Origin of the sequence: Pseudomonas sp. NPDC078416 (assembly GCF_050268485.1) — a bacterium.
GTDB lineage: Bacteria > Pseudomonadota > Gammaproteobacteria > Pseudomonadales > Pseudomonadaceae > Aquipseudomonas.
The window spans coordinates 797,110-854,780 of sequence record NZ_JBNNGV010000001.1; the positions used below are offsets into that span (position 1 = coordinate 797,110).

General features: G+C 54.3%; 43 protein-coding genes, 1 other RNA gene and 1 pseudogene (2 of these 45 only partly in view). 26 read left to right on the top strand and 19 right to left on the bottom strand.

The genetic code is table 11. The features are described 5' to 3' along the window. Together ACQKEN_RS03590 and ACQKEN_RS03595 are read left to right on the top strand one after the other, a co-directional pair. A protein-coding gene (locus tag ACQKEN_RS03590; protein WP_427683686.1) for a hypothetical protein crosses the window boundary here: on the top strand, nucleotides 1-1,243 show its 3' portion. The gene continues 59 nt to the left of window position 1, outside the view; the window shows 1,243 of its 1,302 coding nt (coding positions 60-1,302); its start codon lies off the left edge, out of view; it ends in the stop codon at nucleotides 1,241-1,243. A gap of 167 nt (nucleotides 1,244-1,410) precedes the next feature. Next, nucleotides 1,411-3,231 carry a hypothetical protein gene (locus ACQKEN_RS03595; RefSeq protein ID WP_427683688.1) on the top strand — a complete coding sequence of 607 codons (1,821 nt, stop codon included), beginning with the start codon at nucleotides 1,411-1,413 and terminating at the stop codon, nucleotides 3,229-3,231. A gap of 35 nt (nucleotides 3,232-3,266) precedes the next feature. On the opposite strand, the gene ACQKEN_RS03600 is transcribed toward ACQKEN_RS03595, so the two are convergent. Continuing rightward, nucleotides 3,267-3,389, bottom strand: a complete 123-nt coding sequence (locus tag ACQKEN_RS03600; RefSeq protein WP_427683689.1) for a hypothetical protein — start codon at nucleotides 3,387-3,389, stop codon at nucleotides 3,267-3,269. A 6-nt stretch (nucleotides 3,390-3,395) separates the two neighbouring features. Here ACQKEN_RS03600 and ACQKEN_RS03605 point away from each other — a divergent pair, with 6 nt between their 5' ends. From ACQKEN_RS03605 to ACQKEN_RS03615, 3 genes are all read left to right on the top strand, one after another. Beyond that, nucleotides 3,396-5,855: a helicase-related protein gene (locus ACQKEN_RS03605; RefSeq protein ID WP_427683691.1), complete on the top strand. Its 2,460-nt coding sequence runs from the start codon at nucleotides 3,396-3,398 to the stop codon at nucleotides 5,853-5,855. Nucleotides 5,856-6,583: 728 nt separating this feature from the next. Further along, nucleotides 6,584-7,069, top strand: coding sequence for a hypothetical protein (locus ACQKEN_RS03610; protein ID WP_427683693.1), 486 nt, complete (start codon nucleotides 6,584-6,586; stop codon nucleotides 7,067-7,069). 15 nt (nucleotides 7,070-7,084) lie between these two features. After that, the gene (locus tag ACQKEN_RS03615; protein WP_427683694.1) at nucleotides 7,085-7,720 is read left to right on the top strand and encodes a hypothetical protein; all 636 of its coding nucleotides are present in this window, start codon (nucleotides 7,085-7,087) and stop codon (nucleotides 7,718-7,720) included. A gap of 72 nt (nucleotides 7,721-7,792) precedes the next feature. Here ACQKEN_RS03615 and ACQKEN_RS03620 read toward each other — a convergent pair whose 3' ends face one another. Next, nucleotides 7,793-8,668: a WYL domain-containing protein gene (locus ACQKEN_RS03620; RefSeq protein ID WP_427683696.1), complete on the bottom strand. Its 876-nt coding sequence runs from the start codon at nucleotides 8,666-8,668 to the stop codon at nucleotides 7,793-7,795. Nucleotides 8,669-8,784: 116 nt separating this feature from the next. Here ACQKEN_RS03620 and ACQKEN_RS03625 point away from each other — a divergent pair, with 116 nt between their 5' ends. Together ACQKEN_RS03625 and ACQKEN_RS03630 are read left to right on the top strand one after the other, a co-directional pair. Then, nucleotides 8,785-9,039: a hypothetical protein gene (locus ACQKEN_RS03625; protein WP_427683698.1), complete on the top strand. Its 255-nt coding sequence runs from the start codon at nucleotides 8,785-8,787 to the stop codon at nucleotides 9,037-9,039. A 7-nt stretch (nucleotides 9,040-9,046) separates the two neighbouring features. Further along, nucleotides 9,047-10,105: an ADP-ribosylglycohydrolase family protein gene (locus ACQKEN_RS03630; protein WP_427683699.1), complete on the top strand. Its 1,059-nt coding sequence runs from the start codon at nucleotides 9,047-9,049 to the stop codon at nucleotides 10,103-10,105. Between the two features lie 153 nt (nucleotides 10,106-10,258). On the opposite strand, the pseudogene ACQKEN_RS03635 reads toward ACQKEN_RS03630, so the two are convergent. Together ACQKEN_RS03635 and ACQKEN_RS03640 are read right to left on the bottom strand one after the other, a co-directional pair. Beyond that, a pseudogene (locus ACQKEN_RS03635) lies at nucleotides 10,259-10,540 on the bottom strand (transposase domain-containing protein); the annotation flags it as partial. Between the two features lie 184 nt (nucleotides 10,541-10,724). Next, entirely contained in the window at nucleotides 10,725-11,030 is a 306-nt protein-coding gene (locus ACQKEN_RS03640; RefSeq protein ID WP_427683701.1) for a hypothetical protein, read from the bottom strand. Nucleotides 11,031-12,034: 1,004 nt separating this feature from the next. Between ACQKEN_RS03640 and dpdE the strand changes: the two genes are divergently transcribed. From dpdE to dpdD, 8 genes are read left to right on the top strand one after another with little or no spacing between them, the layout of a single operon-like run. Next, complete coding sequence (dpdE, locus tag ACQKEN_RS03645; protein ID WP_427683702.1) at nucleotides 12,035-15,115, top strand: protein DpdE; 3,081 nt, start codon at nucleotides 12,035-12,037, stop codon at nucleotides 15,113-15,115. Further along, nucleotides 15,085-17,592 (top strand): protein DpdF, encoded by a 2,508-nt coding sequence (dpdF, locus tag ACQKEN_RS03650; protein WP_427683703.1) that lies wholly within the window; start codon nucleotides 15,085-15,087, stop codon nucleotides 17,590-17,592. The genes dpdE and dpdF overlap by 31 nt, the downstream gene beginning before the upstream one ends. After that, nucleotides 17,592-18,545: a protein DpdG gene (dpdG, locus tag ACQKEN_RS03655; protein ID WP_427683705.1), complete on the top strand. Its 954-nt coding sequence runs from the start codon at nucleotides 17,592-17,594 to the stop codon at nucleotides 18,543-18,545. The genes dpdF and dpdG overlap by 1 nt, the downstream gene beginning before the upstream one ends. Further along, nucleotides 18,542-21,625, top strand: coding sequence for a protein DpdH (dpdH, locus tag ACQKEN_RS03660; RefSeq protein WP_427683707.1), 3,084 nt, complete (start codon nucleotides 18,542-18,544; stop codon nucleotides 21,623-21,625). The genes dpdG and dpdH overlap by 4 nt, the downstream gene beginning before the upstream one ends. After that, nucleotides 21,612-22,349 carry a hypothetical protein gene (locus ACQKEN_RS03665; protein ID WP_427683709.1) on the top strand — a complete coding sequence of 246 codons (738 nt, stop codon included), beginning with the start codon at nucleotides 21,612-21,614 and terminating at the stop codon, nucleotides 22,347-22,349. Before dpdH ends, ACQKEN_RS03665 begins: the two co-directional genes overlap by 14 nt. 7 nt (nucleotides 22,350-22,356) lie before the next feature. Then, nucleotides 22,357-26,811 carry a protein DpdJ gene (dpdJ, locus tag ACQKEN_RS03670; RefSeq protein ID WP_427683711.1) on the top strand — a complete coding sequence of 1,485 codons (4,455 nt, stop codon included), beginning with the start codon at nucleotides 22,357-22,359 and terminating at the stop codon, nucleotides 26,809-26,811. A gap of 11 nt (nucleotides 26,812-26,822) precedes the next feature. Then, nucleotides 26,823-27,350 carry a phospholipase D-like domain-containing protein DpdK gene (gene dpdK / locus ACQKEN_RS03675; RefSeq protein ID WP_427683713.1) on the top strand — a complete coding sequence of 176 codons (528 nt, stop codon included), beginning with the start codon at nucleotides 26,823-26,825 and terminating at the stop codon, nucleotides 27,348-27,350. Continuing rightward, the gene (gene dpdD / locus ACQKEN_RS03680) at nucleotides 27,347-29,521 is read left to right on the top strand and encodes a protein DpdD (RefSeq protein ID WP_427683715.1); all 2,175 of its coding nucleotides are present in this window, start codon (nucleotides 27,347-27,349) and stop codon (nucleotides 29,519-29,521) included. Before dpdK ends, dpdD begins: the two co-directional genes overlap by 4 nt. 36 nt (nucleotides 29,522-29,557) lie before the next feature. Here the strand turns inward: dpdD and queE are convergent, their stop codons facing one another. From queE to ACQKEN_RS03710, 6 genes are all read right to left on the bottom strand, one after another. Continuing rightward, nucleotides 29,558-30,193, bottom strand: coding sequence for a 7-carboxy-7-deazaguanine synthase (gene queE / locus ACQKEN_RS03685; RefSeq protein ID WP_427683717.1), 636 nt, complete (start codon nucleotides 30,191-30,193; stop codon nucleotides 29,558-29,560). A 63-nt stretch (nucleotides 30,194-30,256) separates the two neighbouring features. After that, nucleotides 30,257-30,958 carry a 7-cyano-7-deazaguanine synthase QueC gene (queC, locus tag ACQKEN_RS03690; protein WP_427683719.1) on the bottom strand — a complete coding sequence of 234 codons (702 nt, stop codon included), beginning with the start codon at nucleotides 30,956-30,958 and terminating at the stop codon, nucleotides 30,257-30,259. 27 nt (nucleotides 30,959-30,985) lie between these two features. After that, nucleotides 30,986-32,041: a DGQHR domain-containing protein DpdB gene (gene dbpB, locus ACQKEN_RS03695; protein ID WP_427683720.1), complete on the bottom strand. Its 1,056-nt coding sequence runs from the start codon at nucleotides 32,039-32,041 to the stop codon at nucleotides 30,986-30,988. After that, nucleotides 32,038-33,336 carry a tRNA-guanine transglycosylase DpdA gene (gene dpdA / locus ACQKEN_RS03700; protein WP_427683722.1) on the bottom strand — a complete coding sequence of 433 codons (1,299 nt, stop codon included), beginning with the start codon at nucleotides 33,334-33,336 and terminating at the stop codon, nucleotides 32,038-32,040. The genes dbpB (ACQKEN_RS03695) and dpdA overlap by 4 nt, the downstream gene beginning before the upstream one ends. Then, complete coding sequence (dbpB, locus tag ACQKEN_RS03705) at nucleotides 33,333-34,454, bottom strand: DGQHR domain-containing protein DpdB (RefSeq protein WP_427683724.1); 1,122 nt, start codon at nucleotides 34,452-34,454, stop codon at nucleotides 33,333-33,335. Before dbpB (ACQKEN_RS03705) ends, dpdA begins: the two co-directional genes overlap by 4 nt. Continuing rightward, nucleotides 34,451-35,386 (bottom strand): hypothetical protein, encoded by a 936-nt coding sequence (locus tag ACQKEN_RS03710; protein WP_427683725.1) that lies wholly within the window; start codon nucleotides 35,384-35,386, stop codon nucleotides 34,451-34,453. The genes dbpB (ACQKEN_RS03705) and ACQKEN_RS03710 overlap by 4 nt, the downstream gene beginning before the upstream one ends. A gap of 179 nt (nucleotides 35,387-35,565) precedes the next feature. Here ACQKEN_RS03710 and dbpB (ACQKEN_RS03715) point away from each other — a divergent pair, with 179 nt between their 5' ends. Together dbpB (ACQKEN_RS03715) and ACQKEN_RS03720 are read left to right on the top strand one after the other, a co-directional pair. Then, nucleotides 35,566-36,621 (top strand): DGQHR domain-containing protein DpdB, encoded by a 1,056-nt coding sequence (gene dbpB, locus ACQKEN_RS03715; protein WP_427683727.1) that lies wholly within the window; start codon nucleotides 35,566-35,568, stop codon nucleotides 36,619-36,621. Nucleotides 36,622-36,650: 29 nt separating this feature from the next. Continuing rightward, entirely contained in the window at nucleotides 36,651-37,091 is a 441-nt protein-coding gene (locus tag ACQKEN_RS03720; protein ID WP_427683729.1) for a hypothetical protein, read from the top strand. Nucleotides 37,092-37,329: 238 nt separating this feature from the next. Here ACQKEN_RS03720 and ACQKEN_RS03725 read toward each other — a convergent pair whose 3' ends face one another. The 6 genes from ACQKEN_RS03725 to ACQKEN_RS03750 form a co-directional block, all read right to left on the bottom strand. Then, nucleotides 37,330-38,586, bottom strand: a complete 1,257-nt coding sequence (locus ACQKEN_RS03725) for an integrase domain-containing protein (protein ID WP_427683731.1) — start codon at nucleotides 38,584-38,586, stop codon at nucleotides 37,330-37,332. A gap of 181 nt (nucleotides 38,587-38,767) precedes the next feature. Then, nucleotides 38,768-39,159, bottom strand: a transfer-messenger RNA (tmRNA) gene (gene ssrA / locus ACQKEN_RS03730). Nucleotides 39,160-39,272: 113 nt separating this feature from the next. Then, entirely contained in the window at nucleotides 39,273-39,563 is a 291-nt protein-coding gene (locus ACQKEN_RS03735; RefSeq protein ID WP_074888420.1) for a hypothetical protein, read from the bottom strand. A gap of 211 nt (nucleotides 39,564-39,774) precedes the next feature. Continuing rightward, a complete protein-coding gene (locus tag ACQKEN_RS03740; protein ID WP_427683733.1) occupies nucleotides 39,775-42,585 on the bottom strand; it encodes an FAD-binding and (Fe-S)-binding domain-containing protein in 2,811 nt (936 codons plus the stop codon). Nucleotides 42,586-42,659: 74 nt separating this feature from the next. Beyond that, the gene (lldD, locus tag ACQKEN_RS03745; protein ID WP_074888426.1) at nucleotides 42,660-43,805 is read right to left on the bottom strand and encodes an FMN-dependent L-lactate dehydrogenase LldD; all 1,146 of its coding nucleotides are present in this window, start codon (nucleotides 43,803-43,805) and stop codon (nucleotides 42,660-42,662) included. Between the two features lie 68 nt (nucleotides 43,806-43,873). Next, a complete protein-coding gene (locus tag ACQKEN_RS03750; protein WP_427683736.1) occupies nucleotides 43,874-45,580 on the bottom strand; it encodes a lactate permease LctP family transporter in 1,707 nt (568 codons plus the stop codon). A gap of 427 nt (nucleotides 45,581-46,007) precedes the next feature. Between ACQKEN_RS03750 and ACQKEN_RS03755 the strand changes: the two genes are divergently transcribed. Next, nucleotides 46,008-46,775 (top strand): GntR family transcriptional regulator, encoded by a 768-nt coding sequence (locus tag ACQKEN_RS03755; RefSeq protein WP_427683738.1) that lies wholly within the window; start codon nucleotides 46,008-46,010, stop codon nucleotides 46,773-46,775. A gap of 209 nt (nucleotides 46,776-46,984) precedes the next feature. On the opposite strand, the gene smpB is transcribed toward ACQKEN_RS03755, so the two are convergent. Continuing rightward, on the bottom strand, nucleotides 46,985-47,467 hold the full coding sequence (gene smpB, locus ACQKEN_RS03760) for an SsrA-binding protein SmpB (protein ID WP_065987620.1): 483 nt from the start codon (nucleotides 47,465-47,467) through the stop codon (nucleotides 46,985-46,987). 127 nt (nucleotides 47,468-47,594) lie between these two features. Here smpB and ACQKEN_RS03765 point away from each other — a divergent pair, with 127 nt between their 5' ends. From ACQKEN_RS03765 to ACQKEN_RS03775, 3 genes are read left to right on the top strand one after another with little or no spacing between them, the layout of a single operon-like run. Beyond that, nucleotides 47,595-48,998 carry a sodium-dependent transporter gene (locus ACQKEN_RS03765; RefSeq protein ID WP_427683740.1) on the top strand — a complete coding sequence of 468 codons (1,404 nt, stop codon included), beginning with the start codon at nucleotides 47,595-47,597 and terminating at the stop codon, nucleotides 48,996-48,998. A 7-nt stretch (nucleotides 48,999-49,005) separates the two neighbouring features. Continuing rightward, the gene (locus ACQKEN_RS03770; protein WP_074888440.1) at nucleotides 49,006-49,440 is read left to right on the top strand and encodes a type II toxin-antitoxin system RatA family toxin; all 435 of its coding nucleotides are present in this window, start codon (nucleotides 49,006-49,008) and stop codon (nucleotides 49,438-49,440) included. Beyond that, complete coding sequence (locus ACQKEN_RS03775) at nucleotides 49,433-49,753, top strand: RnfH family protein (protein WP_427683742.1); 321 nt, start codon at nucleotides 49,433-49,435, stop codon at nucleotides 49,751-49,753. The genes ACQKEN_RS03770 and ACQKEN_RS03775 overlap by 8 nt, the downstream gene beginning before the upstream one ends. A gap of 87 nt (nucleotides 49,754-49,840) precedes the next feature. Here ACQKEN_RS03775 and ACQKEN_RS03780 read toward each other — a convergent pair whose 3' ends face one another. After that, nucleotides 49,841-50,365: an outer membrane protein assembly factor BamE gene (locus tag ACQKEN_RS03780; RefSeq protein WP_074888447.1), complete on the bottom strand. Its 525-nt coding sequence runs from the start codon at nucleotides 50,363-50,365 to the stop codon at nucleotides 49,841-49,843. A gap of 98 nt (nucleotides 50,366-50,463) precedes the next feature. Between ACQKEN_RS03780 and fur the strand changes: the two genes are divergently transcribed. Then, complete coding sequence (gene fur, locus ACQKEN_RS03785) at nucleotides 50,464-50,871, top strand: ferric iron uptake transcriptional regulator (RefSeq protein ID WP_065987616.1); 408 nt, start codon at nucleotides 50,464-50,466, stop codon at nucleotides 50,869-50,871. A 111-nt stretch (nucleotides 50,872-50,982) separates the two neighbouring features. Here fur and recN read toward each other — a convergent pair whose 3' ends face one another. Next, nucleotides 50,983-52,656: a DNA repair protein RecN gene (recN, locus tag ACQKEN_RS03790; protein WP_074888451.1), complete on the bottom strand. Its 1,674-nt coding sequence runs from the start codon at nucleotides 52,654-52,656 to the stop codon at nucleotides 50,983-50,985. A 276-nt stretch (nucleotides 52,657-52,932) separates the two neighbouring features. On the opposite strand from recN, the gene grpE reads away from it, so the two are divergent. From grpE to dapB, 4 genes are all read left to right on the top strand, one after another. Beyond that, nucleotides 52,933-53,499 (top strand): nucleotide exchange factor GrpE, encoded by a 567-nt coding sequence (grpE, locus tag ACQKEN_RS03795; protein WP_065987614.1) that lies wholly within the window; start codon nucleotides 52,933-52,935, stop codon nucleotides 53,497-53,499. A 102-nt stretch (nucleotides 53,500-53,601) separates the two neighbouring features. After that, nucleotides 53,602-55,521 carry a molecular chaperone DnaK gene (dnaK, locus tag ACQKEN_RS03800; RefSeq protein WP_192173314.1) on the top strand — a complete coding sequence of 640 codons (1,920 nt, stop codon included), beginning with the start codon at nucleotides 53,602-53,604 and terminating at the stop codon, nucleotides 55,519-55,521. A gap of 323 nt (nucleotides 55,522-55,844) precedes the next feature. Beyond that, the gene (dnaJ, locus tag ACQKEN_RS03805) at nucleotides 55,845-56,975 is read left to right on the top strand and encodes a molecular chaperone DnaJ (RefSeq protein ID WP_133776815.1); all 1,131 of its coding nucleotides are present in this window, start codon (nucleotides 55,845-55,847) and stop codon (nucleotides 56,973-56,975) included. A gap of 10 nt (nucleotides 56,976-56,985) precedes the next feature. After that, nucleotides 56,986-57,671, top strand: the 5' portion of a protein-coding gene (gene dapB, locus ACQKEN_RS03810; RefSeq protein ID WP_427683745.1) for a 4-hydroxy-tetrahydrodipicolinate reductase. The gene runs 121 nt beyond the window's last position; the window shows 686 of its 807 coding nt (coding positions 1-686); the start codon lies at nucleotides 56,986-56,988; the stop codon falls past the right edge of the window.

Here is a 57,671-nt window from a genome sequence, read left to right on the forward strand (position 1 = left end):
CACGCTTGATATTGGCGCCGCAGTGCGTGAGTACAACGAGCGCGCTGTCCCTGGCATGGGCGGCGTGTGGTACGCCAAACAGCTGTTTTTGGCGATGCTGGGTATAGCGCTCGCGCAGAAGTTGCGCGAACGCAAGTCGAATGTCTCGAACATTAATGCGGCCAACGCCATTGAAGCGTTGGGCTGCTACTACGCGCTCAAACAGAACAAGGGCCAGGGTGATGCCCGGGTGCGGGGTTCGGAGAAGCTGCGCGGCAAGGCGTATTTCAACTTTAAGACCCTGTGCAAGCCAGGGTTCTATGTCAGCCAGCCGATGCGAATGGGGACCGGCCAGGCATTGTTGGCCTTGGGGCTGGTGCGCGCGCAGGGTGAGCGATTTAATGCCTTTGCCTGCACGGCCTTTGGTCATGAATTCGTTAACGCCTGCTGTGGGGATGACGGAGCGCTGTTAGAGGAGTTGGTGCAGTGGGCACAACGAGGCGATTCTGTAGATAGGTTGAAAGACCCCGTTTCCGGGCTGCTCTCGCCTCTGCAAGTATTACCCGCACAGGCCCGTGCGCTGTTGTCTCGCCGCATCGATGCGGAACTCTCGCCAGCCAGCGGTGGCTTGCGACGTGCAGCCATACGTGGCTGGGTACGGGCTCGTCACGCCAAACCGGAAGCCGTGTTCGATTGGGCCGAGCGACCCGATGAAATCGATACCGAACACTGGAACGACTTGCATTATGGCGCTCTGTTTTTTCAAGTGCAGGATGCCGCCTACGACGTGCTGAACGCGGTGGAGCAGCACATGGCGGTGTTGAGCACGCAGCGGTTCGAGTTAGGGCGTGTCCTGCCCGAACACATCTCGGCGCACATCACCCATTTGCGCGAAATGGCCCGATTGTTTTTGGGTAACCCTCAGCGGCAGCGAATCGATCCTGTCGCCTCGACCTTCTGCCATGAGTGTATGGATCCTGATAGTTCGAGCCTGTTGGCCAGTCTGGTGAGCCGCGACGGTCGGGTTCTGCGTCTGCAAGGCAAGGACATTCTGCCTGGCGGTGCGTTCCAGCATCAGGTTTTGGAGGTCGATACTGGCCAAGCCGTTATCGAGGCCCAAGGCGAGGCTTCCCACGCCGCTTTGCCAGCCTGGATTTCCCATCGTGTAGGTCGTTTGCATCGACTGGACCTGGATCTCCGGGGCCAATTGAGCGCCTGGCTCACCTCGGCTCCAGCAGTAGCTCTTGAAGAGGTAAGTTTATGAGTCATGCTCCTGCCTCTCTGGCCCAACACTTCGAAACGCCGGACGGTTTTACTGGCCACTTCGGTTGGCTGTGCGGCTTCTCGGCTGACGACAAGTTTCTCAACGATGCGATTGAGCGTTTCAGTCACCAGCAAGCCAATCAGCGTGCCTATGCCGGGGAAACGCTATTGGCACTGATGCTGGACCCGCGCGCGATCCAGATTACCCCGGTCGAAGTGCCGGGCCTGTTGCATTTACCTTGGGCGAAAGCTGAATTGCCATTCAACCTGATGCACGCCAAGGTCGCGGTGCTGGGTTACCGCAGCACTGACAAGAGCGAAGCCTGGTGCTTGCGTTTGCTTGTGTCCACCGGCAACTGGACCCGGCAGACATCAGAGCAGAGCCTTGACCTGATCTGGCGCCTGGACCTGTGCAGCGACGAACTGGCAGCACCCACCGAGGCAACGCAGCAGGTACGGACAGATATCTGCAGCGCCTGGAGTCTACTGCTGTGGCTACGGGAGCATTACGACTGCCGTGCGCTGCTCGCCAACCCGCTGACAGCCAAGGCTGTGGCGGATATTGACGCGATCCTGCACAAGCAGGTCAAGCCGAAAGCTTGCGGATTGAACGCGCGTTTCTTCGATAACCGAAAAGCGTCGCTGCTCGCCCAACTGCCAGCCAAAGTCGTTTATGCCTCGGGTCGAGAAACGGCTCGTAACTACTTAGCCATGGGCTCGGGCTTTTATGAATCTTCAATGCCCGGTGAGCATGCATCGGTCCCGTTGAGCATCATCAGGTGCTTGCGCGGTGAAGCGGGAGAGCCGCGTCTGCTGACGGCGACCAGCACTGTAGATCTGTTTGTCAACGAGGCGAGCTGCCAGGGCATTGCAGCGGCAGCCGCGAACTTGACGGCTGCCAGCGTCAGCGTACGACCTGCAGCTCAGCCGGCCTACTTTCCTGACGTGCAAAAACGCACCTTGCATGCCAAGTTCATTTTCAGCGCCAGCGAGACTGGGCATTCTGAAAAAACAGCCAGCCCATGGCTGTACCTTGGCTCGGGCAATCTTACTCGGCAGGGCTTCACCCTGAAGATGGGGCGATCGACGGGCAACCTTGAGGCCGGGGTGGTATTCGCTCCGGCGCCGTTGAACTGGTACCCGGCAAAATCGGGGGGCGCTGATCCCGAATCGATTGGCTATTACCTGCCGATTCAGTGGGAGCAGGAATGCGTCCCTGAGACGCTGCAGCAAGGCAAGGATCTTGAGGTGGGGAGCGAGGTGTTCAGCGCAGCGCCCGTGGCTTACTTGATGTGGCGCGACTCGGATGCACCAGAGCAAGGCTGGTTGAGCGCCGATGATCGCTCGCTCGGCAAATACTCAGTGCTGGATACGTCGCAACAGCCCTGTGCATATGTTGAGGGTCAAGGCTTCGCCTGGTGCGGACCACGACCGCGGCAGGTGGTTGTCAGTTGGCAAGAGGCGGGTGCAACGCATGTCATGACGGTGCCGGTGCTGGATGGGTTTGGCCGATTGGCGGCCACCGAGCTGCCAGAAATCAGCCTGGAGGATGCGTGGATGCAACTCGACAGTTTTCCACACTCGCCCGGTGAAGAAGAACTGCCCAACGCATTCGACGATAGCAAGCGCTCTGCCGACAAACAGGGAGCCATTGCGCCAGGAAAAGAAGCGGCGCGTTACCCGATCCGGCAAATGATGGAACTGATCGAAGGTATCGCCGCTAAACAAACTGCGCTGGAGCCTCGGGATTGGCCGGTGTGGTGTGCCCGGCTGGAGCAATCACTCATTCAGGCCGCCGGTTGCGGGTTGTTGCAGCAGTTTCTGACACTCGAAATCAACCCCATCCATGCCTTGCGCCAACCTGCGTTCAGGCCTTGTTTTGCCGAGACAGCGGACCATCCGCAAGGGCAGCGCTACGAAACCGCACTGAGCAATATCGAGGCCCACTGGAAACTCGACACCTCACATCCCTTGGGAGTCCTGCCATGAAGGGGATAGCCTTCAGTTGGGCAACCGTTGCGGCTTCACTGCGCGAACGGGCGGTGCAACAGCAACAACTTGCAGATGACGCAGGTGCGGCGGCTGCGCACCTGAATCCAGGCCAGCGAGCCAGCCTGCATGCGTTGGCCGATCGTATTGGCGAACACGGGGTAGTGCTGGCCGACGAAGTGGGAATGGGCAAGACCCGTATCGCTGTCGAGCTGATTCGCGCAGTCAAGGACGCTGGCGGTCGAGCCGCCGTCATCGCCCCGCCAGGGCTGGGCTATCAGTGGCAGGCAGAGCTGAAGCTGGGAGGCGTCGCAACACCCGCGATATTGCGTGGTCTGCTCGGCTACTTTGAAGCCTGGAGTGCCGAAGAGGTCCTTGATCAAAAGCCATGGTTTCAGGAGTCCACCCTGGTGCTGTCCCATACCTTTGCCAACTGGCGTATGGGCGAGAACGCAACGCCCTGGCGCAGAGAGTTGGTGCCGGAAGTCTTCGCAAGCTGGCGCAAAGAGACAGGTTTCAAGTATCCAAATGGCTACCACCTGTCAGGCTCTGATGATGAAAGGGTCAAGCGAGCCGCCGCCAGTATTGTGGGGCGTATCAGCGAAGACGCCGCGCAACCCGCTTACACCTGGTTGACTGACGTCACGACCGGGCATGCCTGGCCAAACCCCGATACTCACACCAATTACCGCCGTGGTACTCCTCATCGGAGTTGGCTTGAACAGGTGGTCGGGTTTGGCCTGGGCTCCTTCGACCTGCTGGTGATCGACGAAGCCCATAAAAGTCGCGGCACTGACAGCGGCCTGAGCCGGTTGCTCGATAACCTGGTGCAGGGAACTCAGCACAGCCGTCGCTTGTGCATGACAGCGACTCCTCTGGAGCTGGATGTCGAGCAATGGCGGCAAACCTTCGAACGGCTTGGTCTGGACGAAAAAGTGCGCGATCAACTTCAGCCTGTGATCAACGACTTTGCGCAGGCCATCCGTCATCTACGCGTTCATTGGCGTTCCAGCGACACTGCCCGTCAACAATATCAGGCAGCTGCCAGTGCCTTTCAATCGACGTTGAGCCCTTATCTGCTGCGCCGGGATAAACGTGAAGACGCCGACGTTTCACGCTTCGCCCAAGAAACTCAGGGGGAAAGCTATCGCAACACCCAAAAGCCCGTCAGTGTGGATGTACGCACGCTGAAGTTACCTTGGCGACAGGCCGTGTGCGCAACCGAGGCGCTGTCCGTGGCCTCGCGATTGGACGAAAACTCAACAGCCAAACGCTTGCGATTGACCCTGGCCAATGGGCATGGAATCGCTGACCTCCTGGCGCAAATTAATGAACCAGCGGAGCCTTCTACCCTGCCGGATTACGGACAGTCCAGCGCGGTCGATGACAAGCGCCAGCAACGCGTGCAGTGGTGGTTGAAGACGGCTGCGCAGGCGTTTCAGCATCCCCACCACTTGTTTGAGCACCCGGCAATTCTGGCCACCATCACGGCCATTGAAGCCGCACACGAGCAAGAGGAAAAGGTGCTGGTGTTCGGCCGTTTCACCGCACCCATGCGAGCCTTGGTCCGGCTGCTGAACGCACGTGAAATGCTTCGTAGCCTTGAGGCCGGCCGTTACTGGCCGCAAAACGTAATCCAGGCTCGTGCCGACGAGCCCGATGACCATTCGGAATGGGCAGCAGTGGAGATTGCGCACCGTCAGCTGAATTGCCGGCTGAAACTCAACACCATCCCTGAGCTGATGGCCAATCAATACAGCACCCACAGCACACGTCGGGAGCAGCTACGCCGGCGTCTGCTCGGCTGGCTGGATGCGGGACTGCCCGAACATGAGCAGGTACCCCGCGCGATGTTCAAACAACTTCAGGAGGCCGAGCTCAACAAGGAGCTGGTGGGTACCGCCGAGAAACATCCCGTGGCGCTGTTTACCCGGGCAATCCTCGACTTCACTGGCGGGGACGTCGAACATCTGACGCCTGAGCAAGCGTGCATCGCCTTTTGCCAACTGCTGAGCGCTGCCGGCGACCAGCACACGGACGACAATCCCCACACACCGGATATCGGCGAAATTGCGTTGCAATGGGAGCTTCTACTCGCCCGTCTGCAGCCTGAGTTTTCCCACCAGGAGGGTGGTTTCGCTCGCCTGATGTACGGCGGCACTGAACAATCTACCCGCCGCTTGTTGCAACTGGCCTTCAACCGCCCGAACAGCTTTCCCCGTGTTCTCGTGGCCCAATCCACCGTCGGCCGCGAAGGCCTCAACCTGCATCAGGCATGCAAGACCGTCATCCTCATGCACCCGGAGTGGAACCCCGGTGTGGTCGAACAACAGATCGGCCGAGTCGATCGAGTGGGCAGTCATTGGAGTCGCCGGTTGGGTGAAGCGCTAGATCGGGGGAGTCCAGCGTCAGAGCTGCCGCGCATTGATGTGCATCCGGTGATCTTTCGAGGGACTTACGACGAGCATAACTGGCAGGTCCTGTTGGAACGTTGGGATGACCTGCGTGCTCAGTTACATGGAGAAGTGATTCCTGCTCGAGAGGCAGAGGGAGATTTGGAGTACGAGGAGGTGTTGGCGCAATTGCAGAAAAGTGCGCCTTGTTTTTCGCCGTCGCGGGGATAAATCCAGGAGAGCGGACATTTATTTCTGCGATTTCGGTTCGCAAAGCTGATCTTCTATTTGTCGACCTAACCTGTAGGTCTGCCTTTCTGCTGGAGAGGGCTTGACCCTTCGACTAATTTAAACACGATAATACGACCTTGACTTAGCTGAGCTTGGGGGCTGCAGCGACGGCACCCAAATGATCACGTGAAACACCCCTATCCCTTGCAAATCTAGAGTAGGAAGATATAAACCTCGTGTACTCGGAAGGTGGTCTCCTACACGATGAGCCAATGGCCATTGAGGCTATGTAGAGGTCCCTCAAGGGCACTGAGGCATCCCATAAGCCATCTGCAGGGAAAAATGGCATGGCTCAACAGTCAAAAGACCCCGCCTCCAAGACGGGAGTAATGTGGCCTGGCGCGGATAAGCAGGTTTCCATTTTGCAGACGCTAGCAGAGGCTTGCAGCGATCTGGCTCGAAATGACGAAGCCCGATTGACGGGTTACAGCAGCGCTTTTCCTATCAAGAATCACTGGTCACGAACCCGGGTATGCTTTAGTCCCGCCCCTTCGGGGGTGTGGTAGGGCGGCAGTCGACTGCTATCCCTTCCACGACTGATAGATTCAGCACATGACTCGTATTGCCACCACGGTTCGAAGAGCATTGCGATAGCTACTTTTATAAGGCAAATTGCCAGCAGATAGACTACCAGCAACCCGCGAGCTTCAGGACTTTAGGGACGATCAATGGTCACTCTTACAAAAGATCAAGGGGCTTTAGAGCTGACTTTGCTAAATGCAGAGTACTCGCATGACCGGTTTGATGATGTTTTGGTCGATGCACTAGCGCTTGGTATTCCACTCGAAATCATCACCAGACTGGAGGCAGTGTGGACCGCCACCAAACGGGTAGCCGGAGAGGTGATAGGAGTCGGTAAGATTATCGTTTCTCAAATACTTGCGTTTCTTAAAGCAAACTCAGGTATTAGCGTAGGCATCGCTCTCGGGGCCGCAGTAGGCGTTCTCGTGGCGACTATTCCGATTCTCGGTCCGCTGCTGGCCCCAATCTCGGCCAAAATTTCGATGTTGTGGGGCGCAGGCGTTGGTGCAACTTTCGATGCAGGTATGCCATCCTCAGATCCTTTTGTCGCCGCGATGCAAACAGCCCATAAGTTTTTCGAGCTTCTTCGGTCAATTTTTGTAGCCGTCAGTGATTATCTGAACGTTCCTTGATGAGGCTTTCGCTGAATGAAATCTTATGTTCTAAAACTCAACCACTTACGCCAAACCGTTTTCAAACGCGGCGGCGATGTTCAACTAGGGGGCACTCCACTGGGGGATAGGGATGATCAAGTCAAAAAGGTGGCTCAGGCCATTTCCCAACTGGAAGCTCGCGACAGGGTGGGAGTGATAGGCGACGGTGCTGTGGTTGCCGGCAGTACTCTTGCTGGTGCCGCATTGTCGGGGGTAGCCGCAGGCGCAGCAGGGGCTACTTCTCTATTGGGGTCAACATCTTTGGCCGGGTTACTCGGAGGAGTGTTCGTAACTACTACTCCGGTTGGGTGGGTCATTGGCTCAGCTGCCGTAGTCGGCGCCGTGGGATATGGGGCCGTGAAATTAATTCGATCGGGTGCCCAGCAAGATCGAGTTCGCAAAGAAATCAGCCAGAGACTCAGCGCCCGGTTGGTTCCTAAAGTTGATTCGAAGCTCCAGACATCGTCTGAAAGGCAGGAGCTAGAAAGTCTCATTTCTTCCGCTCTGGACGCCAATGTGCTTTCCTTGGACTCGGGTAAGAAGATATTAGATCTGGTAGACGCGGGCTCCTTGAACCTGAATTTGGCTTTGATTCGTATGCGTACTCTTACAGATAACGGCCAGGGCTAATCAGCGTCCGCTTCATCTCAACTCCTACGGCATGGCCAACGACCCCAGAGATAAAGATGCGTAGCTAGCGCCTCAGTCATACAACCAAGGCTTCAACTCCTTCAAGTTAGCTACCACGATTTGCTGAGCTTCTGGCTTGGGGTCGAGATGCTTTGGATCGATCTGGTATCGCTGCAAGATGTACTTAACTAATGCTCCGCAGCTCGGAATTTCCAGCTGCCCATCAATCATTCCGAAGTCCGTTTGGATGATCAGCTTCTGCGCCTGGGTCAGGCCCTTATCGGGTTTGATGATGACCGTTACTGGAGTGTTCCAGGCTGTATCCGCCTCAATGCCGTTTTCCGTTTTCCCGTCTTGAATATCTGGCGTTCCCCGAAGCCGGCTTAGCACAAAGTCGCGATATTCCCGATTCTTTTCGCAATACGCCCGGACGTGCCAACGCATGCCGCTGTAAATCAACGTGTGTGGTGCAATGGTACGACCTTCTGGGTCGGGGCTGTTTAGAGACACATAATCGACATCCAAGCGCAGGTGTTCGCGGCAGGCCTTGAGCAGTGGTCGGAGGATTTCTGCCTTGATCGAGCGATCTGGCACCTCAAGTACCTTGGTATGAGCGTAAGCCAAGGCCAGTCCTTCAATGTGCGGAGCCTTGGAGTTGTTCTGATACAGCAAGTGCAAATAGGCGCTCGCGCTGTCATCAATGAAAAGCGGCTTAAACGTTTTGCTAGGGACGTAGCCCTTCAGCTGCTTGTCGTATGTAAGGTTTTTAGGCGCATGTTCGGTGATGTAGGTGTTGATGTCCTTGGACGCCTGCTGCCGACTGATACCGAAGCTCTGGATCAAGTGAACCGTGGTCAGCCGGCCTTCCCACCAAGCGACCGTTTCGATCAACCGATAACGTAATGCGAGATCCCAGCGAACTTGTTCGATTGCCTGCCTGCGCTTCATTCTGCCTCCATGTGTGCGAATACTTTACCTGTACAAGTCTACAGAATAGACGTGTCGTGTAAAGCTACATATCTTGTTCCTATCAGCCGTGAGTGCGCGGCTCGAAGGAGCAGGATATGGATAGCTGGGATTGGGTCGCCTTGGCGGCATTTGTGATGTTAGTAGCGATTCTTTCGCTGCTGGTTATGCATTACCTGCAGCTCGGCAAGATGGGGCAGGTACTCGACCAATGGGATCTCGATCCACAGAGACCGAAAACATGCGTACTCGACCAAGCCGAGTTACGTTCTGCTTTGCGAGCTGAGAAGGCCCATGTGCAGCAACTGCTGCGCAAGGTAGCGATTCTACAAGCCATGTTGCCCGCGGTTTAAAGGAGATATGGCTGTGAACAGATTGGATCGTATTAAAGGCTGCCTATTGGGCGGTGCCGTCGGCGACGCGCTTGGCGCTCCCGTAGAGTTTCTCGCTTGGACAGACATCAAGAAGGCATATGGCGTAAACGGAATCACTGATTTCGCTCCGGCATATGGGGTGCAGGGTGCTATTACCGACGACACGCAGATGATGCTTTTTACTGCCGAAGGTTTGCTGCGCGCTTTTGTTCGTGGGAGTTCCCGCGGTATTTGCCACGTGCCTAGCGTGATTCACCATGCATTACTTCGTTGGTTACTTACTCAAGATTACCCATCCGCGATGGCGGTCGAGCGCACCGGGTGGCTGATCAGTAATACGGAGTTATGGTCACGCCGGGCTCCAGGTAAAACGTGTCTTCAGTCGCTGCGAGCAGCTAAGCACTTCGGCGAACTAGCTGAGAACGACAGCAAGGGTTGTGGCGCGGTGATGCGTGTAGCACCTTGCGCCTTTTTTGGTAATGCCTTCGAGTATGCCAGCGAATCCGGCCGCTTGACCCACGGGCATCCCTCCGGTTACCTGGCTGCAGGTGTATTCGCAGACATTCTGCAGCGCATGGCCGACCGCTCGGCCAGTTTGGAGCATGCCTTGACTGAGAGCCTTGCTCGGTACGGTGACGTTGATGGCATGGATGAGGTGCGTACCGCGCTGGAGCGTGTTCTGTTCTTCTTCTATGAAGGCTTCCGACCCACGCCAGAGCGCATTGCCAGCTTTGGGGGTGGCTGGGTAGCTGAGGAGGCGCTAGCTATTGGTGTGTGGTGTGCGCTTTCTGCGCGCGACCTAGAAGAGGGCGTAATCATGTCGGTGAACCATGACGGCAACAGCGATAGCACCGGAGCTATCGCAGGTCATCTCCTGGGTATTCAATTCGGTTCAGCGGCTATCCCCTCTCGTTGGTACGAGCGGTTGGAACTCCGAGCAGTGATTGAACGCATGGCAAAAGATATCGAGCGGGTGCCACAGGATTTCTGCGGGATGTACGGCGAGTTTGATGCAGAAATTGTTTGTGCTTACCCAGGCGATTGATCCGTAGGTCCGTCAATATTCGCTTCACCAAAGCTTGTGGTAAAGCTAGGGTGCTGGCACAAGGGTATAAAGAATTTAACGCGGGGAAGTGTGTTCGCAGCCGGTCAATCGTAAGCGGTCCGTAAACCCCAACGACTCAAGTGGGTAGCGCGCTTAGCTAGGCGATGCCGGGGAGCAGTTGTAAGGCAGCAGGGCTTCGTATTGCTCAGCCGAAGTCGCCTTTGGTAAGCGCTCAAGTGCGTGGCGCAGCCACGCATAGGGCTCTTGGCCGTTGGCTGGCGGTCTGGACCAAGCTATACAGTTGAGCACTGGCCGTCGCGCCTTTCGGCGTGTCGCTGAACAACCAGTCCTCCTTCCGATCACGAAGGGGCGGATCGCACGTTCGGCGGCATTGTTGTCAATCGGCGTATAGCCTTCCTCGACGTACTGTTCCAGTTGTTTGCCAGGTGGCTGCCAGCGCATGCCGATATAGATCTGCGTGTGTGGGGCAATCAGCCGGATTTCTGAAATTGCGTGGAAAATGATACGTACTCGGTTTCCAGTCAGAGGCCTTCACGGCAGGCCTTAAGCAGCGGTCGTAGTACCCTGGGCGGATCGTGCGGTCGGCACATGCATTACTTCAGTATGGGCATAGACCAGAGCCAGGCCGGCGATGCGGCGCGCGTTGGTGATTCTGGTTGAGCAGGTGTAAATAGGCGCTGGCACTGCCGTCAATGAACAGTGGCTTGAACGCTTTGCTTGGCACATAGCCCTTTAGCGATTTGCTATATGTAAGGTTTTTAGGCGCATGTTCATTGATGTAGCTGTTGATATCGTTGGACGCCTGCTGCCGACTGATGCCGAAGCTCTGCATCAGGTGCCCTGTGGTCAGGCGGCCCTCCGACCAGGCAATAGCGTAAGGCCAGATCCCAGCGTACTTGCTCAATCGACTGCTCGCGTTTCATGACGCCACCACCTGTGCAAAAACTTTACCTGTATTAGCCTACATTGTAGACCTGTCGTCAAATGCTACATATTCTTAGAATGGGGTAATATGGCCCGCGAGTGTTGGGAGGGCGAACGAGATGGAAGGCATGGAGTTGGTGTGGGCAATTTTTGGGAGGGGCAGGCTTGGTCATGATTCCGCTGATGGTGGCGTTACTGATTCAAGTGTTGCTCCTGCGTGCTATGCAGGATGCTCATGCGCAACTGGCCGACGCCTTGACTCGCCAACAGGCAGGTGATGCGGGAATATCGGGAGTCGTACTCGGCATTACGAGCGGAGCGTGCGCATGTGGAGCAGTTGCAGCGGAAAGTGCTGCTGATCCAAGGTTTGCTCACAGATTACCTGGCTGGGGTGGCAGTGAGTTTTTGAGTGGGTAATTGAAGCAGCGATGCAATCAATACAGCGTTTTAAACCAAAGCAAAGGGGCTGCCTTGCGGGTCTGGAGGTTGATTTTGGCTGAACCGGTCATGCCGGCATGCATCAGCATTCAGGCTCAGGACAGTGACCTGAACAATGACGGTAAGTGGGAGTACAATAAGGTGACACCTGAATGCGATCTGGGTAACGACCGCCAATGAGGCCACGAAAAAGGCGACACAGATCGTGATCTCAATTAATGGAGGCAGTGGGATCAGGATCACGGCGATACGGATCGCTACCAAGACAAGGATGGCCAGTGGGATGAATAAGGCGACTAGCAATAAGAAAAATGACCATTGGCTTACCTGGTTTGCTTCACCACCTGTCGATGAAACGGGTAATGTGACGTTTAGTTCATGCAAGGCAGGTCACAGTTCTCCAAGGATGGCCCTCCAGAAGCAGTTCAAAGCAATCGACACGCCTGATCTAGATCATCGCTGTTCGCTGGCGTCTGTCCGTGCCCATAGTGGTTATGATTTTGTTGCACCCGAATATCGCTGTATGACGAACATTTAGGGAACGGAATGAGTGGATTGATGGTTGGCGATCTCGTGTGCTCCAGTGGCTTTTCCGGCATAGGAAAATTACTGAGCGTGGATCACAAGAGCAATGAGGGCGTGGTGGGATTCTTTGAGTCCCCCATTAGTTCTGAGTGTCGACTGAAAGCCGTAGATGTTGCTTTGCTTGAGAGTGCGCAGTTGTACGAAGAGTCGATTGTGTATTGTCAGGATCGTGCAAGCGGTATTTGGAGGAGGGGTAGGTACGCTGGTCCTCGCCCTGGTAACAGGCATCTAGTGATATTTCGGGCTGATGGGGATCAGCAAGAGGTCGACATTGATCAACTTAACTGCCTGAATATAGGGCCGGGAGAGCTGCTGGACCCGGCGGCGTTTTTGGCTGCACGGTCAAATGACGCACCCTATTTTTGCTCCTTACGGCATGATTTTTTAAGCGCTTATATCGAGCAGCGCGCTGCCTGTCGTTCGATTTCTTCAATTCCCAGCAGTAGTGTTGAATTGGAGCCGCATCAGATTGCTGTAGTGCGTCGAGTTTTACAGGATCCAATACCTAAATACCTCTTGGCAGATGAAGTAGGCCTCGGCAAAACCATTGAGGCGGGTCTGATCATTCGTGAGCATGTCCTAGAGAAAAAACACGACTCAAGAGTGCTTATCACTGTGCCTGCGGCACTTATCGAGCAATGGCGAGACGAGTTGTCCGGGCGCTTTCACCTTAGTGAACTGTTGGCAAGTCAGTCAGAGCCGGGACGATTGATTCGAATCTGCTCCCATGAACACGTAAATAGTGTCCTTGAGGGGTGGTTACCTACCTTATTGGTGGTTGATGAGGCTCACCAAATTGCACCTTGGGCATGGGATCAACAGTCTGCTGTGCGCGAGCGTTTTCGAGTCTTGGCCGAAGGTTGTCAGGTGGCCTCGGTTGTACTGCTTCTTTCTGGTACTCCCCTAAACGGTAATGAGAAAAATTTTCTGGCAATGCTGCACTGCCTTAGTCCTGAGGCCTATGAACTTTCAGAGGAAGGTGTGCGTCGCTTTACTACCCAGATCAGTGAGCGAGAATTAGTCGGTGGCTGGTACAGCGCCCTGACACCTGGCAACTCCAACGCGGCTGTGGAGCAGATCCTTCAAAAACTGGAAAGTAAGTTTCCTGAAGATCAGGTGTTGCACTCGAAAATCAAAGAAACCCTTCCACTAGTAGATTTTTTTGCCGCTCAAGATGGCGATTTGAGAACGCAGTCAATCCATACTCTACGGCGTTACATCGGTGAGCACTACCGCCTGCATCAGCGCATGCTGCGTAACCGCCGTGAGTCTCAGCAACTGGCGTGGTTGTTTCCAGGCCTAGCAGGCTTGAGCCGCAGTTATTGGCCTGTAACGGCGCAAATGCCATCTTTAGACTTGTTGTTGGAGGAGTATCGTAGTCAAGCAAAGCGTGACCCCGATGAATTTCAAGTGATGAGTTCAGAGGTATATTTGCAGTGGGTAGACGATCTATTGATCAGCCCTTTCTTGCTTGGGCAACGCGCTCTGCAAGCCAGTGAGTCGTTGGCTGGGGCGCTGCAGCAGGCCGAACAAGAATTGCTGGATGATATAGCGCAGCAGGCCCTTCGCGAGCAGCAAAACAAGGATAATTGTCTGGTCGAAACCGTGCGGGTTTGGCTTGCTGGGCACAAAGGCGGCAAGGCCGTGGTGTTCTGTAGTGCAGAAGAAGTGGCTCAGCATGTATTCACTGTATTGGCTTCTGAGTTAGGGGTGGCTGTTGAACGTTATATCCCGGGGCGAAAATTGCGATTCGCACTGCCGGAGAGTTCCATCCAAGTGTTAATCTGTGATCATCGCGGCGAAGATGGTTTGAACTTACACGGTGGTCAGAGACTTGCACTGCACTACAGCCTGCCACGCTCGTTCAGTCGGATTGAGCAAAGACTCGGGCGCCTGAATCGTTACAGTGCCAATCTAGTAGGGGTGCGGCCGGTAGAAAGTTTGGTGCTACTTCCTGAGAATGACGGATTAACCCGTCGCTGGGTCGATCTGCTGGATCTGTCTGTGGGCCTATTCAACAACACGGTAGCCAGTCTTCAATATGTACTGGAGAACCATCTGGAGCAGACCTGGCAAGCGGTGGCGTTGTCAGGTGATGAGGCGCTGCTAAGCGGTGCTGCAGGCTTAAGCGGTGATGATGGCTTGCTTGTCCGTGAGCGCCGCCGCGTGAAGGTACAGGAAGAATTGTTAGCACTAGATGATGAAGTCAACGAGGCGAAAGAGTTCTCTGAGCAAATCGCTTGCGCAGATGAGATCGCCGAAGAACATGCCCACCGGATGTGTGCATGGATGACTAAGGGGCTGCAATTCAACCTTGAGGGTAACCTACAGGTCCCTTTTAGGCTTCGTTTCGCTGTAGAGGGATCTCGTCAGGAAGCCAAAACGTTAGTGGACGTTAAAAGCTTTGTTGCCACTTGCTTGACAGGCATCGATCCCAAAAGCGGTAATCCACCGGCAACGGCACCAATGAATTTTTCTCGAGTTCAGGTGGCCGGCCAGTTTGGGGTTTACCCATTCCGTTATGGTCAGCCATTTGTAGATTCAGTCTATGACTTAATTGCGGTGGACTCGCGTGGGGCTACCAGCGCCTATTTGCGAGTGCTGGAAAAGAGCAGTTTAAGAGAACCCAAGATATTCTTCCGCCTTGATTGGTTAGTCTCCTCTACGAATCTTGGGTCTGGCCGTCTGGAGCAGCGCCGGGGTGATGAGTTGATGCCGCCTTTAATTCATAGTCATTGGCTGGCGGAGGATGGGGGGGTGGTAGTTGCTGAGGACATGTTGAAGTCACTGGAGTGGCCCTACAAAAAATCGAATCCAGGCTTTCAAGATATCAATCTGCGCGATGATGTTTGGCCTGAGTTGGAATTTTTATTGCCTTCAGATCATTGGAGGCAAACGGTCTTAAAGATTGCATCTAGAAGTCGCCAACAGACTTTGGCTGATTTACGCCTAGCACAGACCTTGTCGACTGGCCCGCAATTGCATCTGCTGTCGATGCATGCGGTAGTAGTGTGCACGAAAAAAATGCTGACGAGGTCTTGATGCAAGCGCAGTGGAATGCATTACAAGCAGCATTGTTGAGTCCTGGCCTTGTGAGTGATGCCAGTGCTTTGTCTGAATCATTTTTCATTCGATTACTAACGGTTTTTCGGGATCGGAAATCGAGTCCAACTGACCGGGCCGCCGCTTGCCGGGATGCCATAGGTTGCGCATTGGCTAGCAACATCGTCGAGCCTGTGTTGCAACTACCCCCCAATGCCGTTGATACCTTTTCTCTCGACAAGGTCGGTCTGGTCCAAGATTTCATGACAGGACATGTGCGGATGGTAAATGTTCTGGATGATGCTGCGCTTGCGGTATATGGGCATCGCCTGCGCCGTCATCTGAAGTCGGCTCCAATGGACGTGGCGCTGCGCCAAAAGCTTAAAAATGACAAATTTGACTCATACCAGGGCCTTGGGCAGCAAGCGGCGATACGAACTGTTCTTACCTCTTCTCCTGACAGCACGCTGATTATCAACCTGCCAACTGGTAGCGGAAAAACGCTGGTGATTCACGCGCTTAGCCTCTTTGCAGGCAAGCAGAAACTGGTACTGGTCATTGTGCCAACAGTTGGATTAGCACTGGAGCAGGCAAGCCGGGCCGCTGACGTGCTTGACCGTGCGGGTTGTGGCCATGGAGGTAGTTATGCCTTGTATGGGGGGCAGAAGGATGATGAGCACCAGCAAGTTGTCGAGAGGTTAAAAAGCGGGACTCAGCGAATTCTATTTTGCTCGCCTGAGTTAGCAATTGGCAAGCTGCGACCGGCGCTGTTTCGGTTGGCCCAGCAGGGGCAGTTGGAAGCCCTGGTTGTGGACGAGGCGCACATTGTCGATCAGTGGGGTGCTGAATTTCGTCCGGAGTTCCAGTTGTTAGCACCACTATTTCGCTCATTAAAGCAACACTCGCCGAGAGGCATACGAACAGTCCTAATGTCGGCAACGTTCAGTGAGCCGACCTTGCAGTTGCTTAAAGATTCGTTTGTACTTGAAGACGAACAAGCAATAGAGATCCACGGCAGCTTTTTACGGCCAGAACCTAACTTCAATCTTCTGAAAACTGCTGACTCTGAAGCGCATAAAGTCGCGGTGCTGGACGCGATTCGGCGTTTACCTCGTCCGCTAATTTTGTACACTACGAAGCAGAAAGAGGCTGAGTCATGGAAGAATATTCTGCTAACTCAGGGGTTCGCCAGAGTTGGCTTGTTTCATGGTGGAACCGCTGCGGATCAACGCGACACCTTGATTCGCGAGTGGGGGAGTGACCAATTAGATATTATGGTCGCGACTTCCGCCTTTGGTGTAGGCATGGATAAGTCCGGGGTGCGTACGGTGCTGCATATTGCCGTGCCGGAAAGCCTAGATCGGTTCTATCAGGAAGCAGGCCGCGGAGGGCGTGACGGCACAGCCTGCTGGTCTTGGTTGATTTACCACCCGGGACAGTTGAATATTGCTGAAAGCCTATCTCAGGAGAGGTTGATTTCCGCAGAACTGGGACTAGAACGCTGGAAAATGTTGTTAAGAAGCCAGGAGCGTTGCGGTGAACACTTCACTATTTCCCGCTCGGCGCTACATCGGGGCCTGCCACGGCATAGCGAGCGTAATGAAAAATGGAACTTGCGCACGCTGCAGTTGATGCAGCGCGCGGGGTTGATTCGACTGTTTTTTGCGCCACCTGAACCGCCAGAGTTTGAGAGGGAGTTAACGCATGAGGATGAGCAGCTCCGTGCGAAATATTTTGAGACTTATTACAGTCGGATCGGCGTACAGATCCTCATTGACGCCCATTTGACCCCAGAGGTGTGGCACCAGCATGTAACTCTTCGCCGTAACCAAGAAAAACAGGTGAGGGCCGTTGGCTTTGCTCGTTTAATTGGATGGCTAAAGGACGCGAAGAAACCGCTGTGTTGGGTGTTGGATGAGTTCTATCGGCCTAGTGGGGTCGCCCCCGAGCGTAGTTGTGGAGGTTGTCCTGGTTGTCGTGATCAGGGGCGAGGGGTTTTTAGCCCGACGCTTGGGCATGTATTTCACCTACGTGGCGTGCAGACATCTCCTCTGCCGAGTTGGATGCCAGTTTCGCACTTACTGCGGGTCCGTTACCGAATCGAGTCGTATCGCAGAGTCACACCCAACTATCTACTTGAGGAATGGCGTCTCTGGTTGAAGGCCTTATTGCGTAGTAAGCAGATTCAGGCCATACGCGCCAGTCATGCAGTATTGACTGAGTTGTACCAAGATGACTCTTTGGAAAGCATGCCGTTCTGGTGTTCGCTTGAACCTCAAGATCCCATTGGGAGTTGGGTAGAATTGGTACTTCTGATGCCGGCAGAAACGCACCTGCCTGAGTCGGGTTTTGATCCACACCCCAGGGTCATTGTCGCACCAGAAGGATTGGCGGATCCGCTTTTTCCTTATCGTACCTGGTGGGAGTGTCACCCTGGCAGCAGGGACTTGGAAAGTTTTTGTCAGGAGTTTCAATAATGTCGATGATTAACAATGCCCATCCAGGCAGCAGTTTGGTGTTATTGAATTTGATTGATAGAGTGCTACTACGCAAAAATAAGCTAGTCTCGCGTACCGAGTTGTTGGAAGTTTTACGGCCTGAACTTTTGCCTAAGTTGTCGCCAAAGAAAAAGAAAGATGATGAGGTTGATGAGGTCGATGATTCCGATGGAACGGCAATGAGGCGTTTTGAGTGGAATTTAGACTTTTGGCTCAAGGAAGGTCTTTGGCTACAAGATGACGCTGGTATGATCTCGGTATCATCAGGTGCAACACAGCGAAACTTACCTGAAAGAGTTTTGGAGTTGATAATAGATAATGCCAAGTCGCAAACGGATCAGGAAATACTGGATGAGAAGAATACTGAGCCTTTCTTTCGTGCTATGACTTGTCTGTTAGTGCAGCAGAGTTACACCTTTATGGGAGGGGAAACGGTGTTGCCTGGCAAAAACGGTAGTGCACAAAAAGCGGTTAATCGCTGGTTACCGGGTGAGCGAAGCCTGAATTTGAGTAATGAGTTGCCGACGTTTTTACAATACGGCGATTTTTTGGGGTTCCTTGAGCCCTTTGGTTCGGGCTATATCGTTGATCCAACTCGTGCCATTGAACCGTATTTGAAAGTTGTGTTTGCAAGTGAAAGTAAATTGTCGCTCAATATTTTTATTGAGCGATTGGCTGAGAAATTACCACTGTTGGACGGCGGGCGTTTCCGTCGTTTGCTCGAACCCATGATGGAGGAGTTAGGATGGAGTCCGAGAGAGGTTCATCAGGTCAGTCCATCTCTAAGTCATGCTCTTGTGCGCTTGGAGAGCGCTTTTCGGTTGCGCTTAGATCAGGCCTCAGACGATAACTCTAGCATGCAATTGCAACTGCCTGAAGGAAAGCATCGATTTGTTAGTGAGGTTGTTTACCTTTCGGAGGTGAATGCATGAGTCTGGTAAATTACTGGCCGCTGCCTGAGAATGTCGCTCAGTGTATACGTACCGAAGCTGAAGAATTGGCCGAACACGTTCTGTTGGCAGTACATGAGCCTATGCAGTTGCAGAGAGTGGGTGGTGGCGAGGATGAACTTTGTAATGAAGAGGATCTGCTTAAGCATTTTCTGCTAATAGAACGGCCAATTCCGGTTATCGGTCGCTCCGGGGTGGGCAAGTCCCACCTAATTCGCTGGTTGCATGCTCAATTAAAGCTTCACCCAGCGTCCGCCGATTGGCATATCGTACGAATTCCAAAGAATGCCAGTCTAAGACAGGTATTGGAAATTCTGCTGAAGGACTTGGAAGGTGAATCTTTCACCCTGGCAAGGGACAAAATAAGCCAGGTGAGCGAGCGTTTAAATACCCATGAGGTCGCAGAGTTGTTGCTGACCTTTATGGCGCAACAGCTGAGGCACTTGAATCGTAAGATTGCAGAAGTCGTAGAGGTGCATCGTGCAAATGGGACCCGTCCAGATGCTAAAGAAGAAACTCGACTTAAAGAAATATTTTCTCACACCAGTAAAGGTGCGGGCCTTTCTGAGTTGATTCAAGACTCATACTTCAGGCTTAGTTTGCTTAAGCCGGATCACTGCATTTACCAATTTGCCTCTCGTCTGACTGATGGGGCCTCAAATGACGAGTTGAGTCGTAATAGTTATCAAATCAATGCTCAGGATCTCGATTTTAATTTTAATTTGGATGACTTGGCAAGTAATGCAAAACGGTATGTTAGCCAGGCACAACTTAATACCAGTGCAGAAGCTCGCGAGACTGCTGCAAGAGTGCTTAGTGAGGTCCTAGGCGAGTCGACTCGTAGGGCGTTCCAACAATTATTTCAGTTCAGTGGCGGCAGCTTCCAAGATCTGTTCAAGGAAATTCGTCGCTCGTTGAAGCAACAAAACCGGACTCTGGTTGTGCTTGTTGAGGATATGGCGGCTATCTCCGCGATTGAAGACGTTCTGATTGACAGCTTGCTGGAGGAATCTGTACGTGAAGGTACGCAGGAGTTGTGCACCTTGCGTTCCGCCATTGCAGTAACCGATGGCTATCAAGGCTATCTGCGCCGCCAGGATACGATTAAAACACGTGCTCACTATGAGTGGCATATTCGTGAGCATGGGCAAGATAGTGAGCAGACTCTAGAACGGATTGTGGATTTTTGTGGCCGCTATCTAAATGCTGCTCGCCATGGCAGTGAAGCGCTAAAATCCTCTTGGGCCGTTCGAGAGAAAGGGGCATGGCCGTCGGTGTGGTCAGATTCCGATGATGATAGCGACGACTTAAAGTCGTTCGGTTATGCGCCGTGTGAGGTGCCGCTATTTCCCTTTAATCGTAATGCCATTGCCGCTCTCTCGGATAGTTTTTGCCGCAAAGGTGAAGGGGATTTGAAGTTCAATCCCCGGCAGATTTTAAACGAAGTCCTATTGCGAACCTTGCGCGACTACCGAGATCTATACTTGGATAATCGCTTTCCTCCAGCAGGTTTTGCAGGTGTTTCTGTTAATGCCGGATTAGGTGGCTTGCAGAGATTAGATGAGCCAGGGCGATCGAAAACTACTGCGGCAATTTGGGGATACAACAGTCGCTCGATTGAAGAATTGCAAAGCAAATTAGATCGAAAGGTACCTAAAGTCTTTGGGTTGGATGGCTTGGCTTTGTTGCTAAAAGATGGAGTGGTTAGTTCTGTTGCGGTTCCTGCTAACTCAGTTAGCCAAGAAGCTTCGAGAACTAAGCAATCTGTGCTCAGGGTAAAAACAGACCCGGATCAGACACGACTAGATCAGTTGGAAGATACTGTAACCTTATGGTTTCAACGTAAACAAAAATTGGGACAAGATGATGCTCGTGATTTGCGAGCAGGGCTATTGCGCATCTATGACCTGTACACGAAAAAGAGATATAAACATCTAGATTGGCTGGGTTTAAAGGAATTGCCATCTCTTCTAAGTGGGAGTCGTCCACTGATTGAACTTCCTTTCGCAGAGGGTAACCTTGCTTTGAGTAGAGTTCGATTTTTTATAGATAAGGATTTTGATGTTCCAGGAAAAGCTGATTTTTTACAAGGAGTATCTCTGGCACTGCTTCGTTATGAGCATTACAACCGAAAGCCTCCTTTTGCTGATTGGCAATACACGAATGGTTTTGAGGATTACCTTATTTGCCAGACTTTCGCTGCGCAGTGGGTACCCGATGTTTTGCAGACGTTAGCGGTTGAGGCGCAACAAGTATTATCGGAGCTTTTAAGTCTGCAACTGCAATCGGCGATGACCTTGGGTTTGCTGGCAGGAAGCAGTAATGATCGAGAACGTTTAAATGAGTTGCTAAAAACAGCTGAAAAAATTCGAGAGGTCGAGGTGCCACCTGTTGTTTCCGAGTTAGAGTCTGCGCGTCGGCAAGTGCTCGAAGATTGGGATGCTCAGCGCGAAGCTTGGCTTAAATTGGTTTCTGCTAACTTTCATGGGATGGATGGCTACCTAGTACTGAAGGCTATTAGGGTCGCCAAGATAAACCCAGAGCCAAAATTGATTAAGTTAGCCAAAAATATTGTTATGGCATTGCAACCGGCAGTCAGTGCCATAGAGGTATTGGACGGTTGCTCTCGCTACGAGACGTTTTGTGGTTTGCTGGATGGAATGATCGAACTTGTACGTGAAATCAGTGATAAGGGACGGCATTATCCTTTACCGCAAGCAGACTTGCCCAATGCAAAAAACTTACAGGCGTCCCTGGCGAACCTGAAAGACAGTAAGTCTTGGGATGTGGTAAAGGGGCTTCTAGCACTGCGTATCGAAGTAGATGTGGTTAAGCGTCTTGAGCAGGTCAATCGGCTTGATGGAAAGCAACTAGAGCAAGTGTTGAGGGGGTTCGGTCACTGGAAAATTGTCTACGGGCATGCCCTCGCGTGCTTAGTTACAGAAAATAATAAGTGGGGTGGTGAGACTTTGACAAACGCGCAAAATTCTGTTGCTGATATATTTGATGATTTGTCGTTAGCCTTAGGTAAGTTGCAGGAGGTGAGTCATGATTGCGCTTGAGCAACAGATCCAAAGCTTGCGTAGTCAACTGCAATTAAGTCAGTCTTCAAGCCAGGCGGAAAATCAAATCATTGATTGCAACGCGATCAGAGAGCGCTTTATTGTTGTTGCGGCGACTCTTAGGACGTTGGTGGATAAGATTGTTGTTCTCAGAAATCTTCCTGCCGATGCCCCAGAATTTATTCGAGTCGATGAGGATATTCAACGGCAAGTCATTAAAGCCACTGCCAGCCTCACGTCCTGCATTGGGGTCTGGGAGCAATTAAAGGCGGCAGCAAGACAGGATGACTCGTTAGATAACTCTAAGATGGTTCTTGACTCGTTGGCGATTCAGTTGGAGAGTAAGGTTGATTCTTGCTGGAGAGGGTGGGTTGCCTCTTTGAGAGAGCGATCACTGGTGCTGCCTTCTGTGCTGGAAAGTCAGAAAGATATCCCCGGACGTGGAGATCTTTGTAGGTCTTATATAGGGTGGCAGAAAGAGTTTGCTATTCTGGAAAAAGCGGGTCCTTCAAGTGTCGAGAACATTATAACCCTACAGGATCTGGCAAAAAAAATGCAGGCCGTAAGCTCTGAATTGGAGGACACTCTTCCTGATAGTGTCAGAAATTTCTTTAAGCTGTTTAGGGACGGTTGGCTACCCTTGTCAGCGATGAGTTCGGAGGTTTTCGAGTGGTTGCAGAAGGGCGACCTACTTGGTCATTTCCTTATACGGCGCAAAGGTTGAAGTTTTTATGAGCATAATGCTGAATGATTTGCACGCTTGCTTAGACAGGTTGGAGGAGTTTGAAACCAGCCTCTTGGTCTGGGGTGACACTGGGGGGTTTTTCAGTGAAGACGAAGTTCTGGCCGTCCTAGAAGAAGTGCTACCCGATCATGACTCCTATGATGTACGGAGGGCGCTGACCAAGCATGCGATGCTCATCGAAGTACCCCATCCTGAAGGGCTGAAAAAGGTTTACCGCACGCGGATGGGGGAAGCGGCATATTTGTACCGTAACCTACGACAATGGTTCTTGGGCCAATCGCTTGACCGGTCTCGTACACTCGTATCAGATTTTCGCTTTATACGGCGCCCTCGTAATTACCCTGTGCGTGATCAGTTTATAGCCAAGTTATTGCCTCAGTGGTTACAGATACCGAAGCTTAGTAATACTCAACAATTAGAAGCGGCAATTGATCTATTGTTTGATCCGAGCAGTAATATGCAATTGGCTGGTTTTCAGGCGCGCGCAACCTCTCGCATCTTACAGGCCTTCAGCGATCAGCGCAGTGGTAATAACCAAACCTCTGGCACAATTGTCTGCGCGGGAACGGGCAGCGGTAAAACGCTGTCGTTTTATTTGCCAGCACTCGCTTCATTAAGCGCGGATCTATTGACTGATCCCTCGCCGCGAGTACGAATTCTTGCAGTTTACCCGCGCAATGAACTGCTCAAAGATCAGTTCATGGAAGCTTGGGGTCAGTGCCGTAAACTTGATGGATTGATGCAGTCAGGAGTTGGTCGGAAAATTCGAATTGGTGCTCTGTATGGTGATACACCTTATAATTGGGGTATGGCCGGGAAGGATTATAAAACGGGTAAACAAAAACCAGAGTTTGACTTGCTGCGCTGCACCAGCAGCAACTGTACTGGTCAAATGGAGTGGCATGCCACTCTTAAAGAGGTTAAGTGCAGTCGCTGTGGACATCGTGTTGGTGATGATGAGGTGGCGCTGACCCGTAGTTGTCAGACAGACGTACCTCCGGACATTCTATTTACCACCACCGAGATGCTCAATCGCAGGCTTGGTGACTTTAGTTGTAACCACCTATTTGGTGTGGGCGAGCAGGCAGGTCCGATGTTGGTGCTGCTCGATGAAGTGCACACCTACAGTGGTAGCAGCGGAGCTCACGTTGCTTACTTGCTTAGGCGCTGGATGAAGCGCGCTCAATGCCGACCGCACTTTGTCGGGTTGTCTGCAACCCTGACAGATGCAGCACGTTTTTTTGCCGAGTTAGTCGGTGCACGCCAAGAGCAAGTTGAATTGGTCGAGGCGTTACCTGATGAAATGGTTGATGAGGGTGCGGAGTATCTAATGGTGCTTCGCGGCGATCCAGTTTCCCAGACTGCGTTGCTCTCGACCACTATTCAGGCTTGCATGCTCACTAGGCGTATTTTGGATGCTCGCAAGAGCCGATCGTTGGGTACTTGGGGCAGCAAAACCTTTGTCTTTACCGATGATTTGGATGCGAATAATCGTCTGTATCATCAATTGGCGGATGCTGAGGGCTGGCGCACCAACAGGTGGGGGCTTAAACCTCATCATTCCTCGCTTGCTAGCTTGCGTGGCCCACGAGATGACCAGAATGATGAGCAAGATGCAACCCATCCCCTTGACCGTATTCGGCTGGGTCAAGACTGGCGAGTAGGACTAGATATCGGACATTTGCTAGATGAGGATGATCGAGCGGTAATCGGACGCACCTCAAGCCAGGACGCTGGGGTTGATGCTGACGCTGAGATCGTTGTTGCCACGGCCTCTCTTGAGGTGGGCTTCAATGACCCGGCGGTGGGGGCTGTGCTGCAACACAAGGCGCCACGTGATGTTGCATCCTATTTGCAGCGCAAGGGTCGTGCCGGCCGCGCACGCACCATGCGCCCGTGGATGCTTGTAATTCTCTCAGAGTTCGGTCGTGATCGAGTGGCATTTCAACGCTATGAGGAGTTGCTTAGCCCCGAAATTAAGCGGCAAGGTTTGCCGCTGCACAACAGCCATATTCAAAAAATGCAGGCTGCTATGGCGCTGCTTGACTGGCTCAGCGCGCAGTTAAGTAGTGGTGCCGTTTGGACGATTCTACGCAAGCCGCAAGTTAATAAAAGCAACTGCAAAAAACTACTGACGTTGGTCGAGCAGTTGCTACGACCGAGCAGTCAGCAAGAACAGTTCCAAACCTATTTGAAGGATGCCCTGCAGGTCGATGACGATACGCTGAAGCGAATTCTCTGGGCTCCGCCGCGCTCGGTAATGCTTGAAGTGCTGCCTACGTTGCAGCGTAAACTGCTAACAAACTGGAGTGCTAACGGCCAACCTTGGGAGGATGTGGTGAAAGGAAGTTCACCACTCTCGGAGTTTATACCTGAGGCACTGTTCGCTGAACTGAGTTTGCCGAGTGTGTTTGTTGCTTTAGTGCGCGGGTCGGAAGCGCGTATTGAATGGACGAATCTACCAATTTTTCAGGCCCTGCGTGAGTTTGCTCCAGGGCGAATATCTAAACGTTATGCCATTGACAGTAACCTCGACTCTGACTGGTTAGTGCCCGCAAATTTTGTACCTGAACCGGATGCCATTCAGCAGTGCGGGTTTGATGTCTGTGAAGCTTTTGGTGAGCAGTTACGTGATGAAGGGTTGGTTGCTATTGATACGAATGAAACTTTAAGAGTGTTGCGTCCTAGCTCCATATATACTCGACGTCTAGAACCAAAGTTAGGCCTTTCTGAGAAAAGTAATTCGCGTCTGGTATGGCAGTCCGAATTTCGCGTTCCAGCACTAACTAAAGTGCATACACCCCCAGTTGGCAGTTGGGGGCAGCATCTGACCGATGTGACTTTCTGTTTGCATCAGCAAATGACTCCTCTAGAGGTGCTGCGTTTTAGCACCACTGCAAATGCCACTTTACGGTTTAGCAAGGGAGCAACTACCAAAATTCGGTTCGACTGGGAGCGTAATGGCGAGCCTGTTGCTATTGGTGCCCGGCAGTGGGTCGATGGCATGCGATTGCGCTTTGCTATCACTGATCAGGTCGTAGCGGGGCTGTTAGAAAACTCGCAGGTTTTACAAGGATTGCGGCCGATCTACTTCCGGCATCTTGTGGATCAACTGGAAATTTTTGGTGGTGACCCATTTAAGGCTAATTGGATTGCCGAGTGTTATCTGGCTGCAGTGGCGGGTGAATTGCTAAATTTGAATACAAATGATCCCCAACCACTAATCAGTGCGTTGACTCGCTTGCATTCGAATGCGGGTATTGAGCGATTACGCAGCACTCCACAGAGCTTATTTCAGCCTGATGAGCATCTTGATTCAGTGCAAGAGCAAAAGTTACAGGCAGACCTTCGAGAGTTACTGGATCGAGATGATCTACTCTGCAGCCTGAAAGCGTGCGCCAATGCCCTCTGGTCTGATGTGCATGTACTGCCAAAATTGGGCCAATGGACGCGCACGTTGTTGGCCAATACTCTGGCCGCGGCAGTTCAGCAATCCATGTGTGTGTTGCTGCCTGATGTGGATGAACGGGTTGTCCTGGCTGATGCGTTATGGCGTGAGGACTGCTTGGAAGTCTGGTTGAGTGAGGCAGAAGCGGGTGGTAATGGTATTATCACTCGTTTAGAACTGGAATATTTTGAGGATCCGGTGCGCGTACTTAACGTGTTCGCGCGTAGCCTACAGCCAAGTGACTATGAGCAAATCGACTTTGATCTTTTTCAGTTGCTTGGCCTGGCAGTGAAAGAGGGAGATCTGGCTGACTCGGTCGCTGAGGTGCGCGGATGCAGTGATTTGCAACAACGGCGTGATGCCAACGCAGAGTTACATCGTGTTCTGCTTCGTGAAGGCTTTGTCCTTAGCCATAGTTTCTTAAGTGTTTTGCACTCAAGGGCCCTCAGACCAGGCAGCAATACCAATACCGACAAGTACCTTCTGGACTTGCTAGAGCAGTGGCGATATTTAGAAAGCTTTAGTGGCTTGGAGTGGGGATTAAATATCGCTGCTCATGCTTTATCTGCTAAAGAACTCGGTGTTCAGGCGACTGCTGTTGAAGTTTTCCAAGGACTTTGTCGTAATCAAGGATTATTGTGGACGCGTGGTAACGCAATCCGTCAGTCTGAAATGAACTACTACAACCCTTTTCAAACGGGTGTCGCCACGACTGAGCGTCTGCTAGGTAGCCTTCTCTTTGCTCAACAAGAGTCGTATGTCCAGTTAACAATCGATTATTTGTCTGAATTGCATAGCGTGTTAAAGCGAGAAGGACGGGTTGATCTTTTGATCCCGCGCACCCACATTTCCTCAATCTCGAAAATAATAGCCGAGATTCAGCTAAATCCGGTTGATCACTCCGGACTATGGCTTTATCCCCGCATAGGGGCTATGAGGCGGTTACAAGATAGCATGGTATTGAGGGTCGAGTTGGCTGAGGCCATTCAATAATGAGTTTAGCTATGAGTGAACAGCGGCAAATTTTCCTACACGGCTCCCTAGGTCGTCGGCAATTTCGCGAGGTACTAGGTGGACTAATGGCCGGCCTATTGCTTAACCCTGAGCCTGTATGGTTGGTATCGCCCTGGCTGAGTGACTTTCCTCTATTGGACAACTGTTCAGGGCAGTGGGACGCACTAGAGCCAGGTTGGGGTAGTAGGGAGGTTAGTTTTAACGAAGTGCTAGCGAAGGTGGTTAATGGCGGGTGCCGGTTGCGGGTAGTGACCCGCGATGATCCCTACAGTCGTCGGTTTGTCCAACAGTTGAGCGGCCGTTTAATTGCTGGTCATGATTTTTTTTGCCAGTTCAGTGAGCAGGTTCATACCAAGGGTCTACTTACCCACAGTTGTTTTTTGAAGGGCTCGATGAATTACACCTGGAGTGGAACAAACCGTAATGACGAACATGTCATGCTCACCAGTAATTCTCAGATAATTTCTGAAGCGTTACTAGAGTTTGAGGAGCATTATCGCTTCGAGGCGCATTCATGAACACTATACCTACATGGTTGCAGCCCTTTTTCGCGGCCGATAACCAGATCGATCCGGACAAAGTGTTTGCTGGGAAATACCCGCAACCCTATCAGAGTTTGTTGGAGCCTTTGTTGACAAGCGCATGTGCGGAGCAGTGGCCTTTACTGTTGCCATACAGTCGCCCGCCGGAATTATGCTTCTACGCCGCTGCGGAGGATAGCCGCGCTCTGGAGGAGTTACGCCAGGTATTGGCGGCGTTTTTGGGAACGGCGGATACCTGCTTTGATTATGGCCTGATCATCACTCCAAGTAACGAAGGGCAGAGCGCGTTGCTAGCGCATGCCCCAACCGGGTTATTACGTATTGATTTACTTGACGAGGTGGACGATCAGCAAAAATACCGGGTCTTTACAGTCCTAGCTAACGTGCTTCAGTTGTATCGTCAACGTCCAGCGCTTACATCACTAGCCAAGCGGCCAATAGGTCGAGTTTTGCGTGATTTTATGCTGGCCTATCGATTACGTGACGGTGAAGGTGCTTGGCAATTTTACGGAGAGCTTAAGAACTCGGGAAGCTTCACTCCACCTAATTTGCTGTCGTTGGAGTTGCAGGCTTTGGCTTCAGCGGATCGTTGGCAGGACATTGTCAGCCATCCACGGCTACCCAGCCTGCTCGGCGGCCGTATTCCGTTACGACTAGTTCGCGTATTGCTTCGAGCATTGGGGCAGTTGGGGCTTAATCGACTGCTAATTTCTGAGGCCATAGGGAAGGAGCGTAGGGGCGAATTGGCCGATTTGTGCCGCCCGTTAAGCCCACTTTTTATGACTGTTCCGTTGTTTGAATCTCACGAAAGCTTCAAACAAGATTGGCAGTTATGGATTGCCGGCACTGTTACATTGAGGTGTGCACAGACTCAACAGGTACCTGAGTTTATCGACTCGGACTGGTTTCGAAAACTGCTGCATTGGGCGGATTTGGTTGAGTTAGATCAATCTGAAGCTGCAATAAAACCCATTGTTGGCGAGGCAAAGGATCTGACTGAGGGGCCAGTGGCGGTACAAGCCTTACTGCAAAGCTCGCTGGATGTGCCATTAGTTGAGTTGCACCAATTGTGGCAGAAATTACAGGCCATGCCTGCGTCGTGGTTTGAACCGCTGAAATCATTACCTATGATGACTGCGATTTTGCAAAATTTGCAAAAGCGCTATTCTACAGAGCATTTGGGAGGTTGGGATAGTTGGTTTCAGCGCTTGGTCGATACTGAGTTGCCGACTGGTGCACTGGAGAGAGAGGCTCAAGAGTATTGCGAAGATTGGGCAGTAGATTCCTTTAGTTCAGACGGATTTCTTAAATGCATTAATACAGCATCTCCTGTGGGGCAGACGACTCTTCGTAACACGCTTCCGTTGTTGCTAGACTGGTTGGAAGAGCGCAATGTGGCTTGCCCAGGAGTTGTCTGGTTAGAATTGTTAGAATTGCTTGCTCTTGATTCTATAGTCAATCCAGCACTGCTGTCGCTGGCTGCACAGTTGACTCAGTTGATGTTGGAGCAACCGTTCGCAGTTGATGGGTATACGCGATTAGTCGACTCTATATTGATGCTCTGGGAGATCAATAAGGGGCCAGAGGCGTATACTGGCATGCTTGAGTTGTTGGATTTGCTGCTGGACGCACCCTGTCCAGCAGAGCCATTGCGTCGTCAAGTCTGGCAATCACTACAGGATTTCGCGACAAAGCATTGGAGACAAATTAAAGAACCAGCGGTACGCGAGCTGACCTTTGTATTAATGCAAGAAATTCTTGAGGTCGGTGAGCCAGCCCCAGCTTTTGGTAATAACAAGGAGTCTGGATCAGATATCGATTCAGTAACTGAACCAACCGCTGATTTACAAGGAAAATTATTAGGTATTTATACTCTCACAGAAGGTGCCGCGCGCCGCGCTCGGGACGTACTTGAAGTGATTTTCGCAGGGCTCAAGGTCGAGATAAACTGTGATCACACCGCTACTCCAGCCTTGTGCAATCTGGCCAAAACGGCCGATTATTTTGTGTTCTCCTCTCGTAGTTCAAAACATCAGGCTTTTTATCCGGTGATAAATATAAGAAGAGATATTATCTACCCGCATGGTAAAGGTGCTTCAAGCATAATTCGTGAGTTTATAGAAGGGTTAAAGCGGAAAACTATTTAGGTTTAGGTGTAAACTAATAACTCAGTCAGACTTATTCTAAGGGATCATCAGGACTTTGTGCAGTTGTAAGCCGAGTTTCCACTTTGGATGCGCCTTACAATAATTTATGGTCAATTCATTGTTTAGGTGGGCCTCTGGTCCATCCATTGGCTGGAGATAGAAATGGTTGAAGGTGAGATGCTCAAAGCTTCCTGGTTGTGCTTCAGTTTGTGGGAAAACTAATTTCAATTCATCGCCTTGAGTGATCTTTAGTTTGGCGGTGGATTTAGGGCTGACGCAAAGCCAGTCAATCCCGCTTGGTGGTATTATTGTGCCATTGGTTTCCACTGCCACGGTAAAGCTATATTTGTGCAGTGCTTCCACTAAAGCATCATCTACTTGCAGCAGCGGTTCTCCTCCGGTCAATACCACATACTTATGTTCTTGATGGAGGAGAGGCCATAATGAATTTATTGCGAGGGCAAGGCCATTCGCATCCTTGAATTTTCCACCACCCACCCCGTCTGTCCCCACAAAGTCCGTGTCGCAGAATGTACAGATGGCATTAGCCCTGTCCTGTTCCCGTCCCGACCAGAGGTTACATCCAGAGAATCGGCAGAATACCGCGGGTCGACCCGCTTGGTTGCCTTCCCCTTGAAGGGTGTAAAACATTTCTTTGATGCTGTAAGTCATTTGGTTTACTCAGCTGATTCAAATAGGTGGCGAGCGCTCTGATCCGTCATCGCTGAACCATCATCAATCTCGTTCTTGAATGTACTGCTCATACCCAGTTTTGCGCAGTTCGCATGCTGGGCACGTTCCACAACCGTAGCCCCATTCATGTTTTTGCTGCCGAGTCCCCAGGTAGCAGGTGTGGGACTCTTCTTGAATCAGGCTAACAAAATCTTGACTGCCTAGGTTTTCGGCCAAACGCCAGGTCTGAGCTTTGTCGAGCCACATCAAGGGGGTTTCAATGATCAAAGGCGCGTCCATCCCGAGGCTCAAGGCCACCTGGGTGGCTTTGAGAGTGTTGTCTCGGCAGTCTGGGTAGCCTGAATAGTCAGTTTCGCACATTCCTCCGACCAGCACTGTGAGACCACGTCGGTAGGAAATAGTAGCTGCGAAGGTCAAAAACAGCAGATTCCTCCCAGGTACGAATGTATTGGGAAGTCCATTTTTCTCAAATTCTATGGTTTTCTCAGCCGTCATCGCCGTATCGCTGATCTGGCCGAGTACTTTGAGGTCAAGCACGTGATCCTCACCGAGTCGCTTGGCCCAGTTCGGAAATCTGTTACGTACTTCCTGCAAGATATTTAGTCGACATTCGAGTTCGATTCGATGTCTCTGGCCATAATCAAAGCCAATGGTCTCGACGTGCTCGTAACGTTCCAGCGCCCAGGCAAGGCAGGTGGTGGAATCTTGTCCGCCTGAAAAAAGAACTAAGGCTTTGGTGTGCATATTGCTCTCCTCGGGACTGGGTCTGATTTAGCGCCGTTTCAGTTCTTGCTTGAGTTTTTCGGTCAGATACTTGGTGAGCAGTCCGATATCAGTGGGCGTGTTCTGAATACCATTCCAGGGGCGGCGGTCGATTTCAGAAATGTGCCAATCGCCACTTGTCCATGCCGTGTGAGGTTTCAAAAGCTTTAGGCCTTTGATAAAGCCTTCTTTGCTGGTTGTGCCTTGATCGGAGTAAAGTAACTCCATAACGAAACTCAAAGAAACCAGGCCCGCCCCATGCTTCAAACGTGAATTCCTGGGTGCTAGTCCTTCCCACTCAGACTTGAAAACGACACGCACTGCATGGAAGAAGTTGTTGATAAGTTCGATGCTACGCGCTTCAAAGTCATCAAACTTCATGAAGCTACGAATTGCGCCATCATTCGCAGAGTTCATCACGAACTTCTGCATCGCCATGTCGCTTAATACTCCTCTAGGATTCGTGTGTTGCTTGATCTCGCCAAATAGAGAGGAGTTAGGCAAAAAGTTCAACAAATCAATAATACGAGCAGCAAATTTACGACTGGTGAACCGTTCTGGCAGGCCGTCAACAGTCGGTAAAAGCTCATAGATCAGCGATTTTGGCAGCGGCCTCGTATTGTTTACGAGCACAAACTGCTGCCGCAGTTCGTTGTAGTCTTTACAAATCAATGCAGATACAAATACCTGGAATCCAGGTTTTTCCATCGTCGCAAGGGCGCTGAGTCGTTGTTGTCCATCGACCACAAACCCTGGTTTGGATTCGGTAGTATCAATAACGATTTCTACAATACCCTCGCCAAGGTCTTTAATCGTAACCCCATCCAGAAAGGCCAAGATGATTGCATTAGGGAGCAATGCATCGTCGCGCTGAAGATAGTCACGAATATCTCTGATGTGCGACGCGACTTGATGGCGCTGAAAACCTTTGAGGTGGCCTTCTTCATCGCGGCCGACTCTCTCAATTTCAGAAAATTCTAAAATGTCATTTGGGGCGGCCGCGAATGAAAATACATCATGCCCGGCTGCCTGCTGGGCGCGCACACCCTTAAATCGATAGATCATTGTTTTGAAAGTTCCAGAGTTTTCTGAAGGTGGCGGTGGTATACGCCTAGGTTATGAAATCCGCGTCTTTTGTTTCGATTGCTGGCTCGAAAGATAATAGTTTCGACACCCGCTGACTGACAAATCGAACATTGGCATTTTTGCCACGGTTTGTCTCTCAGCGTGGGTGAGATTAGTCGGACATGCTTGGCGATTTCTTTTTCCATTTCTATTGATGATGATATCGAACCGGAAAGAGTTAGACGGAGATAGTCTACTAGCACGGCTAAAGTTGAATCAAAGTCGAGCAGATTTTTATCGTAGTCGCGGATCGCTACCAACGCCGCTTTTTCTTTGATTTGTAACTGTTCTGCGCTTAGAGTGCCTTTTTTTATTCCTTGCATCAGGCGTGGATTTTCAATCGCCTGAGGAATGCGGATAGCTGTGTAGTAGTCCAGTTTGCTTGTATTGTTGCCCATGTAGTAATTACACTTCGCATCTTTAAATGCGCGTATAAGGGGGGAGGTTGAGTCAAAACTGGTAATGCCATATCCGGTGAACTCATGGATATTCTCGGCTTTAGCAAACCCCAGCAGATGAATATTTGTCTCGGGCTTAAGGACCGCTCGAAGCTCTTTCAGAACCTCATGGATTTGATCGACTTTCAAAGGTACTAGACCTCCGATCGCCAAGTAGCGATATCCCATGTCTTCGAGTTGTTTTGCAGCGTTCGCCATGCTTTGAGGAGACCAACCCTGTACCGCTCCAAGAGGTTCGAAAGGCCATTCCGCCTCCTTCACTAAACGCAGAAACTCTTGCGCATTTTTGAGCGTAATTTCGTACCGAAACAGCACATCTTCCGACTGGCTCAGCGCTGGAGGATTGCTGGAGTCGCAGTTGAATATGATGTGGTCCGGCGAGCAACCGTGGGTGAATCCTGCATCTGAGTAGAACTCTACTACTTCGCTTGGGCTATACGCAGGGGTTGGGTGCTCTACATAGGCGAAAGCCCCGCAGTCACCTAGGACCATCGTATCTTTGAACTGAATGCCATCGAGTCGTAGAAATTTGCGCGCACCTTCTCTGAGGAAGCGCTGCTGCTCGGAAGTCGAGTACCGAACCTTTGAATTAGCGACGCCATTTGCAGGTCGCACTGCGCTCATCGAGACCAAGAGCCCGTCATAAGGGACGGGGGTCATCATTTCGTGCGCATACTTGTCATCCCAGTATCTCTTCCGGCCCGGCGCATTTCGATCGGTGATGAAATCGTAGTCCGGGTCTACGTAGTCTTGGGTGTCGGCGTATAAAAATTTCATTGGTGAGCGCTGGTCATATAGAGGCGGATCAGGGTTTCTTGCAGCGCCTTGATATCTTGAGGGGTGCTTTGGATTTCATTCCACTGGACATTAATCATCGGCCACTGACCTGTTGTCCATGCGCAGTAAGGGGCTACTCTGGCCAGTTCTTGTAGCACGGCTTCGTAGGTTTCGCGCTGACCACCTATTTTGGCGTAGATCCGATCCATAAGCACTCCCATGGCGATGATCCCCGCTGAGTGCATGAGTCGACTGCTCTTGGATTCAAGTGCCCACGCCTCTGGAAACGTATCACGCACTGCTCGCCAGAAGGTCGTCAGTAGGTTGTACATGGACTCAACGTTCGTCGCACCGTCAGTGCTGGAGGTGTAGGGAGCCAACGCTCCCAACGGATTATTGATGCTATTGCGGATCATCGTTATTACAGCGGTGTCAGTGATCACTGCTTTGCTATTTTGCTCGGACGACCGCTTTATGAGTTTGTGGAAAGGAGAGTTGGGATCGCGGCTAAGAAGCCCGCACAACTCAGCTGGTGCCTTGCGAGCACTCAGTTCGCGGGGCAAAAGGATGCTGCCTGTCTCCGGCAGTAATTCGTTGATCAGTCGAGTGGGCAAGGGTTTGGCCTTGTTGACCAAAATAAACTGCTCGCGCTGGGTGGTCAGGCTATCCGATACAAAACCGATCACTGGCACAGGAAGATCCGAATTGGCTGCTTTCGCCAACGCCAATGAGCGCTGTTGCCCGTCCACGATCCAGGCAGACCTCATTCCTTCCTCCCTGATAGGGATCGTCAGCGTACCCGCTTGCGAAAGCCCCGCGTCGCCTGTCGGCTTGCTTCCGCGTGCTGCAACAAAACGCAGGTCAGGAGACAGCGCTAAGATAATTGCATTGGGAAAAAGTACATTTCCCTGATTGAGGTACTCAGTGATCCCTTTGACATGACTCTTAATCTCGGGGCGCTGAAAACCCTTGAGTGGACTGCTGTCTTCGCGCGACAGGCGGCTGATGTCGGCAATTCGGACCAGGTCAGATCCCCTGATGAATAATGCATACACATCAAGGTTGTCGCCTTGCGTGGTGCGTAGTGCACGCACCACAATCGCATCTTCGCTCGTCATGCTTTGCTCTCTATGCTGTCTTGACCTTTGATGTCCTGCCAGATCCTCCGAAAGCGCGATTGCTCGCAGGACACCAGGGCGTCGTCCCTTAAGTAGCGTAACAATCGGGTGGAACTGCCTTGGTAGTCAGCCCACACACACTCAAGCATGTAGGCAATTTCACTGTCCGATGCGCGCCGTCGGATGGTCGTTTTTGCTAGGGATAAAAGATCCATCGCCGCGCTGACGCTCTTTCGAGCGATCTCAGCAGGAGCACTCGACAGTTCAAGAATCTCAATGAAATGACGCAGGGCTCTTTGAGGGAAATCGTTGCGAGTGCCTGGTAGTGTTGAGGTTTCAAGGCGTTCATCATAGGGCATCGCGATGCGTCGTAAATGGCAGGGAAGCATCTCGATGCCTGGGCGCGAAGTGAATATTCTGAGCTTGTCGATCTGCGTGTCCCTGATTTTTCCAAGGTCTTCGCCTATCAACTGGACATAATTTGAAGAGAGGGCAATGAGTACCAAGTCGATGTCAGGTTGGCTGACGAGGTCCGCTAGGGCGCTTCCCTTTGATTGGGTGACATTCACGGCTTCCCACCAATCTGATGCGCGCGCACCCAATTTTTCGAGACGTGGGATGATAGAATTCGGATCCTGAGCTACCGTCAGGTTATACGGTGGACACCTCTGATCTCCTTCAATCAATCCTAAGCCGGTCGATGCAAACATTAGCTTTGCGTCCAACTTCGTTGCTACGCGCCTCGCGTCAGAAACGCTTCTGCCCACGTAAAGTGAAGATGCCATCAGAGTGGTGGGACGCTCGTCTATTTGCCCCTTCCACGCCTTTGCCATGGCAGCAATCGATGAATAACACTCGTCGTTCAGCACCACCGGCGGCAGGCCGTCGAGACGTTTTCGATTGGTGCAGTTGGTGATGATGACGATTTTCATGGAAAACTGTAGGCCTGTTTTGACGGGTGCTGCATTTATTTAAGGATGGTAATTTACCATTTAATAACTGTGCGGGCCAATGCGCTTAGGCTGGTTTTTATGCAGAAGGGTTGGTATAAGAGCCTCAATACTGCTGCTACCCCTCTTTATGTGGGCCGCTCGAGGAAGGAAGAGACTCATTGCTTAAGTTCAGCGCAATCAAGGCGTTACAAAGCCCAACCCATCAAGTGGTATCGTTTGCGGCTACCGTTGAGCAGATTTTGGCGATCGCTAGCATCGACCGAGTCAAGCGTGATGATCGTGGCGCCCTTCATGGCTTTCAGCGGCCACAGGTGTCCAAGCACATACGAGAGATTCGCGACTACCTGTCCCGCCCCGATGCGGTAATGCCCAATGCTGTGGTGTTAGCTTTTACCAGTGGAGTCCGGGTGGTGGAAGGGCATGGAGCCTATGCAGAAATTGAGGTAGATATTTCCTCCGGCCCTCCTGGGTTCGTCGTGGACGGTCAGCAACGCCTATCTGCGTTAGCCGGCCTTGAGGGCAGTTCGTTTCAACTCCTGGTATCTGCTCTGGTGTGTGAAAGTCAGGAAGAACTCCGCCGGCAATTCATTCTTGTGAACAACACCAGCCCTTTACCTAAGTCGCTGGTATACGAGCTTCTCCCGTCTGTCAGCGGCCTTCCATTCAGAATGACATCGCGCGCCCGCGCAGCACGCATTGTGGAAATGCTGAACTACGATGATCGATCCTCTTTGCAAGGTCAGATTAAGCAGCATACCAATCCCCTGGGAGTCATTGGCGATACGTCGCTTCAAAAGCTGATAATGAATTCTCTATCCGATGGTTACTGTCGGGAACTGATTGGTTTATCGGGAGGTGAGGATCGGTGTTTCTTGGTCGTGAGTGAGTTTTTCCAGGCAGTCCAGGAAGTATTTGGAAATGCCTGGCATGGTCATACACCCAAGAGCTCACGTCTTGTTCATAGCGCGGGAATTATCTCGATGGGTTTCGTAATGGAGCAGTTATGCGCGACGGGTGCACCCTTGGCCCCAATATTTAAGCTGGGGCTTAAACGGCTACAAGGATACACAGCCTGGACGTTAGGTTCAGGAGAGTGGTCTTTCAAAACTGGAAGCAGACCGTGGAACGGCGTTCAGAATTTACATGGCGATATTCATCTTTTGACAGATCATCTTACGCGCGTAATTCGAAGTGCTGAGTTTGCGCCGGGCTGAATGACTTGTGCAAATACACAGGAGCTATTATGACTAATTTAATTATGTCGGATTTGACACCTGCCCTCGCCAGTAATGTCGGTGTGAAGCAGTTTTCAGAAGTTATACTCCGTTTGTCTATGGCCTTTCAGGAGGCCTTGAGGAGGCTTGCTGGTCAGGACGAAGCATTTCCCGCTGAAGGTTACGGGATGTTAACGGAAGCATACGGTTTGCGAACTCGGGCAAATATCCTTTATCTGACACCATCTACACATGTTGTACAAGGATTAAGTTTCTCTCAGAGAACTATGTTGGATAAGTTTGAAAAGGTTTTTGAATGTCTTAATAAGTCAGCCCATCTTCCAACGATCAACTCTATTTTGGTCTCTGTAATAACTATCGCCTCAGCACTAGGTCCAGGGCGAGCCAGGATTATTAATTTTTTGTTTGAAGCTCTTTGTGCTGACTTGTTGGTCTGGGGTTTGGATTGATGCGGTGGAAATTCTCAGTTCATGATAGTTCTTTATCGTGCGAGTAAGTAAACCAATTCTTCGGTTGGCATTAAGATGGTTAAGTCAGGTCATTCTGTAAACGATTCGCCTCAAGTGGGTTGCCGCTAGAGGGCAGAAAAAAAATCATGCTGCTAGGCCATTGGCCTAGCAGCACTGCGGGATTGCTCGAATTAAATGATATTCGATCGCGCATAGAGAATATAGAAGCGGGCATTCCTCAGCGTACCGCGACGAGTTTTGTTGCCCTATCCTTATTAAACGCTGACATTGAAAGATTCCCCGTTGCAGCCTCTTGGATGTGCTCGCTCCACCACTTCATCATCGGACGCCTGCGCTCAATGTAATCAGCCCTGTTATAGGCGCTACGTACCTCGTCCTTATCAACATGCGCAAGCGCAACCTCTATCAGTTCAGGATTCCAGCCGTGCTCGTTAAGGATTGTGCTCGCCATTGACCGCATTCCATGGCTGACTAGACGGCCTTCGAAACCCATGCGCTTCAAAGCCATATTGGCGGTTTGGCTGTTGCAGTGAGTGCGAGGATTCCGGTCCGCAGGAAAGACATACTCACGATGCCCACTGAATGGTTTGATGGCCTCAAGGAGCGCTACGGCCTGTTCTGTAAGCGGGATAATGTGTGTCCGGCGCTTCTTCATCCGTTCTGGCGGTATCGTCCAGATTTTCTTCTCGACGTCGATGTCTGCCCAGCGAGCTGTGGCTGCCTCCGCTGGACGGGTCATCGTGTGGAGCTGCCACTCGATCAAACAGCGCGTGGTCCTTTTTATGCTGGCATTAGCAACGGTCACCATCAGTTCTTTGAGCTCATCAGGGGCGAGCGCCGCCATGTTCTTCTTTTTGGGCTTCTTGAAGACCGAGCGAATCCCGCTGAGGGGATTTGCGTGGATCAAGCCAGAATTCACTCCGTAAGTCATGATTTCGTTAAGCCGCTGACTTAGTCGCTTAACTGTCTCTAAGCTACCTTTAGTTTCAAGGGGCCTCAGCAGGTTGATGGCGGCCGGGGCTGTGATAGCTGAGATTGGTGTAGCAGCTAGGTCGGGGAAAACATGCAAACTTAGTGAGCGCCATATGTCTTCCGCGTAAGCAGTGGTAACGGAGTCTTTCTTAAGGTCGAACCAAGCGGCGGCTACATTTTTGAAGGTGTGCTCAGTGGTCGCTTTTAGCGTTTGCCGATCGGCGTCGCGCTTCTCTTTTGGGTCCAGGCCCTGAGCGACCATTTCCCTAGATTCCACGGTCCGCTTTCGCGCCTGAGCCAAGCTAATTTCGGGAAAGGTCCCGAGGCCCATGTTGATCCGCTTTTTGGTCGCCGGATGGATGTAATTGAAATTCCACAGCTTCGAGCCATTGGCTCTTACCCTCATCTGCAAGCCGTCGCCGTCAGAGAGGATGTAGTCCTTTTCCTTCGGTTTAGCTGCTTTGACCTTGACGTCTGAAAGCCGCGTGGCTTTGGCACCCATGGTGTTCTCCAGCGCTGTGTGTATTCCAAAAAATATCAGTGGGGGCTTGGAATACCACCTGGAATACAAGGTTTGATGGATGGGGTCGGATCTCTTCGGACGCCGATGGACCTGAAATCCCCGTATTCACTGGATTTTAGGCACAAAAAAAGACGTCCTTGGACGTCTTTAGATGTAAAAATGGTGGAGCCGGGGGGATTTGAACCCCCGTCCGCCAGTACTCCGCTTTCGGGCCTACATGCTTAGCCGTGTCTATTAAGTTAACCCTCAGCGACCCGACGGGCAGGGTGCTTTGGGCGAGCTGTGTAAGTTTTAGCCGATTCGTCCACAGCGTACTGCACGGCGATCCTGTTCTATATGACAATCACTTTGGGTTTACAGGCATCCCCTGGTGATTGCTGGAGCCGAAGCTACCAGAAGGAAGGCTAGCACCGCTTACGCGGCGAGAGCTTGTTCCCCGTAGGTTTCGTCATTGGCAACTATAGAAAGTTGCAACAGTGGATTTACGACTTCTGTTACCAAGTCGGCATGCCCCTAGAGTTTCATCACCGGCGTCGAATCCTAATCGGCCCCAATTCTGCTGCTCTAGCAGTCAGGCGGCGGAGTCTACCCGAATCAATGAGATACGTCGACCGTCCGCCTGACATTCCGCTCGCGACGGGCTTGTGACCGTCCCGATCCGGCAATTACTTCGCGGCACCGCCGTCGCTGCCGTCACCGCCGGTTTTCAGCTCGGTGATTTTTTTGGTAGTGATCGAGATGCACTCCTTGTCATCGCCACGTTTTTGCGCGGCGGTGGCATCGGCAACGGTTTTTTCGATGTCGGTCTTGCTGTCGCCAGTCAGGTTGGTGGTCGTCGACGCTTCAGCATTCTTCAGTGCCGCGATGTTCGCGCCGCACAGGTCATCAGCAGCGAAAACCGGGGAGCCCAACAGTGCAGCGGTAAGAAACAGTCCAGTCAGTGCGGTGCGCTTCATGTGTATCTCCTTGAGCCTGTTGACTCGGTATCGCCGGCTGATTTCGCCGGTGCCCCGAGATAGAGGAAAAAAGCGCCGAATGAGTTGTGGCGCCTAAAGAGATGGACTGCCGGCCATCGCAGGGGTTCTATTTTTTTTCACGATGCTGTGAAAAAGCCACGTTGCGGGATGTTTCGGGATTATGGGGCGATCTCCGCCCCATTTGTGTGCATCAAGCGGTTCTTGGTTGCGTCACTCGATCCACAAGATAGACCAGGCCGTGGTAGTCGATGCCGCCATGTTGCGTGAGCCCGATTTCGCACGTCCGGCTGGTCGAAATGCCTTCATCGCAGAATTGAACAGCGTCTTTCAACGAGCGCAGCGCATGGGCATTCAGCTCAGGTGTGGTGAAGCCTTTGTCTCCCGCGAATCCGCAGCAGTGAATGCCTTCGGGCACGACCACGTTCACGCTGCACATTCGCGCAAGGTCGATCAGCGCCTGGCTCTCGCCCAAGTGTTGCGTGCTGCAAGTGACGTGAACAGCGATGGGCGCCTGTTGCGGGGTGAACAACAGTTTGTCCAGCAGGTGGGTGCGGATGAAACGTACCGGGTCATAGAGGTCGAGCCGCGTTTCCTTGAGGTCCTGAACCAGACGCAAGGTGCAGGGACTGGTGTCGCAATAGATCGGATCGAGTCCGCCGCGACTGGCCGTGGTCAGCGCAGCAAGCATCTGTTGACGCTTGTGTTCCGCCTGCTCGGCGTAACCCTTGGAGGCGAAAGGCTGGCCGCAGCACAGACTGTCCTGGTCTTCCGTAAACACCACTTGATAACCGGCTTTCTCCAGCAGCCCTCGGGTCTTGTCCATCAGCGACATCTGCTCGCGATCGCCCGCCGCAGGCCCCATGACGCGGGACACACAGGCGGCCAGGTAGACCACCCGAGGACGCGAATCTTCAAGCGGGGGCGTGAAGCGAATGGCGTGCTCGGGCTGCGGCATCGCTGGCGTCCACTGGGGTACGCGGCCCGCAGACGCTTTACTCAAAGTGGCGGAGATCTTCGCCAGCCTCGGTGCGCCCAACAGCATGCGGGCGCCGTTGGCGGCATGCAGCGTAAATCGCGCGCCCTTCAATGCGGTTGCAAAGTGCTGACCGATCCATCTGGCGGCCTTGTCGTGGTGCGCGTGCTCCCCGCGAAGCTTTTTCACCAGCTCGCCGGTATTGATGCCGACCGGGCAACGTTGTGCGCACAAACCGGTGGCCGCGCAGGTGTCGATGCCCTGGTATTGATAGTCACGCTCCAACTGAGTCGTGTCGGTGCCCGCGCGTTTTTTTGCCTGAATCTCACGCCACATGACGATGCGTTGCCGTGGGCTCAGCGTCAGGCCTTTCGACGGACACACCGGTTCGCAGAAACCACACTCGATGCATTTGTCGATGATCGCATCGGCAGCGGGCATGGGTTTCAGGTGCTTGAGGTGTACCTGCGGATCGTCACTGAGCACGACGTCCGGATTGAGAATGCCGGCGGGATCGAGCAGCCGCTTGAGTTGCCACATCAGCGCGTACGCTTCGCGGCCCCACTCAAGCTCCACGAACGGCGCCATGTTGCGGCCGGTACCGTGTTCGGCTTTCAGTGAACCGTTGAACTCCACGGCCACCAGTTGCGTGACGTCATCCATGAACGCGGAATAACGCGCAATCTCCTGCGGATCGTTGAACCCTTGGGTAAAGACAAAGTGCAGGTTGCCCTCCAGCGCGTGGCCGAACAGGATCGCTTCGTCGTATCGGTGCTTTTCGAACAGCTCGATCAATCGCCGAACGCCGATGGCCAGTTGCTCGACCGGGAAGGTCACGTCCTCGATGATCACGGTCGTACCGGTCTCACGCACCGCGCCGACTGCAGGGAAGGTGTCTTTGCGAATGGCCCAGAGCCGTGCGTTCTCGGTCGCGTCTTCGGTGAAATCGACCTGCTTCTCGACCGGGAAATGCGCGATGGACGCCATGATCTGCGCCAGCTGTTCGTGCAGTAACGGTTGTGTTGCGGCACGGGCCTCGATCAACAGTGCGCAGGCACCTTCCGACAGTTCACGAACGAATGCCGGCATGCCTGGCTTGGTCTGCACCGAACGCATGCTGCGTCGATCAAGCAGTTCGACAGCAGCGACCGGCTGGGTTTTCAGAACCGTCACGGCGTTGCAACAGGTTTCGATGTCAGGAAAGACAATCAGCGCCGTCGCCTTGCTCGGGTGATCGGGCACTGTGTCGTACGTCACCGCGCTGATGAAACCCAGCGTGCCCTCTGACCCCACCAGCAAGTGACTGAGGATGTCGAGCGGCTCGTCGAAATCCACCAAGGCGTTCAGCGACAGGCCGCAGGTGTTCTTCAGGCGGTACTTGTGGCGAATCTTCGCGGCGAGTTCGGTATTGGCGCGGGTCTCACGGCCCAGTTGCGCGAGGCGTTCGAGCAGCTCGGCATGGCTGACTTTAAACGCAGCGACACTGGCGGCGTCTTCCGTGTCCAGGCGGGCGCCGTCGGCGAGCACTAGCCGGATGCCGGCGAGGGTGTGGTAGGTGTTCTGGGCCGTGCCGCAGCACATGCCGCTGGAATTGTTGGCGACGATGCCGCCGATTTTTGCCGCATGCATGGACGCTGGATCAGGACCGATCTTGCGCCCGAATGGCGCCAGCCAGACGTTGGCCTGTGCGCCGATAACGCCAGGTTGCAAACGGATCTGCGCACCCTGCTCGCGTATTTCACGGCCATTCCAGTTGTCGCCGAGCACGATCAACACCGAGTCGCTGATGGCCTGCCCCGAGAGGCTGGTGCCCGCCGCGCGGAAGGTCACGGGGACTTTATCGGCCTGCGCCAGTTTAAGCAGCGCCACGACTTCGTCTTCTGATTCGACGCGGATGACCAGTTTGGGGATCAGCCGATAAAAACTGGCGTCGGTGCCGAAGGCCAGGGTCGAGAGCGGGTCGTCGAAGCGTCGTCCGGTGGGAATGAGGCTGTTCACACCGGCCAGAAACGCGGCGGGCAAAGTCATGCGATTTCCTCGTGGGGGGCATCTCGGCGGCGCTGCGGCCTCTGTCGGGCCGCATGGGTCGTGATCGGGGCGATTCAGGCGCCCAGTTCGCGGACCAGCGAATCGCGGGTGATCTCGCTGATCGACTTGGCGCCGGTCAAGACCATCGCCACGCGCATTTCCTTCTCGAACAGATCCAGCAGGTTTTTCACGCCGGCCTCGCCGTGGGTGGCCAAGGCGTAGATGAACGCTCGGCCGATCAGCACGGTGTCGGCACCGAGGGCAATCATGCGCACCACATCCAGGCCGCTGCGAATGCCGGAGTCGGCGAGGATCTTCAGATCGCCCTTCACGGCGTCGGCAATGGCGGGCAGCGCACGGGCGCTGGACAACACACCATCGAGCTGGCGGCCGCCATGGTTGGACACGACGATGCCGTCGGCGCCGAATTTCACCGCGTCACGCGCGTCGTCCGGGTCGAGGATGCCCTTGATGATCATCGGACCGTCCCAGGAATCACGAATCCATTCCAGGTCTTTCCATGAAATCGACGGATCGAAATTATTTCCCAGCCAGGCGATGTAATCGGTGAGACCGGTCGGGTTGCCGCGATACGCCGACACGTTGCCCAGGTCATGGGGACGGCCGTTGATGCCCACATCCCATGCCCATTGCGGGTGAGTCATGGCTTGCAAAACGCGGCGCATGGGCCCGCTTTTGCCGCTCATGCCAGAGTGCGCGTCACGGTAACGAGCGCCCGGGACGGGCATGTCGACGGTGAACACCAGTGTTTTTACGCCGGCAGCTTTGGCTCGCTCCAGCGCGTTGCGCATGAAACCGCGGTCTTTCAGTACATACAGCTGAAACCACATGGGTCGCTTGATCGCCGGCGCGACTTCTTCAATCGGGCAAAGCGACACCGTCGACAGTGTGAACGGAATGCCCTTGGCATCTGCGGCGCGGGCGGCCTGCACTTCGCCACGGCGGGCGTACATGCCACACAAGCCGACCGGGGCGAGTGCCATCGGCATGCTCAAGGTTTCACCGAACAGCGTCGTCTCCAGACTCAGCTCGGACATGTTCTTCAGGATGCGCTGGCGCAGCGCAATGTCGGCCAGGTCGGAGACGTTGTGGCGCAAGGTGTGCTCGGCGTAGGCGCCACCGTCAGCGTAGTGAAAAAGAAAGGGCGGGAGCTTGCGCTGGGCGGCGGCGCGGTAGTCGGTGGAGGCAGAAATGATCATGGGATCTCGCAGATGAGTGAGCGGGGCTACAGCCGGGCGCGCAAGAAGCACACCCGGCGCTCGTCTGGTTAATGAACCAGCATGCCGGTGAACCAGTACGCCTGGGCGTAGGTGATGCAGCCAACGATCGTGGCAAAGAAAATGCTGTGCTTGAGAGTGAAGCGGAACAGGTCGGATTCTTTACCCACCAGCCCGGTCGCCGCGCAGGCCACCGCGATCGATTGTGGGGAAATCATCTTGCCGGTCACGCCGCCGCTGGAGTTGGCCGCCACCATCAGCACGTCACTGACGCCCAGTTGATGCGCGGTGGTGGCCTGCAACGAGCCGAACAGCGCGTTCGACGAAGTATCGGAGCCTGTCAGGAACACGCCCAGCCAGCCGAGGAACGGCGAGAAGAACGGGAAGGCGCTGCCTGTCCCGGCGAGGACCAAGGCCAGCGTCGAGGACATCCCGGAGTAGTTCATGACGAAGGCGAAAGCCAGCACCATGCCGATGGACACGATGGCCCAGCGCAGTTCGATCAGCGTCTCTTTGAACGTGGTCAGCCCGGTTTTGGCGCTGATGCGCAGCACGATCATCGCCAGAATGGCCGAGATCAAAATCGCACTGCCCGATGCAGCGAGCAGGTCAAACTTGTACACCGCCGGCATGGCGGTCGGGTTGGCGACAATCGGCGCCATCTTCATGACCAGTTGATCCAGGTGCGGCACCGGGAAATTCATGGTCAGCGCCTGCAGCGGACCGCCCGCAGCGAACAGCGCCTTGAACGGCTTCAGCGTCCAGATCGTCACCACCACAGTCAGGATCAGGAAGGGTGACCATGCCTTGATAATAGTGCCCGCCGAGTACGGCGATTTCTTGGTAGTGCGCGGTTGACCAAAGCCGCCTGCATTACCTGTACCGCCGCCCATGACCGCAGCACCGCCGGACGTACCGGCGATCTGCGCATCGGCTGCGCGAGCGGGCTGCCAGACTTTCAGGAAGAAGGTCAGGGACACGAGGCTGACCAGCGCTGAAGTAATGTCAGGCAGTTCCGGGCCAATAAAGTTGGAGGTCAGAAATTGCACGATGGCGAAGCTGCCGCCGGCAACGAGTGCCGCTGGCCAGGTCTCTTTGACGCCTTTCACGCCGTCCATCATGAACATCAGCCAGAACGGCACGAACACCGACAACAGCGGCAATTGGCGACCGGCCATGGCGCCGATCTTGAACGGGTCGAGGCCCGACACCTGACCGGCCACGATGATCGGAATGCCCAGTGCGCCAAAGGCCACGGGTGCGGTGTTGGCGATCAGGCACAGGCCGGCGGCATACAGCGGGTTCAATCCCAGGCCAACGAGTAACGCTGCGGTGATCGCCACCGGTGCGCCGAAGCCTGCAGCCCCTTCCAGAAACGCGCCGAAGCAGAAACCGATCAGCAAGACCTGCAAGCGCTGGTCGTCAGTAATCGACATGACCGAGCTGCGAATGATCTCGAACTGGCCGCTTTTGACCGTCAGTTTGTAGAGAAACACAGCCGCGATGATGATCCACGCGATGGGCCACAAGCCGTAGAGGAACCCGTAACCGGCGGACGCGACGGCCATGTCGGCGGGCATCTGGAACGCGAATATCGCAATCAGTATGGCGAGCAGAAGCGTGAGTGCCCCTGCGACGTGGCCCTTGAGCCGGAATATCGCCAGCGCAAGAAAGAAGAAGACGATCGGAATGACAGCGACCAGCGCCGAAAGGCCCAGGCCACCGAGAGGTGTGTAGAGCTGTTGCCAGGTTTGCATGTATGAGGCCCCTAATTATTTTTGGTTAGGCCCGGTGTCCATGTCTTACGTGCGCGGCTCCTGCAGGTGACAACTGCTTGTCTGTCTTCCTGTCGGCGCTGACGAACGAGTCGCACAGCTCACCAGCTCAAGCGTTCCGCCGTCGGGAAGCACCTGCGGCGTGGTACAGCGGTAGCCGTCCGTCGCCGGCATTGTAAATTGGTAATACCAATTTACAATGTCTTGGAGGTAGGTTAGAAGCCTTGCTGACGATGTGTCAATTTATGACGCGTAAACTTTCTTAGCAGCTCGCCCGGAATTTGCCGGATCTTCGTCTGAGAGGGCGATTTCTCCTACATCTGCCGGGTGAATGTCTGATCGTGATCGGCGAGAATATGCGCCCCGCAGCCAAGTCAGACGGGGCCGCCGGGTTATGGAGTGAAGGGTTATGGGCTTTGATCAGGTGCGTCAGCGCCGCTTGTCCGACGATATTGTCGAGCAACTGGAAAGGATGATTCTGGAGGGCACGTTGTGCTCCGGCGGTCGTCTGCCGGCCGAACGAGCGCTGGCCGAGCAGTTCGGGGTATCACGCCCCTCGCTGCGCGAAGCCATTCAAAAGCTGACGGCCAAAGGGCTGTTGGTCAGTCGTCAGGGTGGCGGCAACTACGTCGTCGACAGTATCGGGTCCACGTTCAGCGATCCGCTGCTTCATCTGCTGGAAAGCAGCCCGGAAGCCCAGCGCGACCTGCTTGAGTTCCGTCACACCCTGGAAGCCTCATGCGCCTACTACGCCGCCATACGCGCGACGGACGTCGATCGGCTGCGGCTGCGCGAAGCATTCGATGCGTTGCAGTATTGCTACAGCCGTGCGGAAGAAGTGAGCCGCGCGGAGGAGGGCGCCGCAGACGCCAATTTCCACCTCGCCATCGCCGAAGCCAGCCATAACGCTGTGTTGCTGCACACCATTCGCGGTCTGTTTGATCTGCTGCGGCGCAGTGTCGTCACCAATATTGGCGGCATGTACAAACAGCGCGCAGAAACCCGCGACATGCTGATTGATCAGCATCGTGAGTTGTACCTGGCGATTATCGAAGGTCGGGCGGACGATGCTCGAGAAGTGTCGAGCCGTCACTTGCTGTATGTGCAAGAGGTTCTTGAGGAAGTGCGCCAGCAAGTGCAGCGCACTGCGCGGGCTGAACGGCGTAACCGGATTTGAATATTGGTTGGGCCAGGGACGCGTAACGGACCGCTAGTATCGATGCTGGAGGCGGTTTGCTGGCGAACCCGCCATTCCAGTCATCACAGTGTTGACCGGAATGACGCATTCGCCAGCAAGCCGGCTCCTACAGATCCCGCATCAACCAGAAAGCCCAACGCTGCTTTCGGCGGCCTCTGGCGGGGGCGGCAAATCAGGCACCGAAAGAATCAGTCTTCCTTGCCCTTGTTCCGCACTGCGCGTTGCAGCTCGCGATTGGAGTCGCGTTCGCGCTCGGTGTCGCGCTTGTCGTATTCCTTCTTGCCTTTGCCCAGAGCAATCTCGCACTTGATCAAGTGCTGCTTCCAGTAAAGGGCAAGGGCCACGCAGGCATAGCCTTTTTGCTGAACAGACGACGTCAGCTTTTCCAGCTCGCGCTTGTTGAGCAGCAGTTTACGGGTGCGCGTCGGGTCAGCGATGACGTGGGTACTGGCTGTCGTCAGCGGCGAGATATGGCTACCCATCAGCCAGGCCTCACCGTCCTTGAGCAACACGTAACTGTCAACCAGCTGCACCTTGTTGGCACGCAGGCTTTTTACTTCCCAGCCAGCCAGGACCAGACCGGCCTCGAACTTGTGTTCGATGAAGTAATCGTGACGCGCCTTTTTATTTTGCGCGATGGTCCCTGTGGGATGTTTCTTGAGCTTAGCCATAGGCGACGCATTATAGGGATCAACGGGCGTCTCGGCTATGGGCTCGCGCGCTGAAGCTGTGAGCTTGAGCACGTGGAGTGAATCCCGGACAATGCGCGATCTTTTTTGCGTGTTGGACGTGTCAACGATGTCGACGGACAAGGTTTCGGTTCACGGGAGTTGGGCCAGTCGCTGGGTGTTCATCCTGGCTGCCACCGGCTCTGCCGTGGGGTTGGGCAGCATCTGGAAATTCCCTTACATGGTTGGCGTCTACGGCGGCGGTGCATTTGTGCTGGTGTTTCTGGCGTGCATCGCCCTGATCGGGATTCCGGTGATGATCGCCGAGACACTCATCGGTCGCCGTGCACGGCAGAGCCCGGCCAACGCGCTGCGATCGCTGGCATTGGCGGCCGGACATTCGTCGAAGTGGTCGTGGGGTGCGTTTGCCGGCATGGTGACCGCGCTGCTGATTCTCTCTTTCTATAGCGTCGTGGGTGGCTGGTCGCTCGAGTACATCATCGATGTCGGCAAAGGCGATTTCAAAGGCGTAACGCCTGACGGTGTCGGTGCCTATTTTGGCGAGATGATCGCTGATCCATGGCGCCTCGTCGGCTGGCACACGCTGTTCATGCTGCTATCGGCGATCACCATTGCCAAGGGCGTCAACGCCGGCCTTGAGCGCAGCCTGCGCATCCTGATGCCTTTGCTGTTCGTACTTATCGTGATTCTGTTGGGCTACAGCCTGACCACCGGGCACTTCATGGAAGGCGTGCATTTCATGTTCGACTTCACGCCCGAGAAGCTGCTGGATGGCCTGCTGCCGGCCATGGGCCATGCGTTCTTCTCGCTCAGCGTAGGCGTTGGTTCGATCATGATCTACGGCGCCTACATGACCAAAGAGGCTTCGATCAGCGCGACGGTGGTGGGCGTGGCATTGCTCGACACCTTCGTGTCGCTGCTGGCGGGCCTTGCATTGTTTCCGATTGTGTTCGCGGCGGGCCTGAACCCAAGCGAGGGCCCGGGCCTGATGTTCGTCACGTTGCCATACGCGTTTGGTAACGTTGCCTTCGGTACCGTGATGGGCGTGGTGTTCTTTATTCTTGTCGCCGTCGCGGCCTGGAGTTCGGCTATATCCTTGCTCGAGCCCATGGTCGCTTACCTGGTCGAGCGTACAAAGGTTCGCCGCGGCTGGGTGACTTTCTGGCTATCGTTCATCTGCTGGTTCGTCGGCCTCGGGACGGTTTTCTCGTTCAACATCTGGAAGCAGGCCAAATTTTTCGTGAACGAAGGCGGCGGCTTCCATCTCTATCAGTGGGGGGCGTCGTCGGGGCTGGACTTCTTTGGCGTGATCGATTTCTTCACCTCGCGGATCATGCTGCCGCTGGGTGGATTGTGTTTTGTGGTATTCGCAGGTTGGGTGATGGGACGCGGCGCTGTGCGTGACGAGTTGTCGGTGCGCAGTCCGGTTCTGTTCGCTTTAACGTTCTTTTTGATGCGCTATGTGGCGCCGATCGGCATCGTGATTGTCTTTGCCGCTCAGCTTTGGAAATGACGCTGACATGACTACGCATATTCAACGTTCCGCCCTTTTGCCATATCCCGCCCAGGCGCTTTACGACCTGGTCAATGACGTGAGTCGCTACTCCGAGTTCCTGCCCTGGTGTTCCGCCGGCACCGTGCTAGAGCAGAGTGACACCTCGATGCGTGCGCGTGTCGAAATCGCCAAGGGGGGATTGAGCCAGCACTTCGTCACCCGCAATACCTTGACACCGGGACAGGTCATCGAGATGAATCTGGAGGAGGGGCCTTTCAGTCAGCTTCACGGCGTCTGGACCTTCAAGGCCCTGAACGAAAAGGCCTGCAAGATCAGCCTGGACCTGTCGTTCGACTACAGCGGCTCGATCGTTCGCGCGACCTTGGGGCCGCTGTTCAATCAGGCCGCCAACACCTTGGTTGATGCTTTCTGCCAGCGAGCCAAAGAGCTGCATGGCTGACCCGATGATTCGCGTCGAGGTGGTCTATGCCGCCGTGGACCGTCAAGAGTTGATCGCACTGGAAGTGCCCGTCGGAACATCGGTGCGTGCTGCGGCCACTGCGTCGGGCATGGCCGAGCGCTTTCCTGATCTGGACCTCGCCCAGTGCCCGTTGGGCATCTTCGGCAAGCTTATAGGGGAACCGGAGCGGCGCCCGCTCGAAGCCGGCGACAGGGTCGAGATATATCGCCCGTTGCTGTCGGACCCGAAAGAGGTGCGCCGTCTGCGCGCTTTAAAGGCGGCGGAGGCGAAGAAGGCGCAAAAACCGATTTAATTTTCTCATCGGCTCGATTGAAACACGTAAAAAAGCCCGGGATGTCCGGGCTTTTTTATGCGGCTGATTTCACGGGGAAGCGGTGGATCAGCGCGGGTTTGTGTCCAGCGGTTCCTGGGATGGAACGGGCACGGTCTCGACCTTGTCGACGTCGTTCTGAATCTGCTCAAGCAGCGATCCAGGCTTCGGTGGTTCTTCCTTCGGCGGCTGCGTCCCTTGGTTTTCGGGGGTGACAGTCGTGTCGCTGCTCTTGCCGAGAATGGCCTCGTCGCGGCTGACACCCGGCTTGAAGTCACCGGACAGGCTCGCCAACTGGTCGTTGCCATTGAAGATCAGGCTGACGCGTTCCTGCTGGCGTTCGCCACCACCGGGCTGCAGGCTGTACAGATAGTCCCAGCGTTCAGGGTGGAAGGTGTCGGTCAACAAGGGGTTGCCCATGATAAACCTTACTTGCCGACGGGTCATTCCCGGGCGTAACTGGTCTATCATGTCCTGCGTGACGACATTGCCCTGTTGGATGTCGATTTTATAAACCCCGGGGAATGAACAACCGGCGAGTGCGAGCAGTCCCACGAAGGTGAAACTGGTTAGCAAGAGCTTGGTGTTTTGCATCGGTGGGCGACTTCCACTATCTTGGCTGGGACAACGTAAACCCCGATCATACCTGCATTAAGAGAAGCTGCGAAGCAGCGTCTGCGAGAAAGCTGACCATGGTTGAAAATAGCGAACTACGCAAAGCCGGACTTAAAGTGACCCTGCCGCGGGTCAAGATCCTTCAAATGCTCGATTCTGCGCAGCAGCGTCACATGAGCGCGGAGGACGTCTACAAGGCGCTGATGGAGGCCAACGAAGACGTCGGTCTGGCAACGGTTTACCGAGTTCTGACTCAGTTCGAAGCAGCCGGATTGGTGGTTCGCCACAATTTCGACGGCGGCCACGCGGTATTCGAGCTGGCTGACGGAGGCCATCACGACCATATGGTCAACGTGGAGTCCGGCGAGGTCATCGAGTTCTTCGACGAAGAAATCGAAAAACTGCAAAAAGCCATTGTGAGCAAGCACGGCTTCGAGCTGGTGGATCACAATCTGGTGCTCTACGTACGCAAGCAAAAGGTGTAAGCCTTTTGTGAAGTACGACAAAGGCGACCCGCGGGTCGCCTTTGTTGTTTTTGCATTTCGCAATCAGCGTCCTGCCAGATCGACGACGCCCAGATCAGGGGGTGATGGGCCTCACGATTTGGAGGTGACCACCATCTTCTTGGCGTGCGCGAGCGACTCTTTGGTCAGATCGATCCCTCCCAGCATGCGGGCCACTTCTTCCACTCGCTCGTTCTTGCTCAGCTTGGACACTGCCGTGCGGGTCACATCCGCTTCACGAACCTTGTGCACGAACAGGTGCTGATGCCCTTGGGCGGCGACTTGCGGCAAGTGAGTGACGGTCATGACCTGGCCTCGTTCGCCAAGGCGACGCAGCAGTTGGCCGACGATTTCAGCGGTAGGGCCGCCGATACCCACGTCAACTTCGTCAAACACCAGCGTCGGAACCCGAGAGGTTTGTGCTGTGATCACTTGGATCGCCAGGCTGATCCGCGACAATTCCCCGCCCGATGCCACTTTCGCCAGCGCCTTAAGCGGCTGGCCCGGGTTGGCGCTGACCAGCAGCTCAACCTGCTCCAGCCCGTTGGGTGACAGCTCTTTGTCTACGTTCTCGCGCAGCTCGATATTGAAGCGTCCGCCCGGCATGCCCAGCCGCTGAATTTCGTGCTCGACCTTGTGGGCCAGTTCCGGCGCAGCACGGTGACGCAGGTCGCTCAGCTCGCGCGCCTTCTCTTGATAGTGCCGCGCGTAAGAGCCCACCTCGTGTTCCAGTCTCTCGATCGCTTCATCGTTGGCGTTGAGGGTTTCGATCTCGTCGAGCAGCTTCTGGTGCAGCGCTGCGACTTCCGTTGGCTGCACGCGATGTTTGCGTGCCAGCGTGTAAATCGTGTCGAGGCGCTCTTCGATTTGCTGCAGGCGGGCGGGATCCGCTTCAAAACGATCGAGGAAGCGATTGATCTCGCCGACGGCTTCTTCGACCTGAATCTGCGCACTGGAGAGCAGGTTGGTGGCTTCATTCAATGCGTCGGGCGTGTTGTTCACGCTGCTGAGCCGGTTGAGGCTGGCGGTCAGTGCATTCAGCGCATTGCCGGAATCGCTTTCACTGCACAGCTCGACCACTTGCCGGCAGATGCCCAGCAGACTCTCGGCATTGGTCAGCGTGGTGTGTTCCTGCTCCAGCCGCTCAAGCTCGTTTTCGCCAAGGCTCAGGCTTTCCAGCTCTTCAAGCTGATAGCTCAGCAATTGATGCTTGGCCCGCTGCTCGTCGCCTGAATTGGAAAGACGCTCAAGCTCCTGACGCGTTTGCCGCCAGCGCTGGGAGGCCAGTTGCACTTGGCGTGCGAGGTCGGTGGCGCCCGCGTATTCGTCCAGCAGTCGCCGATGGGTGTCGGTCTTGAGCAGCGACTGGTGCTCGTGCTGGCTGTGAATGTCGATGACCAGTTCACCAAGTGCCTTCAGGTCGCCCTGGGGGCATGGCGTCCCGTTGATGTAGGCGCGTGAACGGCCTTCGGCAGTAATGACGCGGCGCAGAATGCAGGGGCCGTCGGTTTCAAGGTCTCGCTCCTTGAGCCATGCGCTTGCTTCAGGGATATCCGACACGTCGAAGGTCGCCAGAATGTCTGCCTTGTCGGCACCTGGCCTCACCACGCCACTGTCGGCGCGATCGCCCAGCGTCAGGCCGAGGGCGTCGAGCATGATCGACTTGCCGGCCCCGGTTTCCCCGGTGATCACGCTCATGCCGCGATCAAGTTCGAGATCGAGATGTTCAACGATGGCGTAGTTATGTATGGACAGGTGGACCAGCATCAGAGCGGCTCCCAAACAATTTGTCTGGTTATTTATACAGTGTTTTGCGTTGGGCTGACAATGCCCGGCCTTAGCTCGATTTGAAAGGTCATCGCCAATTTTTAGCATCAATCCTGCTTTTCGCCATCGCTCACCGCCACCGGACTCATGTCAGAACATTTGTAGGGTTATTCAGCCGAACCTGCACCTAAACCCTTGAACCCGAAAATTAAGACCCCATATAGCCGGGCAGAGGCGTGAGTTGAGCTCACGGATGTAATTAGAAGGAGAGAATTTATGGCTGACGAACAGAACCCGGACATGCAGGCCCAGGATCAGGCTGCCGACACGGCGACTTCTCAAGATGATCTGGCAACGCGTGTGCAAGTGCTTGAAGAACAGCTGAAAGCGGCGCAGGACCAGTCTCTGCGTGTGGCTGCGGATCTGCAGAACGTCCGCCGCCGTGCCGAGCAAGACGTCGAGAAGGCGCACAAGTTCGCCCTTGAGAAGTTTGCCAGCGATCTGCTGCCGATCGTCGACAGCCTTGAGCGTGGTCTGGACTTGTCCAACTCGGATGACGAGAGCATCCGGCCGATGCGGGAAGGCATCGAGCTGACGCTGAAAATGTTCTACGACACGCTCAAGCGCTACAACCTTGAAGCCATCGACCCTCATGGCCAGCCGTTCAATGCCGAGCACCATCAGGCAATGGCGATGCAGGAAAGCGCGGACGTGGAGCCGAACAGCGTGCTCAAGGTGTTCCAGAAGGGTTATCAGCTCAATGGTCGTCTGCTTCGCCCGGCCATGGTCGTGGTCAGCAAAGCGCCATCGCCTGTTTCGCCGTCTATTGACGAGCAGGCTTGAAATTAGCTGAGTGGCCCCCATTTACAGGCCAAGCGTTTAAGAATTACCGCAATTTGTAAATGCAGTTGCGGCAACCAAATTTAAGTTTCGGGAGAGTCAAAAATGGGCAAGATTATCGGTATCGACCTGGGGACCACCAACTCCTGCGTCTCGGTTCTGGAAAACGGTAAAGCCAAGGTTATCGAGAACGCCGAAGGCGCTCGTACCACACCTTCGATCATTGCGTATGCCAATGATGGCGAGATCCTCGTGGGTCAATCGGCCAAGCGTCAGGCAGTTACCAACCCGCACAACACCTTGTACGCGGTTAAGCGTCTGATCGGCCGTAAGTTCGACGAAGAAGTCGTGCAGAAAGACATCAAGATGGTGCCTTACAAAATCGCCAAGGCTGACAACGGCGACGCATGGGTTGAAGTCAACGACAAGAAAATGTCCCCTCCTCAGATTTCGGCTGAAATCCTGAAGAAGATGAAGAAAACCGCCGAAGACTACCTCGGCGAGGCTGTGACCGAGGCGGTCATCACTGTCCCTGCCTACTTCAACGACAGCCAGCGTCAGGCCACCAAAGACGCCGGTCGTATTGCCGGTCTGGACGTGAAGCGCATCATCAACGAACCGACCGCAGCCGCGCTGGCTTACGGTATGGACAAAGCGAAGGGCGATCACACTGTCATCGTTTATGACCTGGGTGGCGGTACGTTCGACGTCTCGGTTATCGAAATCGCTGAAGTCGATGGTGAGCACCAGTTCGAAGTGTTGGCCACCAACGGCGACACCTTCCTGGGTGGTGAAGACTTCGACATCCGCCTGATCGATTATCTGGTTGACGAATTCAAGAAAGAATCCGGCATGAACCTGAAAGGTGATCCGCTGGCGATGCAGCGTCTGAAAGAAGCTGCCGAGAAAGCGAAGATCGAGTTGTCTTCGAGCAATTCGACCGACGTGAACCTGCCGTACATCACTGCAGATGCCACCGGTCCCAAGCACTTGAACGTGAAGATCTCGCGCGCCAAGCTGGAGTCGCTGGTTGAAGACCTGGTTCAGCGCACCATCGAGCCTTGCCGCATTGCATTGAAAGATTCGGGTATCGACATCGGCGCGATCAACGACGTGATCCTGGTCGGCGGTCAGACCCGCATGCCACTGGTTCAGCAGAAAGTCACCGAGTTTTTCGGTAAAGAAGCACGCAAAGACGTCAACCCTGACGAAGCCGTCGCCATGGGTGCAGCCATTCAGGGTGCGGTACTGGCCGGCGACGTGAAAGACGTTCTGCTGCTGGACGTCAGCCCGCTGACCCTGGGTATCGAAACCATGGGCGGCGTGATGACAGCGCTGATCGAGAAAAACACCACGATTCCTACCAAGAAATCGCAAGTGTTCTCGACTGCCGATGACAACCAGGGCGCAGTGACCATTCACGTGCTGCAGGGCGAGCGCAAGCAAGCCGCTCAGAACAAGTCCCTGGGCAAGTTCGACCTGGCCGAGATCCCGCCAGCACCACGCGGCGTACCTCAGATCGAAGTGACCTTCGACATCGACGCCAACGGCATTCTGCACGTTGGCGCGAAAGACAAGGCGACTGGCAAGACTCAGTCGATCGTGATCAAGGCCAACTCCGGTCTGTCGGATGAAGAAATCCAGCAGATGATTCGCGACGCTGAAGCGAATTCGGACGAAGACCGCAAGTTCGAAGAGCTGGCATCTGCCCGCAACCAGGGCGATGCGCTGGTTCACTCGACTCGCAAAATGATCTCCGACGCTGGCGACAAAGTCACCGCCGAAGAGAAGACCGCTATCGAGGCCGCACTGGTTGCACTTGAAGCCGCTGTGAAAGGCGACGACAAGGCTGCCATCGACGCCAAGATCGAGGAACTGTCGAAGGTCTCCGCGCCGGTTGCTCAGAAGATGTACGCCGAACAAGCCGAAAAACCTGAAGGCGGCGCTCAGGCCGCTCAGGAAGAAAGCAAGCCGGCTGACGACGTTGTCGACGCCGAGTTCGAAGAAGTGAAAGACCACAAGTAAGCGCAGGCTCACTTGATCGCCGGTTGACCGCTTTCCAGCGGTCGCTGGTAGGATGTCGCCGCGCGGGAGCTTGCTCCCGCGTTGGCGTGTCTGGAACACCCAAAATTTTCGAGCTTGCGAAGCTGATTCGCGGGCTTTGTGGCAAAGCCGGATGCTCCTGCACTCCGGCTTGTTCAGCCGCTTTTCTCGGTCGATCAAAGGCCGTTGAACCAAGACCAGGATCGTTTAATTGACGTGAGTTGGGTCCGGGCCTGAAAGGGGCTCAACGAGTTCGGCAGGCTCAGGAGGGTCATGCCGGACGTCCTCAAGAGTGCGGAAAATTTATGTCAAAGCGTGATTATTACGAAGTATTGGGAGTGGAGCGTGGCTCCAGCGAAGCGGACCTGAAAAAGGCGTATCGCCGTCTCGCAATGAAATTTCACCCTGACCGCAACCCGGGTGACAAGGCTTCGGAAGACGCCTTCAAGGAAGCCAACGAAGCGTACGAAGTGCTTTCCGATGCCAGCAAGCGCGCGGCCTATGACCAATACGGTCATGCCGGTGTCGATCAAGGTATGGGCGGCGGTGGTTTCGGCGGCGGTGGCGCCAACTTCTCCGACATCTTCGGTGATGTCTTCAGCGACTTCTTCGGCGGCGGTCGCGCCGGCGGCGGTGGTCGTGGCGGTGCCCAGCGTGGCAGTGACCTTCGCTATACCCTCGAATTGAATCTTGAAGAAGCAGTGCGCGGCACGACTGTCAGCATCCGTGTGCCGACGCTGGTCAACTGTAAACCGTGCGACGGCAGCGGCGCCAAAAAGGGCTCGTCCCCGGTGACCTGCCCGACATGCGGCGGGATCGGCCAAGTGCGCATGCAGCAGGGCTTCTTCTCTGTTCAGCAGACGTGCCCGCGTTGCCACGGCAACGGCAAGATCATCTCCGATCCTTGCGACTCCTGCCATGGTGAAGGCCGTGTCGAAGAATCCAAGACGCTGTCGGTCAAGGTGCCGCCTGGCGTCGATACCGGCGATCGTATTCGTCTGTCGGGCGAAGGCGAAGCGGGCACGCAGGGCGGCCCAACGGGCGACCTGTACGTCGTGATCAATGTGCGTGAACACGCGATCTTCCAGCGCGACGGCAAGCACCTCTACTGCGAAGTGCCGATCAGCTTCACCGACGCTGCACTGGGTGGTGAACTGGAAGTGCCGACCCTGGACGGTCGCGTCAAGCTGAAGATCCCGGAAGGCACGCAAACCGGTAAGCAGTTCCGTCTGCGCGGCAAGGGTGTTGCCCCTGTGCGTGGTGGCGGCGCCGGCGACCTGATGTGCCGTGTCGCCGTGGAAACCCCGGTGAACCTGGGCCGTCGCCAGCGCGAGCTGCTCGAAGAGTTCCGTGCCACCCTTGAAGGCGACAGCTCTCATTCGCCCAAAGCCAGCGGCTGGTTCGAAGGCGTGAAGCGCTTCTTCGGCGACCTCTAAGGAGCAGGGCATGCGACGTATCGCTGTGATGGGTGCCGCAGGGCGCATGGGCAAGAACCTGATCGAGGCGGTGCAGGATCGTGCGCCGCTCACCGGATTGACAGCGGCAATCGTTCGTCCCGGCAGCACGATGGTCGGTGCCGACGCCGGCGAGCTCGCATCGCTGGGGCGTATCGGTGTTCAGTTGACCGGTAATCTGGAGCAGGTTGCCGACGAGTTCGACGTCCTGATCGACTTCACATTGCCGGACGTCATGCTGAAAAACCTGGCGTTCTGCCGTAAGGCGGGCAAGGCGATGGTGATTGGTACCACTGGTTTGAGCGTCGAACAGAAGCACTTGCTGGTGGAAGCGAGCCGGGATATTCCTGTCGTTTTCGCGTCCAACTTCAGTGTGGGTGTGAACCTGTCGTTCAAGCTGCTGGATCTGGCGGCGCGGGTGATGGGCGAGGATGCGGATATCGAGATCATCGAAGCTCATCACCGCAACAAGGTCGACGCGCCGTCCGGTACGGCAGTCCGCATGGGTGAGGTCGTTGCCGATGCCCTGGGGCGCGACTTGAACAAGGTCGCCGTCTACGGTCGTGAGGGTTACACGGGTGTTCGTGAGCGTGAGACGATCGGTTTCGCCACGGTCCGTGGCGGTGACGTTGTAGGTGATCACACTGTGCTGTTCGCCGCCGAGGGTGAGCGTCTGGA

Coding starts and splice junctions, on each gene's coding strand:
- dbpB (WP_427683720.1), bottom strand. CDS start 32,041: ATGATCTATCGATTTAAGGGTGTGCGCGCCCAGCAGGCAGCCGGGCAT.
- lldD (WP_074888426.1), bottom strand. CDS start 43,805: ATGATCATTTCTGCCTCCACCGACTACCGCGCCGCCGCCCAGCGCAAG.
- ACQKEN_RS03775 (WP_427683742.1), top strand. CDS start 49,433: ATGGCTGACCCGATGATTCGCGTCGAGGTGGTCTATGCCGCCGTGGAC.
- smpB (WP_065987620.1), bottom strand. CDS start 47,467: ATGGCTAAGCTCAAGAAACATCCCACAGGGACCATCGCGCAAAATAAA.
- dpdJ (WP_427683711.1), top strand. CDS start 22,357: ATGAGCATAATGCTGAATGATTTGCACGCTTGCTTAGACAGGTTGGAG.
- dpdD (WP_427683715.1), top strand. CDS start 27,347: ATGAACACTATACCTACATGGTTGCAGCCCTTTTTCGCGGCCGATAAC.
- ACQKEN_RS03765 (WP_427683740.1), top strand. CDS start 47,595: ATGTCGACGGACAAGGTTTCGGTTCACGGGAGTTGGGCCAGTCGCTGG.
- ACQKEN_RS03620 (WP_427683696.1), bottom strand. CDS start 8,668: ATGAAGCGCAGGCAGGCAATCGAACAAGTTCGCTGGGATCTCGCATTA.
- ACQKEN_RS03755 (WP_427683738.1), top strand. CDS start 46,008: ATGGGCTTTGATCAGGTGCGTCAGCGCCGCTTGTCCGACGATATTGTC.
- dpdG (WP_427683705.1), top strand. CDS start 17,592: ATGTCGATGATTAACAATGCCCATCCAGGCAGCAGTTTGGTGTTATTG.
- dnaJ (WP_133776815.1), top strand. CDS start 55,845: ATGTCAAAGCGTGATTATTACGAAGTATTGGGAGTGGAGCGTGGCTCC.
- ACQKEN_RS03740 (WP_427683733.1), bottom strand. CDS start 42,585: ATGACTTTGCCCGCCGCGTTTCTGGCCGGTGTGAACAGCCTCATTCCC.
- fur (WP_065987616.1), top strand. CDS start 50,464: ATGGTTGAAAATAGCGAACTACGCAAAGCCGGACTTAAAGTGACCCTG.
- dnaK (WP_192173314.1), top strand. CDS start 53,602: ATGGGCAAGATTATCGGTATCGACCTGGGGACCACCAACTCCTGCGTC.
- ACQKEN_RS03735 (WP_074888420.1), bottom strand. CDS start 39,563: ATGAAGCGCACCGCACTGACTGGACTGTTTCTTACCGCTGCACTGTTG.
- dpdH (WP_427683707.1), top strand. CDS start 18,542: ATGAGTCTGGTAAATTACTGGCCGCTGCCTGAGAATGTCGCTCAGTGT.
- ACQKEN_RS03750 (WP_427683736.1), bottom strand. CDS start 45,580: ATGCAAACCTGGCAACAGCTCTACACACCTCTCGGTGGCCTGGGCCTT.
- ACQKEN_RS03665 (WP_427683709.1), top strand. CDS start 21,612: ATGATTGCGCTTGAGCAACAGATCCAAAGCTTGCGTAGTCAACTGCAA.
- dbpB (WP_427683724.1), bottom strand. CDS start 34,454: ATGACGAGCGAAGATGCGATTGTGGTGCGTGCACTACGCACCACGCAA.
- ACQKEN_RS03625 (WP_427683698.1), top strand. CDS start 8,785: ATGGATAGCTGGGATTGGGTCGCCTTGGCGGCATTTGTGATGTTAGTA.
- ACQKEN_RS03615 (WP_427683694.1), top strand. CDS start 7,085: ATGAAATCTTATGTTCTAAAACTCAACCACTTACGCCAAACCGTTTTC.
- grpE (WP_065987614.1), top strand. CDS start 52,933: ATGGCTGACGAACAGAACCCGGACATGCAGGCCCAGGATCAGGCTGCC.
- ACQKEN_RS03630 (WP_427683699.1), top strand. CDS start 9,047: ATGGCTGTGAACAGATTGGATCGTATTAAAGGCTGCCTATTGGGCGGT.
- ACQKEN_RS03770 (WP_074888440.1), top strand. CDS start 49,006: ATGACTACGCATATTCAACGTTCCGCCCTTTTGCCATATCCCGCCCAG.
- dpdK (WP_427683713.1), top strand. CDS start 26,823: ATGAGTGAACAGCGGCAAATTTTCCTACACGGCTCCCTAGGTCGTCGG.
- dpdE (WP_427683702.1), top strand. CDS start 12,035: ATGAGTGGATTGATGGTTGGCGATCTCGTGTGCTCCAGTGGCTTTTCC.
- recN (WP_074888451.1), bottom strand. CDS start 52,656: ATGCTGGTCCACCTGTCCATACATAACTACGCCATCGTTGAACATCTC.
- ACQKEN_RS03780 (WP_074888447.1), bottom strand. CDS start 50,365: ATGCAAAACACCAAGCTCTTGCTAACCAGTTTCACCTTCGTGGGACTG.
- ACQKEN_RS03610 (WP_427683693.1), top strand. CDS start 6,584: ATGGTCACTCTTACAAAAGATCAAGGGGCTTTAGAGCTGACTTTGCTA.
- ACQKEN_RS03720 (WP_427683729.1), top strand. CDS start 36,651: ATGACTAATTTAATTATGTCGGATTTGACACCTGCCCTCGCCAGTAAT.
- queE (WP_427683717.1), bottom strand. CDS start 30,193: ATGACTTACAGCATCAAAGAAATGTTTTACACCCTTCAAGGGGAAGGC.
- queC (WP_427683719.1), bottom strand. CDS start 30,958: ATGCACACCAAAGCCTTAGTTCTTTTTTCAGGCGGACAAGATTCCACC.
- dpdA (WP_427683722.1), bottom strand. CDS start 33,336: ATGAAATTTTTATACGCCGACACCCAAGACTACGTAGACCCGGACTAC.
- ACQKEN_RS03710 (WP_427683725.1), bottom strand. CDS start 35,386: ATGAAAATCGTCATCATCACCAACTGCACCAATCGAAAACGTCTCGAC.
- ACQKEN_RS03725 (WP_427683731.1), bottom strand. CDS start 38,586: ATGGGTGCCAAAGCCACGCGGCTTTCAGACGTCAAGGTCAAAGCAGCT.